Origin of the sequence: Streptacidiphilus sp. ASG 303 (genome assembly GCF_020991365.1) — a bacterium.
In the GTDB taxonomy this organism is placed as follows: Bacteria; Actinomycetota; Actinomycetes; order Streptomycetales; family Streptomycetaceae; genus Peterkaempfera.
Genome location: NZ_JAJLRA010000024.1, coordinates 55417 through 97881, shown reverse-complemented (window position 1 = coordinate 97881; position 42465 = coordinate 55417). Strand labels below are relative to the sequence as shown.

At 75.2% G+C, this 42465-nt stretch carries 39 protein-coding genes and 1 pseudogene; 8 read left to right on the top strand and 32 right to left on the bottom strand.

Going from position 1 to position 42465, the window contains the following annotated elements; translation table 11 throughout:
* The 3 genes from LO771_RS23855 to LO771_RS23845 all read right to left on the bottom strand — a co-directional run.
* The coding region (locus LO771_RS23855; RefSeq protein WP_230746324.1) for a 2-oxoacid:acceptor oxidoreductase family protein at positions 1 to 484 on the bottom strand (484 nt) is incomplete at its 3' end.
* 212 nt (positions 485 to 696) lie between these two features.
* Positions 697 to 1359: a response regulator transcription factor gene (locus LO771_RS23850; protein WP_230746309.1), complete on the bottom strand. Its 663-nt coding sequence runs from the start codon at positions 1357 to 1359 to the stop codon at positions 697 to 699.
* A 265-nt stretch (positions 1360 to 1624) separates the two neighbouring features.
* Positions 1625 to 2635, bottom strand: coding sequence for a polyprenyl synthetase family protein (locus LO771_RS23845; protein ID WP_230746307.1), 1011 nt, complete (start codon positions 2633 to 2635; stop codon positions 1625 to 1627).
* A 204-nt stretch (positions 2636 to 2839) separates the two neighbouring features.
* On the opposite strand from LO771_RS23845, the gene LO771_RS23840 reads away from it, so the two are divergent.
* From LO771_RS23840 to LO771_RS23830, 3 genes are read left to right on the top strand one after another with little or no spacing between them, the layout of a single operon-like run.
* A complete protein-coding gene (locus tag LO771_RS23840) occupies positions 2840 to 4045 on the top strand; it encodes a phosphotransferase (protein WP_230746305.1) in 1206 nt (401 codons plus the stop codon).
* A gap of 44 nt (positions 4046 to 4089) precedes the next feature.
* Positions 4090 to 4230, top strand: a complete 141-nt coding sequence (locus tag LO771_RS23835) for a hypothetical protein (RefSeq protein ID WP_230746303.1) — start codon at positions 4090 to 4092, stop codon at positions 4228 to 4230.
* Positions 4227 to 4544 carry a type II toxin-antitoxin system PemK/MazF family toxin gene (locus LO771_RS23830; protein WP_308188988.1) on the top strand — a complete coding sequence of 106 codons (318 nt, stop codon included), beginning with the start codon at positions 4227 to 4229 and terminating at the stop codon, positions 4542 to 4544. The genes LO771_RS23835 and LO771_RS23830 overlap by 4 nt, the downstream gene beginning before the upstream one ends.
* 121 nt (positions 4545 to 4665) lie before the next feature.
* Here the strand turns inward: LO771_RS23830 and nuoN are convergent, their stop codons facing one another.
* The 17 genes from nuoN to LO771_RS23745 all read right to left on the bottom strand — a co-directional run bounded on the left by nuoN (position 4666) and on the right by LO771_RS23745 (position 24288).
* Positions 4666 to 6324, bottom strand: a complete 1659-nt coding sequence (nuoN, locus tag LO771_RS23825) for an NADH-quinone oxidoreductase subunit NuoN (protein WP_230746301.1) — start codon at positions 6322 to 6324, stop codon at positions 4666 to 4668.
* The gene (locus LO771_RS23820; protein ID WP_230746299.1) at positions 6321 to 7985 is read right to left on the bottom strand and encodes an NADH-quinone oxidoreductase subunit M; all 1665 of its coding nucleotides are present in this window, start codon (positions 7983 to 7985) and stop codon (positions 6321 to 6323) included. The genes nuoN and LO771_RS23820 overlap by 4 nt, the downstream gene beginning before the upstream one ends.
* Entirely contained in the window at positions 7985 to 9880 is a 1896-nt protein-coding gene (gene nuoL / locus LO771_RS23815; protein WP_230746297.1) for an NADH-quinone oxidoreductase subunit L, read from the bottom strand. The genes LO771_RS23820 and nuoL overlap by 1 nt, the downstream gene beginning before the upstream one ends.
* Positions 9881 to 9898: 18 nt before the next feature.
* Positions 9899 to 10198 carry an NADH-quinone oxidoreductase subunit NuoK gene (nuoK, locus tag LO771_RS23810; RefSeq protein ID WP_230746295.1) on the bottom strand — a complete coding sequence of 100 codons (300 nt, stop codon included), beginning with the start codon at positions 10196 to 10198 and terminating at the stop codon, positions 9899 to 9901.
* A complete protein-coding gene (locus LO771_RS23805) occupies positions 10195 to 11142 on the bottom strand; it encodes an NADH-quinone oxidoreductase subunit J (protein WP_230746287.1) in 948 nt (315 codons plus the stop codon). The genes nuoK and LO771_RS23805 overlap by 4 nt, the downstream gene beginning before the upstream one ends.
* Complete coding sequence (gene nuoI / locus LO771_RS23800; RefSeq protein ID WP_230746350.1) at positions 11139 to 11711, bottom strand: NADH-quinone oxidoreductase subunit NuoI; 573 nt, start codon at positions 11709 to 11711, stop codon at positions 11139 to 11141. The genes LO771_RS23805 and nuoI overlap by 4 nt, the downstream gene beginning before the upstream one ends.
* A gap of 1 nt (position 11712) precedes the next feature.
* Complete coding sequence (gene nuoH / locus LO771_RS23795; protein WP_230746285.1) at positions 11713 to 13089, bottom strand: NADH-quinone oxidoreductase subunit NuoH; 1377 nt, start codon at positions 13087 to 13089, stop codon at positions 11713 to 11715.
* Positions 13086 to 15632: an NADH-quinone oxidoreductase subunit G gene (locus tag LO771_RS23790; protein WP_230746283.1), complete on the bottom strand. Its 2547-nt coding sequence runs from the start codon at positions 15630 to 15632 to the stop codon at positions 13086 to 13088. Before LO771_RS23790 ends, nuoH begins: the two co-directional genes overlap by 4 nt.
* Positions 15633 to 17024, bottom strand: coding sequence for an NADH-quinone oxidoreductase subunit NuoF (gene nuoF, locus LO771_RS23785; RefSeq protein ID WP_230746281.1), 1392 nt, complete (start codon positions 17022 to 17024; stop codon positions 15633 to 15635). It abuts the gene before it with no gap.
* Positions 17021 to 17869 (bottom strand): NADH-quinone oxidoreductase subunit NuoE, encoded by an 849-nt coding sequence (gene nuoE, locus LO771_RS23780; RefSeq protein ID WP_230746348.1) that lies wholly within the window; start codon positions 17867 to 17869, stop codon positions 17021 to 17023. Before nuoE ends, nuoF begins: the two co-directional genes overlap by 4 nt.
* A 59-nt stretch (positions 17870 to 17928) precedes the next feature.
* On the bottom strand, positions 17929 to 19275 hold the full coding sequence (locus tag LO771_RS23775) for an NADH-quinone oxidoreductase subunit D (RefSeq protein WP_230746279.1): 1347 nt from the start codon (positions 19273 to 19275) through the stop codon (positions 17929 to 17931).
* Positions 19275 to 20084, bottom strand: coding sequence for an NADH-quinone oxidoreductase subunit C (locus tag LO771_RS23770; protein WP_230746277.1), 810 nt, complete (start codon positions 20082 to 20084; stop codon positions 19275 to 19277). The genes LO771_RS23775 and LO771_RS23770 overlap by 1 nt, the downstream gene beginning before the upstream one ends.
* Positions 20081 to 20635: an NADH-quinone oxidoreductase subunit B family protein gene (locus LO771_RS23765; protein WP_230746275.1), complete on the bottom strand. Its 555-nt coding sequence runs from the start codon at positions 20633 to 20635 to the stop codon at positions 20081 to 20083. The genes LO771_RS23770 and LO771_RS23765 overlap by 4 nt, the downstream gene beginning before the upstream one ends.
* A gap of 15 nt (positions 20636 to 20650) precedes the next feature.
* Complete coding sequence (locus LO771_RS23760) at positions 20651 to 21010, bottom strand: NADH-quinone oxidoreductase subunit A (RefSeq protein WP_230746273.1); 360 nt, start codon at positions 21008 to 21010, stop codon at positions 20651 to 20653.
* Positions 21011 to 21599: 589 nt separating this feature from the next.
* Positions 21600 to 21755 carry a hypothetical protein gene (locus LO771_RS23755; protein ID WP_230746271.1) on the bottom strand — a complete coding sequence of 52 codons (156 nt, stop codon included), beginning with the start codon at positions 21753 to 21755 and terminating at the stop codon, positions 21600 to 21602.
* Between the two features lie 197 nt (positions 21756 to 21952).
* Complete coding sequence (locus LO771_RS23750; protein ID WP_230746269.1) at positions 21953 to 22735, bottom strand: TNT domain-containing protein; 783 nt, start codon at positions 22733 to 22735, stop codon at positions 21953 to 21955.
* A gap of 305 nt (positions 22736 to 23040) precedes the next feature.
* Positions 23041 to 24288, bottom strand: a complete 1248-nt coding sequence (locus LO771_RS23745) for a geranylgeranyl reductase family protein (protein WP_230746346.1) — start codon at positions 24286 to 24288, stop codon at positions 23041 to 23043.
* 385 nt (positions 24289 to 24673) lie between these two features.
* Here LO771_RS23745 and LO771_RS23740 point away from each other — a divergent pair, with 385 nt between their 5' ends.
* Both LO771_RS23740 and LO771_RS23735 read left to right on the top strand, forming a co-directional pair.
* On the top strand, positions 24674 to 25729 hold the full coding sequence (locus tag LO771_RS23740) for an SNG1 family protein (protein ID WP_230746264.1): 1056 nt from the start codon (positions 24674 to 24676) through the stop codon (positions 25727 to 25729).
* A 379-nt stretch (positions 25730 to 26108) separates the two neighbouring features.
* Complete coding sequence (locus LO771_RS23735) at positions 26109 to 28544, top strand: endonuclease/exonuclease/phosphatase family protein (RefSeq protein ID WP_230746344.1); 2436 nt, start codon at positions 26109 to 26111, stop codon at positions 28542 to 28544.
* Positions 28545 to 28681: 137 nt separating this feature from the next.
* On the opposite strand, the gene LO771_RS23730 is transcribed toward LO771_RS23735, so the two are convergent.
* From LO771_RS23730 to LO771_RS23705, 6 genes are all read right to left on the bottom strand, one after another.
* The gene (locus tag LO771_RS23730; RefSeq protein WP_230746262.1) at positions 28682 to 29392 is read right to left on the bottom strand and encodes a demethylmenaquinone methyltransferase; all 711 of its coding nucleotides are present in this window, start codon (positions 29390 to 29392) and stop codon (positions 28682 to 28684) included.
* 46 nt (positions 29393 to 29438) lie between these two features.
* Positions 29439 to 29999: a DUF3592 domain-containing protein gene (locus tag LO771_RS23725; protein ID WP_230746260.1), complete on the bottom strand. Its 561-nt coding sequence runs from the start codon at positions 29997 to 29999 to the stop codon at positions 29439 to 29441.
* Between the two features lie 302 nt (positions 30000 to 30301).
* The gene (locus tag LO771_RS23720; RefSeq protein WP_230746258.1) at positions 30302 to 31018 is read right to left on the bottom strand and encodes a hypothetical protein; all 717 of its coding nucleotides are present in this window, start codon (positions 31016 to 31018) and stop codon (positions 30302 to 30304) included.
* Positions 31019 to 31040: 22 nt separating this feature from the next.
* Positions 31041 to 32264, bottom strand: coding sequence for a cyclic dehypoxanthinyl futalosine synthase (gene mqnC / locus LO771_RS23715; protein WP_230746257.1), 1224 nt, complete (start codon positions 32262 to 32264; stop codon positions 31041 to 31043).
* A 113-nt stretch (positions 32265 to 32377) separates the two neighbouring features.
* Complete coding sequence (locus LO771_RS23710) at positions 32378 to 34150, bottom strand: serine/threonine-protein kinase (RefSeq protein WP_230746254.1); 1773 nt, start codon at positions 34148 to 34150, stop codon at positions 32378 to 32380.
* Positions 34151 to 34298: 148 nt separating this feature from the next.
* Complete coding sequence (locus LO771_RS23705) at positions 34299 to 35174, bottom strand: menaquinone biosynthetic enzyme MqnA/MqnD family protein (protein WP_230746253.1); 876 nt, start codon at positions 35172 to 35174, stop codon at positions 34299 to 34301.
* Between the two features lie 424 nt (positions 35175 to 35598).
* On the opposite strand from LO771_RS23705, the gene LO771_RS23700 reads away from it, so the two are divergent.
* The 3 genes and pseudogenes from LO771_RS23700 to LO771_RS23690 form a co-directional block, all read left to right on the top strand.
* A complete protein-coding gene (locus tag LO771_RS23700; protein WP_230746251.1) occupies positions 35599 to 35802 on the top strand; it encodes a cold-shock protein in 204 nt (67 codons plus the stop codon).
* Positions 35803 to 35964: 162 nt separating this feature from the next.
* On the top strand, positions 35965 to 37203 hold the full coding sequence (locus tag LO771_RS23695) for an MFS transporter (RefSeq protein WP_230746249.1): 1239 nt from the start codon (positions 35965 to 35967) through the stop codon (positions 37201 to 37203).
* 58 nt (positions 37204 to 37261) lie between these two features.
* Positions 37262 to 37381 (top strand): annotated as a pseudogene (locus LO771_RS23690) (Uma2 family endonuclease); the annotation flags it as partial.
* Between the two features lie 31 nt (positions 37382 to 37412).
* On the opposite strand, the gene LO771_RS23685 reads toward LO771_RS23690, so the two are convergent.
* The 6 genes from LO771_RS23685 to LO771_RS23660 form a co-directional block, all read right to left on the bottom strand.
* Entirely contained in the window at positions 37413 to 38384 is a 972-nt protein-coding gene (locus tag LO771_RS23685) for a LacI family DNA-binding transcriptional regulator (RefSeq protein ID WP_230746247.1), read from the bottom strand.
* Between the two features lie 143 nt (positions 38385 to 38527).
* The gene (locus LO771_RS23680; protein WP_230746245.1) at positions 38528 to 38848 is read right to left on the bottom strand and encodes a DUF4229 domain-containing protein; all 321 of its coding nucleotides are present in this window, start codon (positions 38846 to 38848) and stop codon (positions 38528 to 38530) included.
* 115 nt (positions 38849 to 38963) lie between these two features.
* Positions 38964 to 39488 (bottom strand): GNAT family N-acetyltransferase, encoded by a 525-nt coding sequence (locus LO771_RS23675; protein WP_230746228.1) that lies wholly within the window; start codon positions 39486 to 39488, stop codon positions 38964 to 38966.
* A gap of 143 nt (positions 39489 to 39631) precedes the next feature.
* Positions 39632 to 40795: an aminofutalosine synthase MqnE gene (gene mqnE / locus LO771_RS23670; protein WP_230746226.1), complete on the bottom strand. Its 1164-nt coding sequence runs from the start codon at positions 40793 to 40795 to the stop codon at positions 39632 to 39634.
* An 84-nt stretch (positions 40796 to 40879) separates the two neighbouring features.
* Positions 40880 to 41884: a threonine/serine dehydratase gene (locus LO771_RS23665; protein ID WP_230746224.1), complete on the bottom strand. Its 1005-nt coding sequence runs from the start codon at positions 41882 to 41884 to the stop codon at positions 40880 to 40882.
* A 92-nt stretch (positions 41885 to 41976) separates the two neighbouring features.
* Entirely contained in the window at positions 41977 to 42441 is a 465-nt protein-coding gene (locus LO771_RS23660) for an Lrp/AsnC family transcriptional regulator (RefSeq protein WP_230746342.1), read from the bottom strand.
* Positions 42442 to 42465 lie beyond the last annotated feature (24 nt).

The window sequence follows — 42465 nt, the reverse complement described above, 5'->3', positions numbered from 1 at the left end:
CCAGCGAGCCGTCCTCCAGCGGGTCGGCCGCGTAGCCGACCTTGGCCAGGGCGCGCCTGGTGAACTCGTCGGTGTTGACGATGACCTCGGCGCCGCGCGGCACGTCCGCCAGGTTGGCCTTGAGCGCTGCCGGGTTCATCGCCACCAGCACGTGCGGGGCGTCGCCGGGGGTGAGGATGTCGTGGTCGGCGAAGTGCAGCTGGAAGGACGACACCCCGGGCAGCGTGCCGGCGGGGGCGCGGATCTCGGCGGGGAAGTTCGGCAGCGTGGACAGGTCGTTGCCGAAGGACGCGGTCTCCGACGTGAAGCGGTCGCCGGTGAGCTGCATGCCGTCGCCGGAGTCCCCCGCGAACCGGATGACCACGCGGTCCAGCCGTTTCACCTGCTTGACGGGCCCGCCCGCCGGGCTCCGGGACTCCCCGGGCGGGCTGCCGGGCGCCGCCGCCCCGTCCGCCGCCTCCGTCTGGTCGACCTGGCTGGTCACTGGCCTGGACCTCCCTCGAGGCCACCACGAGCGGGCGCGAGCCGTGTGCTCCCGTCCACGTGGTGCACCGTCCTCATCCTATGCGGGTAAGGGTTGCCTATGTCAGGAGCCCGGGATGCTCGCGGGGCGCCTTTCACCCCCTTCGTCCAACCAGGCGCACGCCGGGTCCGCTCCCCCCGCCGAGGACGGCGCGGGGCAGGCTCGGGCGGGCCTCAGGAGCGCAGGTACGCCAGCACCGCGAGCACCCGCCGGTGGTCCTCCGGGCTCTGGGCGAGCCCCAGCTTGAGGAAGATGTTGCCGACGTGCTTCTCGACCGCGCCGTCGGAGACGACGAGCTGCCGGGCGACGGCGGTGTTGGTGCGGCCCTCGGCCATCAGCGCCAGCACCTCCCGCTCGCGCGGGGTCAGCGACTCCAGCACGTCGGCCCGGCGGCTGCGGCCGATCAGCTGGGCCACGACCTCCGGGTCCAGGGCGGTCCCGCCCGCGGCCACCCGCTCCACGGCCTCGGCGAACTCCCGCACCTCGGCCACCCGGTCCTTCAGCAGGTAGCCGACGCCGCGGGTGGAGCCGGCCAGCAGCTCGGAGGCGTAGCGCTCCTCGACGTACTGGGAGAGGACCAGCACGCCCAGCCCCGGGTGGCGGCGGCGCAGCTCCACGCAGGCCCGCACGCCCTCGTCGGTGTGAGTGGGGGGCATCCGCACGTCGGCGACGACGACGTCCGGGAGGCGGCCGGCGCCGGCCAGCTCCTCGACGGCCGCCAGCAGGGCCGCGCCGTCGCCGACGCCGGCCGCGACCTCCATCCCGCGGTCGGTGAGCAGGCGGGTCAGGCCCTCCCGCAGCAGTACGGAGTCCTCGGCGATGACGACGCGGAGCATGGCGGCCTTCCGGTGGGCGGCTGGACGGCTGGGGGGCTGGGCGGCGGACGGGACCGGCGGACGCCGGTCCGGGCCCAGTCTGGCCCACCGGGCAGCCGCGGCGGGCGGAAGGGCCGGGGTTCCAGGGCGCGGTGCGGCCGGGCGCGTGCGGACCGGCACGGCGGCACAGCTCACGCGGCCCGGCCCACCCGGCCCCGCTCACGCAGTCCGGCTCACCCCGTCCGGCTCACGCGGCCGGGCCCTCCGGGCGCCGCGAGCCGCCCGCTCACATGGTGCGGACGGCCACCGCGTCGCAGAGCCCCTCCAGGGCCGCGCGGGCGGGGCAGTGCGGCAGCCGGCCCAGCAGGGCGCGGGCCTCGTCCGCGTACCGCAGGGTCTCGCGGCGGGCCCGCTCCAGCGCCGGGTGGCGGCGCAGCAGGCCCAGCGCCTCCGCGTGCCGGGCGTCGTCGGCGAGGTCGCCGTCGAGCAGCTCCCGCAGCCGGGTGTCGTCCGGGTCGGAGGGGTCGGCGGGCATGGCGCGCAGCAGCAGCACGGGCAGCGTGGGGACGCCCTCGCGCAGGTCCGTGCCGGGCGTCTTGCCGGACTCGTGGCCGTCGCTGGCGACGTCCAGGATGTCGTCGGCGAGCTGGAAGGCGGTGCCGATCCGCTCCCCGAACTCGGTGAGGACGTCCACCGTCCGCTCGTCGGCGCCGGAGAGCATGGCGCCGAACCGGCAGGAGACCGCCACCAGCGCACTGGTCTTGCCGCTGATGACGTCCAGGTAGTGCCGGACCGGGTCGTCGCCCGGCCGGGGGCCGGCGGTCTCCAGGATCTGGCCGGTGACCAGCCGCTCGAACGCCTCCGCCTGCAGCCGCACCGCCTGCGGGCCGAGGTCGGCCAGCACCTGCGAGGCGCGGGAGAAGAGGAAGTCGCCGGTGAGGATGGCGACGGAGTTGTCCCAGCGGGCGTTGGCACTGGGGGTGCCGCGCCGCACGGGCGCCTCGTCCATCACGTCGTCGTGGTAGAGGGTGGCGAGGTGGGTGAGCTCCACGACCAGGGCGGCCGGGACGACGCCGGGGGCGGCCGGGTCGCCGAAGTGGGAGGCGAGGAGCACCAGCAGCGGACGGAACCGTTTGCCCCCGGCCGCGAGCAGGTGCTGGGCGGCGGCGGTGATGAACGGCGTGTCGCTCTTGGTGGCATCCAGCAACGCCTCCTCGACAGCGGCCATGCCGTACCGGACGTCGGCCTCGAGGGCCTCGTCCTGCATGCTCAGCCCGAAGGGGCCCACGACGGTCACGGAGACCACTCCTGTCGCTGGTCGTTCCTGCGGCCCTGGCGGCGGCCGCCGATGCCATCAAGGGCAGGGTATCCGGTCGCTCTTCGATCACTGCGTGGGCACTGCTCCCCGGGCCCCGCCGACGCCGTCCGGCGGGGGTCCGCGGCCGATGGGCGAGGATGGGGGGACGTGGGCGGGCGCGGCGGGTGCGGAGGAGGTGCGGCGGTGGCGGACGGCGGGACGCGGGTGCTCGGCATGGGCCGGGCCGAGCTCGTGGCGCCGGACTGGCCGCCGCTGACCGGGGACGAGACCGCCCGGCTGCTGGACCGCGTGCCCGGGACCGGCGGCCTGGACGCGGTGCTGTGGCGCAGCCCACGGCCCCTGTCGGCGGGCGCGCTGGTCCGGACCCGCGACGGCCGGCGCCTCTTCGTCAAGCGCCACCACCGCTCGGTGCGCCGCGCCGCCGCGCTGGCGGAGGAGCACCGCTTCCTGGCGCACCTGGCGGCGCGCGGGGCGCCGGTGGCCCGGGTGCTGCCCGACCGGGACGGGGCGACCGCGGTCGCGTGCGGCCCGTGGACGTACGAGGTGCACACGGCGCTTCCGGGCGAGGACCGCTACCGGGACCGCTTCTCCTGGACGCCGTACCTGTCGGCGGCCCAGGCCCGCTCCGCGGGCGCGGCCCTGGCGCGTCTGCACCTGGCCGCCGAGGGGTACGGGGCGCCGCCGCGCGGGCCGCTGCCGCTGCTGGCCTCGCACGAGGTGTTCGGGACGGCCGGCGACCCGGTGGCGGCCCTGGCGGCCTTCGCCGCGGCCCGGCCGGGCCTGGGGGAGCTGCTGGAGCGGGTGGACTGGCGGGGCGACCTGGAGCGGGTCCACCTGCGGCTGGTCCCGGACCGCCCGCCGGAGCCGGCGCCGCTGTGGACGCACGGCGACTGGCACGGCAGCAACCTGCTCTGGGGCGGCGGCGAGAACGGGGGCGGCGGCGGGGACGGCGACGCGGTGGCCGCCGTCCTCGACTTCGGCCTGGCGAACCGGACCACCGCCGTCCACGACCTGGCGACCGCGCTGGAGCGGTGCGCGGTGGAGTGGCTGCGCCTGCCGGAGCTGGGCGCGGCCGCCGTGCACCCCGGTCAGGCGGAGGCGCTGCTGGACGGCTACCGGTCGGTGCGGCCGCTCTCCCCCGCCGAGGCGGCGGCCCTGCCGGAGGTGCTGCCGCTGGTCCACGCCGACTACGCCCTGTCGGAGGCCTGGTACTTCCACACGGTGCTGGGGCGCACTGAGCAGGCGCTGGAGACGTACCGGGACTACTTCACGGGCCACGCGGCCTGGTTCGCCTCGGACGCCGGTCGGGCGTTCACGGACGGCCTGCGCACCATGTGCTCGACGTTCGTGCACCAAGGTCCTGCTCCGAGTGCACGGCAACGACCATAGGGTTCCGGCCGACCGGGGAGGACGAGCGCGTCATCCGCGCCGCCATGCGCAACGGCGAGCGGACCAGTGACGTCATGCGGCGTGCCCTGCGCCTGCTGGAGCGGGAGGTCTGGCTGGCCCAGGCCCGGTCCGACGCCGAGCGGCCGGCCGGCGAGGACCTCTCCGCCGAGGAGGACGCCTGGTGATCCGGGGCGCCGTCTACCGGGTGGACCTGGGCGATGCCGAGCGGGGGCATGAGCAGCGCGGCCGCCGGTACGGCCTGGTGCTGAGCCCGAGCTCCATGCCCTGGACCGTGGCCACGGTCGTTCCCACCTCGACCGGCGCGCAGCCCGCCGTGTTCCGCCCGGAACTGGAGATCGGCGGCACCGTGACCCGGTTCCTGGTGGACCAGCTCCGTTCCGTCGACGTCGACTGCATCCACGGCGAGCCGGTCCACTACCTGGACAGGGACGAGTTGGCCGAGATCGAGCATGCGGTGTCGCACTACCTGGGGCTGTGAACCGCCCGGACGGCCCGGGGGACGGGCGGGCGGTCCCCTCCCGGACGTGCCCGCGCCCCCGGCGCCGCGGGGGCGGCCGGGGGCGCGGGCGCGCGCAGGGGTGCGCGGGTGGCCGGGCGGGTCAGCGGACGAAGACCGACGCCTTGTCCGCCAGGTCGAGGAAGTACTGCGGCAGCAGGCCGAGCACGACCGTGACCAGCACGCCGAGGCCGATGGCGGTGGCGGTGAGCGGGCTGGGGACCGCCACGGACGGGCCGTCCGCCTTCGGGTCGGAGAAGAACATCAGGACGATGACGCGGATGTAGAAGAAGGCCGCGACCGCCGACGACAGGACGCCCACGACCACCAGCGGCACCGCGCCGCCGGACGCCGCCGCCTGGAAGACGGCGAACTTCCCGGTGAAGCCGGACGTCAGCGGGATGCCCGCGAAGGCCAGCAGGAAGAGCGCGAAGACCGCCGCCACCAGCGGCGAGCGCCGCCCGAGGCCGGCCCACCGCGACAGGTGGGTGGCCTCGCCGCCCGCGTCGCGGACCAGGGTGACCACGGCGAAGGCGCCGAGGGTCACGAAGGAGTACGCCGCCAGGTAGAAGAGCACCGAGGAGACGCCCGCCCGGTCGGTGGCGATCACGCCGGTGAGGATGAACCCGGCGTGGGCGATGGAGGAGTACGCCAGGAGCCGCTTCACGTCGGTCTGGGTGACCGCCAGGACCGCGCCCGCCACCATGGTGAGGATGGCGACGCCCCACATCACCGGCCGCCAGTCCCACCGCATGCCGGGCAGGGCCACGTACAGCAGCCGCAGCAGGGCGCCGAAGGCGGCGACCTTGGTGGCGGCGGCCATGAAGCCGGTGACCGGGGTGGGGGCGCCCTGGTAGACGTCCGGGGTCCAGGCGTGGAAGGGGACGGCGCCGACCTTGAAGAGCAGGCCGACGGCGAGCATCGCCAGGCCGATCAGCAGCAGGGCGTCGTTCCCGGTGGTGCCCGACAGGGCCGGGGTGACGGGGGCCTTGCCGGAGACCACGTCGGCGATGCCGCCGAGCGACACGGTGCCCGCGTAGCCGTAGAGCAGCGCGGTGCCGAAGAGGAAGAAGGCGGAGGCGAAGGCGCCGAGGAGGAAGTACTTGACGGCCGCCTCCTGGGAGAGCAGGCGGCGCCGCCGGGCGAGGGCGCAGAGCAGGTAGAGCGGCAGGGAGAAGACCTCCAGCGCCACGAACATGGTCAGCAGGTCGGACGCGGCGGGGAAGAGCAGCATGCCGGCGACCGCGAACAGGGTGAGCGGGAAGACCTCGGTGGTGGCGAAGCCCGCCCTGGCCGCCGCCTTCTCCTGGTCGCTGCCGGGCACGGCGGAGCCCTGCGGGGCGAAGGCGTCCACGGGCGCGCCGTCGGCACCGCGCGGCTCCAGCCGCCGCTCGGCGAAGGAGAGCACGGCGACCACGGCGACCAGCAGGATGACGCCCTGGAGGAAGAGCGCGGGTCCGTCGACGGCGACCGCGCCCATGGCGGCGAGGCCGGCCCGGGTGGTGGCGTGGCCGCTCGCCGCGAGCGCGACCACGGCGGCGAAGGCGCCGGCGAGGCCCAGCAGGGCGATGGCGACCTGGCCGGTGTACCGGGCGCGCCGGGGCAGGAAGGCCTCGGCGAGGATGCCGGCCACGGCGGCGCCGAGGACGACGAGCATGGGCGACAGCTGCCCGTACTCGATGTGCGGCGCGGGGATGGCGGGGTTGTCGCCCGCCGCCGTCCACAGGGTGTGGACGGCGGCGGCCGTTGCGGGGGCGGTCACTTCGCCACACCTCCGGGGGAGTCGGTGCCGGCGGTCGTGTACGAGAACCACGGCTGCTCGGCGGCCGGGTGGGCCGGCTTCGGGTCGGTGCGGTGGACGTCGGCCATGGTGGCGCCGACGGCGGGGTTGACGATGTCGGCGACCGGCTTGGGGTAGACGCCGAGGACGACCAGCAGGACGATCAGCGGGGCGACGACCGCCACCTCGCGGACCCTCAGGTCGGCCATGGAGCCGACGCCCTCGCGGACCGGGCCGGTCATGGTGCGCTGGTACAGCACCAGGACGTAGAGCGCGGCCAGCACGATGCCGAGGGTGGCGACGACGCCGAGCGCCGGGTACCGGGTGAAGGTGCCGACCAGGACCAGGAACTCGCTGACGAACGGCGCCAGGCCCGGCAGCGACAGCGTCGCCAGGCCGCCGACCAGGAAGGTGCCGGCCAGCACCGGGGCCACCTTCTGCACGCCGCCGAAGTCGGCGATGAGGCGGCTGCCGCGCCGCGAGATGAGGAAGCCGGCGACCAGCATGAGGACGGCGGTGGAGATGCCGTGGTTGACCATGTAGAGGGTGGCGCCGCTCTGGCCCTGGGTGGTCATCGCGAAGATGCCCAGGATGATGAAGCCGAAGTGGGAGATCGACGCGTAGGCGACGAGTCGCTTGATGTCCTTCTGGCCGACGGCGAGCAGGGCGCCGTAGAGGATGCCGACCACCGACAGCACCAGGATCGCCGGGGCGAAGTACGTGGACGCGTCGGGGAAGAGGCCGAGGCAGTAGCGGAGCATCGCGAAGGTGCCGACCTTGTCGACGACCGCGGTGATGAGCACGGCGGTGCCGGCGGTGGACTCCCCCATCGCGTTGGGCAGCCAGGTGTGCAGCGGCCACAGCGGCGCCTTGACGGCGAAGGCGAAGAAGAAGCCGAGGAAGAGCGCCTTGCCCACCGTCGGGTCGATCGCGAGCTTCCCGTCGGAGACGGCCCGGGTGATCGTCGCCAGGTCGAAGGTGCCGCCCCCGCCGCTGCCGAGCCCGGCGCGGGCGGTGAGGGTGTACAGGCCGACGACGGCGGCCAGCATGACCAGGCCGCCGACCAGGTTGTACAGCAGGAACTTGACGGCGGCGTAGGAGCGCTGCCGCGCGGCGTCCGGCCCGCCCGCCCGGTCCCCGAAGCCGCCGATGAGGAAGTACATCGGGATGAGCATGGCTTCGAAGAAGACGTAGAAGAGGAAGACGTCGGTGGAGAGGAACGAGACCAGCACCATCGCCTCGACGGCCAGCACCAGGGCGAAGAAGCCCTGGGTGCGGCGCGGCCCCTCGAAGCTGTGCGGGTCCTCGGGGTCGGCGTCGTGCCAGGAGGCCAGCATCACCAGCGGCACCAGCACGGCGGTGAGCAGCGCCAGCACCACGCCGATGCCGTCGACGCCGAGCGAGAAGGAGATCCCGAAGCTGCGGATCCAGGTGTACGACTCGGTGAGCTGGTAGCGGTCGCCGCCCGGGTCGAAGCGGGCGGTGGCGACCGCCGCCAGGGCGAGGGTCGCGGCGGAGAAGGCCAGGGCGACGGCCTTGGGGGTGCGCCGCCTGGCCGCGGTGGTCGCGGCCGGCAGCGCCGCGGTGACGACCGCGCCCACCGCCGGCACGGCGGCGGTGACGGTCAGCAGCGGAAAGGGCATCAGACCGACCTCATCAGGAGAGTGGTGGCGACCAGGACCGCGGCGCCGCCGAACATGGAGAGGGCGTAGGAGCGGACGAAGCCGTTCTGCAGCCGCCGCATCCGGCCGGAGAGGCCGCCGACCGCGGCGGCGAGGCCGTTGACGAAGCCGTCCAGGCCCTTGCTGTCGGCGTAGACCAGGCCGCGCGTCAGGTACTCGCCGGGGCGGACCAGGACCGCGTGGTTGATGTCGTCCTGCAGCAGGTCGCGGCGGGCGGCGCGGGTGAGGGCGGAGCCGACCGGCGGGGTGACCGGCACGGGCTGGCGCCCGTACACGGCCCAGGCCCAGGCGACGCCGGCCGCGACGCAGGCCAGGGTGAGGCCGCTGACCGCGACCGGGCTCAGCGGCGAGTCGCCCTCGGCGTGGCCGGTGATCGGCTCCAGCCAGTGCAGGAAGGCGTTGTTGAGGGCGAAGAGGCCGCCCGCGAGGACCGAGCCCACCGCGAGGACGACCATGGGGACCGTCATCACCGCGGGCGACTCGTGCGGGTGCGGCTCGCGCCCCTCCGCGTCGGTCCGCCAGCGCTTCTCGCCGAAGAAGGTCATCAGCATCACGCGGGTCATGTAGAACGCGGTGACCGCCGCGCCGACCAGGGTGACCGCGCCGAGGATCCAGCCCTCGGTGCCGCCCTTGGCGAAGGCGGCCTCGATGATCCGGTCCTTGGACCAGAAGCCCGACAGGCCGGGGAAGCCGATGATCGCCAGGTAGCCGAGGCCGAAGGTGACGAAGGTGACGGGCATGTACTTCCTGAGGCCGCCGTAGTGGCGCATGTCCACCTCGTCGTCCATGCCGTGCATGACCGAGCCCGCGCCGAGGAAGAGCCCGGCCTTGAAGAAGCCGTGGGTCACCAGGTGCATGATCGCGAAGGCGTAGCCGACCGGGCCGAGGCCCGCCGCCAGCACCATGTAGCCGATCTGCGACATGGTCGAGCCGGCCAGCGCCTTCTTGATGTCGTCCTTGGCGCAACCGACGACCGCACCGAAGAGCAGGGTGACCGCGCCGACGCAGACGACGACCAGCTGGGCGTCGGGCGCCAGGTTGAAGATGGCCGCGGAGCGGGTGATGAGGTAGACGCCGGCGGTGACCATGGTGGCGGCGTGGATGAGGGCCGAGACCGGGGTCGGGCCCTCCATGGCGTCGCCGAGCCAGGACTGCAGCGGCACCTGGGCGGACTTGCCGCAGGCGGCCAGCAGCAGCATCAGGCCGATCGCGGTGAGCTTCCCCTCGCCCGCGTCCCCGGCCGTGGCGAAGACCGGGCCGAAGGCGAAGGAGCCGAACTGCGCGAACATCAGCATGATCGCGATCGACAGGCCGACGTCGCCGACGCGGTTGACGATGAAGGCCTTCTTGGCGGCGGTCGCCGCGCTGGGCTTGTGCTGCCAGAAGCCGATCAGCAGGTACGAGGCGAGGCCCACGCCCTCCCAGCCGACGTACAGCAGCAGGTAGTTGTCGGCGAGGACCAGCAGCAGCATCGCCGCGAGGAAGAGGTTGAGGTAGCCGAAGAAGCGGCGGCGGCGCTCGTCGTGGGCCATGTAGCCCACCGAGTACAGGTGGATGAGGCTGCCGACGCCGGTGATCAGCAGGACGAAGGTCATGGACAGCTGGTCCAGCTGGAAGCCGACGTCGGCCTGGAACCCGCCCACCGGCACCCAGGAGTACAGGTGCTGGTGGACCGGCCGCTGGTCGGCGGGCTGCGCCAGCATGTGGGCGAAGAGGGCCGCACCGGCCGCGAAGGAGGCGGTGGAGGCGAGGAGGCCCAGCCAGTGGCCGAGGCGGTCCAGGCGGCGGCCGCCGAGGAGCAGCAGGGCTGCCCCCGCGAGCGGGGCCGCGACGAGCACGGGGATGAGTGCGTTCACGGGTTCGTCTGCCTCCGCCTACAGCTTCATGAGGTTGGCGTCGTCGACGGACGCCGAGTGCCGGGTGCGGAAGATGCTGACGATGATCGCCAGGCCGACCACGACCTCGGCGGCGGCGACCACCATGGTGAAGAACGCGATGACCTGGCCGTCCAGGTTGCCGTGCAGCCGGGAGAAGGTGACCAGGGCCAGGTTGGACGCGTTCAGCATCAGCTCGACGCACATGAACAGGACGATCGCGTTGCGCCGGACCAGGACGCCGGTGGCGCCGATGGTGAAGAGCAGCGCCGCGAGGTACAGGTAGTTGACGGGGTTCACTGCTGCTCGGCCTCCTCGGTGCGGGCCCCGCTGCGGGTCTCCGGACGGGCTTCCTCGCGGGCGGCGTCGCCGGCCTCGTCCCCGGCGCCCGCGGCCAGCGGGACGCGGGCGGAGGCCGCCACCCGGCGCGGCGGGGGCGTGCGGCCGAGGTAGTCGGCGGTGGAGGTCTCCAGCTGCTCCATGCGGCGCAGCATGTCCCCGCTGACGTCCCGGATCTGGCCGCGGGCGCGCAGCGTCGGGTTGACGGTGAGGTCGGAGGTGGTGCCGTCGGGCAGCATGCCGGGGATGTCCACCGCGTTGTGCCGGGCGTAGACGCCGGGCGCGGGCAGCGGGGTGACCTGCACGCCCTCGCGGACGCGCCGGGCGGCCAGCTCGCGCTGGGTGGCCCGCTCCTCGGTGCGCTCCCGGTGGGTGAGCACCATGGCGCCGACGGCGGCGGTGATCAGCAGGGCGCCGGTGACCTCGAAGGCCCAGACGTACCGGGTGAAGACCAGCCGGGCCAGGCCCTGCACGTTGCCGTCGGCGTTGGCCTGCGCCAGGCCGGTGAAGGTGCGGAGGCGGGCGTTGGCGATGCCGGCCATGAGCAGCACGCCGAAGCCGGTGCCGCAGAGGGCGGCGGCCCACCGCTGGCCCCGCAGGGTCTCCTTGAGGGAGTCGGCCGAGGTGACGCCCACGAGCATGACGACGAAGAGGAAGAGCATCATGATCGCGCCGGTGTAGACGACGATCTGGACGACGCCGAGGAAGACCGCGCCCTGCGCCATGTAGCAGACCGCGAGGGCCAGCATGGTGGCGGCGAGGCAGAGCGCGCTGTGCACGGCCTTGCGCATGAGGACCATGCCGAGGGCGCCGCCGACGGCGACCACGGCCAGGATCCAGAACTGCACGGCCTCGCCGGTGGAGGTGGCGCCCGTGACGGCCGCGGCCAGGTGTGCGGTGGTCATGACCGGCCCGCCTCCTCGGCCTCGTGCCCGGCCGCGTCCCGGGACCGGGACTGGGTCTCGGTGCCGGGGGCGGCGCCGGTGACCTCGCCGCGGTAGTAGGCGCCCTCGTCGGTGCCGGGGTACATGGCGTGCGGCGGGGGGACCATGCCCTCGGTGAGGCCGGCCAGCAGCTGCTCCTTGGTGAAGATCAGGTCGGCGCGGCTGCGGTCGGCGAGCTCGTACTCGTTGGTCATGGTGAGCGCCCGGGTGGGGCAGGCCTCGATGCAGAGCCCGCAGAGGATGCAGCGGGCGTAGTTGATCTGGTACACCGCGCCGTACCGCTCGCCCGGGGAGTAGCGCTCCTCCTCGGTGTTGTCGGCGCCCTCCACGTAGATGGCGTCGGCGGGGCAGGCCCAGGCGCACAGCTCGCAGCCGACGCACTTCTCCAGGCCGTCGGGGTGCCGGTTGAGCTGGTGGCGGCCGTGGAAGCGGGGCGCGGTCTCCTTCTTCTGCTCGGGGTACTGCTCGGTGAGGCGCTTCTTGAACATGGCCTTGAAGGTCACGCCGAATCCGGCGGCCGGGCCCAACATGTCAGGCACCGTCGGCTCCCTTCGGGTCGGAGGTGCCGCCGCCCACGGCGGCGGGTTCGCCGGGCTCCTCCAGTGCGGGGGACGGCTGCTGGACGCGGCTCCTGCGCCGCGGTACGGGCGGGAGCTCCTGGCCGGGCATGGGCGGGACGGGGAAGCCGCCCGCCATGGGGTCGAAGGGCTCCTGCGGCTGCTCCGGTCCGGCCTTCTCCCGGCGCCGCAGGACGTCCCAGACCGACATGAGCAGGATGACCACGAGGATCGGCGCGCCGACGTAGAGGACGACCTGGGGGAAGCCGTAGCCCTCGTTGCGCAGCGCGCGGACGGTGGCGACCAGCACCAGCCAGACCAGCGAGACCGGGATGAGGACCTTCCACCCCAGCTTCATGAACTGGTCGTAGCGGAGCCGGGGCAGGGTGCCGCGCAGCCAGATGAAGAAGAAGAGCAGCAGCTGGATCTTGACCGTGATCCAGAGGATGGGCCACCACCCGTGGTTGGCGCCCGCCCAGACGGCGCTGACCGGCCACGGGGCCCGCCAGCCGCCCAGGAAGAGGGTGGAGGCGACGGCCGAGACGGTGACCATGTTGACGTACTCGGCGAGCATGAACATCGCGAACTTCAGCGAGGAGTACTCGGTGTTGAAGCCGCCGACCAGCTCGCCCTCGGCCTCGGGGAGGTCGAAGGGGGCGCGGTTGGTCTCGCCGACCATGGCCACGATGTAGACCAGGAAGGAGACCGGCAGCATCACCGCGAACCACCGGGGCTGCTGCGCCTCGACGATCTGCGAGGTGGACATCGACTTGGAGTAGATGAACACCGCGGCGAAGGAGAGGCCCATCGCGATCTCGTAGGAGATCATCTGCGCCGCCGAGCGCAGGCCGCCGAGCAGCGGGTACGTGGAGCCGGACGACCAGCCGGCCAGCACGATGCCGTAGATGCCGACCGAGGCGGTGGCCAGGATGTACAGCATGCCGATCGGCAGGTCGGTGAGCTGCATCGTGGTGCGGGTGCCGAAGATCGAGACCTCGTGCCCGGCCGGGCCGAAGGGGATCACCGCGAAGGCCATGAAGGCCGGGATGACGCAGACGATCGGGGCCAGGACGTAGACGGCCTTGTCGGCGCCGGTGACGACCAGGTCCTCCTTGAGGGCCAGCTTCACGCCGTCGGCGAGCGACTGGAGCATGCCCCAGGGGCCGTGCCGGTTGGGGCCGATCCGCAGCTGCATCCAGGCGACGACCTTGCGCTCCCAGACGATCGCGATCAGCACCGTGACGACCAGGAAGGCGAAGGTGAAGACGGCCTTGAGGAGCACCAGCCACCAGGGGTCGGTGCCGAAGAGGCCGGCCTGCTGCGCGGTGTCGGCGAGGGCCGCGGGGGTCATCGGTCCTCCTCCCCGTTCTCGGAGGGGTTCTCGGAGGGGTTCTCGGAGAGGCTCCCGGAGGGGCCCGCCGGGACGGCGGGCGCCGGCGCGACGGAGACGACGCTCCCGGTGCCGGTGCCCAGCGCCCGCAGGGCGCCGCCGTCGGTGGAGTTGAGCGGGAGCCACACCGTGCGGTCGGGCATCCCGGCGGTGACGGCGAGCGGCAGGACCACCGACCCGGCGGGGCCGGTGACGGCGACCGGGGCGCCGTCGGCGGCGCCGGCCTCGGCGGCGGTCGCGGGCGAGAGCCGGACGACGGCGGGGTGGCGGGTGCCGGCCAGGTGGACGTCGCCGTCCTGGAGCACGCCGCGGTCCAGCAGCTGGCGCCAGCCGCCCAGGACGGCCTGGCCGGCGGCGGGCCGCGGCACCGGGCCGCGGTGCTCGGCCGGGGCCGGGGCCCGGGTGCCGGTCCACGGGCCGAGGGCGTCCAGCTCGCGGCGGGCCGCGGTGAGGTCCGGGAGGCCCAGGTGGACGTCCATGGCGTCGGCCAGCATGGCGAGGACCTGCAGGTCGGAGCGGAGGTGCCGCTGCGTCTGCTGGTCCGGCTTGAGGGCGGCCTCGAAGAGCCGCACCCGCCCCTCCCAGGTGAGGAAGGTGCCGGCCTTCTCCGCGACGGCCGCCACCGGCAGCACGACGTCGGCGCGGGCGGTGACCGCGGAGGGCCGCAGCTCCAGGCTGACGAGGAACGGCACCGCGTCAAGCGCGGCCTCGGCGGCGGCCGGGTCCGGCAGGTCGGCGGTCTCCACGCCGCCGACCAGCAGCGCCCCCAGCTCGCCGGAGGCGGCGGCCGACAGGATCCGCCCGGTGTCGCGCCCGGCGTCGACCGGGATCGCGGCGATGCCCCAGGCGGCGGCGGTCTGCGCCCGCGCGTCGGGGTCGGCGGCGGGCCGTCCGCCGGGCAGCAGGCCCGGCAGCGCGCCGGCCTCCAGCGCGCCCCGCTCCCCGGCCCGGCGCGGCACCCAGGCCAGGCGGGCGCCGGTGGCGCGGGCGAGCCGCAGGGCGGCGGTGAGCGCGCCCGGCACGGTGGCGAGCCGCTCGCCGACCAGGACGACCGCGCCCTCGGCGCGGAGCAGGTCGGCGGCGCGGCCCGCGTCCTCGACCAGGGGCTCGTCGCCGGCGAGGGCGTCCAGCCACTCGGCCTCGGTGCCGGGCGCCGCGGGCAGCAGGGCGCCGCCGAGCTTGGCCAGGCCCCGGGAGGCGTGGGTGGCGAGCGAGAAGACCCGCAGGCCCCTGCGGGAGGCCTTGCGCAGCCGCAGGAAGACGATCGGCGACTCCTCCTCGGGCTCGAGGCCCGCGAGGAGGACTGCCGGGGCGGCCTCCAGCGTCCGGTACGAGACGCCCGCCCCGTCGAGGTCGATCCCGTGCCCGGCGACGGCGGCGGCCAGGAAGGCGGCCTCCTCGGCGCTGTGCGGGCGGGCGCGGAAGTCGACGTCGTTGGTGGCGAGGGCGACCCGGGCGAACTTGGCGTACGCGTAGGCGTCCTCGACCGTGGACCGGCCGCCCACCAGGACGCCCGCGCGCCCGCGGGCGGCGGCGAGCCCGGCGGCGGCCCGCTCCAGGGCCTCCGGCCAGGAGGCGGGGACGAACTCCCCGTCCTCGCCGCGGACCAGCGGGGTGGTGAGCCGGTCGCGCTGCTGGGCGTAGCGGAAGGCGAACCGGCCCTTGTCGCAGTTCCACTCCTCGTTGACCTCCGGGTCGTCCCCGGCGAGGCGGCGCAGCACCTTGCCGCGCCGGTGGTCGGTGCGGACCGCGCAGCCGGAGGAGCAGTGCTCGCAGACGCCGGGCGAGGAGACCAGGTCGAACGGCCGCGACCGGAACCGGTACGCGGCGGAGGTGAGCGCGCCCACCGGGCAGATCTGGATGGTGTTGCCGGAGAAGTACGACCGGAAGTCGTCGCCCTCGCCGGTGCCCACCTGCTGCAGGGCGCCGCGCTCCACCAGGTCGATGAAGGGGTCGCCCGCGATCTGCTGCGAGAAGCGGGTGCAGCGGGCGCACAGCACGCACCGCTCGCGGTCCAGCAGGACCTGGGTGGAGATCGGAACGGGCTTGGCGTAGGTCCGCTTGGCGCCCTCGAAGCGGGTGTCGGGGGCCCCGGTGGACATGGCCTGGTTCTGCAGCGGGCACTCGCCGCCCTTGTCGCAGACCGGGCAGTCCAGCGGGTGGTTGATGAGCAGCAGCTCCATCACCCCGCGCTGCGCCTTCTCGGCGACCGGGGAGGTGGCCTGGGTGCGGACGACCATCCCGTCGGTGACGGTCGTGGTGCAGGAGGCCAGCGGCTTGCGCTGCCCCTCAACCTCGACGATGCACTGGCGGCAGGCCCCGGCGGGGTCCAGCAGCGGGTGGTCGCAGAACCGGGGGATCTGGACGCCGATCAGCTCCGCGGCGCGGATCACCAGGGTGCCCTTGGGCACCTGGAGGTCGACGCCGTCGATGGTGACGGTGACAAGGTCTTCCGGTGGCGGCGCCGCGGCCGTCCCTTCCGGTGTGCCGGTGGTGACGGTCATTTAGGCGAGCACCCCCTTCTCCTGGGCGGGCCGGCGGGCGGCGTTTCCGTTGACGGCGGGCTGCCGCCCGGCCCAGACGGTGGACGCCGCCGGGTCGAAGGGGCAGCCGCGCTGGGCGATGTGCTGCTCGTACTCCTCGCGGAAGTACTGGAGCGAGGAGGTGATGGGGCTGGCGGCGCCGTCGCCGAGGGCGCAGAAGGACTTGCCGAAGATGTTGTCGGCGATGTCCAGCAGCTTGTCCAGGTCGGCCTGGACGCCCTCGCCGGCCTCGATGCGGCGCATGAGCTGCACCAGCCAGTAGGTGCCCTCGCGGCAGGGGGTGCACTTGCCGCAGGACTCGTGGGCGTAGAACTCGGTCCACCGGGTGACGGCGCGGACCACGCAGGTCGTCTCGTCGAAGACCTGGAGGGCCTTGGTGCCGAGCATCGACCCGGCGGCGCCGACGCCCTCGTAGTCGAGGGGCACGTCCAGGTGCTGGTCGGTGAACATCGGGGTGGAGGAGCCGCCCGGCGTCCAGAACTTCAGCCGGTGGCCCTCGCGCACGCCGCCGCTCATCTCCAGCAGCTGCCGCAGGGTCACCCCGAGCGGCGCCTCGTACTGGCCGGGGTTGGTGACGTGCCCGGAGAGGGAGTAGAGGGTGAAGCCGGGGGACTTCTCGCTGCCGAGCGAGCGGAACCACTCCTTGCCGCGGTGCAGGATGGCCGGCACCGAGGCGATGGACTCCACGTTGTTGACCACGGTCGGGCAGGCGTACAGGCCGGCGATCGCGGGGAACGGCGGCCGGAGCCTGGGCTGGCCGCGGCGGCCCTCCAGGGAGTCCAGCAGCGCGGTCTCCTCGCCGCAGATGTACGCGCCGGCGCCCGCGTGCACGGTGATGTCCAGGTCGAAGCCGGAGCCCTGGATGTCCCGGCCGAGCAGGCCCGCCTCGTACGCCTCGGCGACGGCCGCCTGGAGGCGGCGCAGCACCGGGACGACCTCGCCGCGCAGGTACACGAAGGCGTGGCTGCAGCGGATCGCGTAGCTGGCGATCACCATGCCCTCGATGAGGCTGTGCGGGTTGGCGAAGAGCAGCGGCATGTCCTTGCAGGTGCCGGGCTCGGACTCGTCGGCGTTGACGACGAGGTAGTGCGGCTTGCCGTCGCCCTGCGGGATGAACTGCCACTTCATGCCGGTGGGGAAGCCGGCGCCGCCGCGGCCGCGCAGGCCCGCGTCCTTGACCAGGGCGATGACCTCGTCGGGCTGCATGCGCAGCGCGGCGGCGAGGCCCTGGTAGCCGTCGTGGCGGCGGTAGGTGTCCAGCGTCCAGGGCCGGTGGTCGTCCCAGGTGGCGGAGAGGACCGGGGTGAGGAGCTTCTCCGGTCCCGCCTCCCCGACCAGGCTGTCGGCGGTCATCGGTCCTCGCCTCCTTCCGGCTCGGCGGGTCCGGCGGCGTCGCCGGTGCGGTGGGGGTCGGACGCGGCCGTCTCGGCGGGCGCGTCGTGCGCGGAGGGGGCGCCCTGCGACGGGCCCCCCGGCGCCGCGTCGGCGCCGTCCTGGTGGCGGGGGGAGACGACCCTGGCCGCGCCGCCGCCCGGCAGGGTCTCGCCGCGGGCGAGGCGCAGCCCGGCGAGGGAGGGGGCGCCGCCGGCGCCGGACGCGTCGAGCGCGCCGGGCCGCTCGTCGGGGAACCCGGCGAGGATGCGGGACGTCTCCCTGAACGTGCAGAGCGCCGCGCCCCGGGTGGGGAGGACCGTGTGGCCGGCCCGCAGGTCGTCCACGAGCCGCTTGGCGCTCTCCGGCGTCTGATTGTCGAAGAACTCCCAGTTCACCGTCATCACCGGCGCGTAGTCGCAGGCGGCGTTGCACTCGATGTGCTCGATCGAGACAGCGCCGTCCTCGGTGGTCTCGTTGTTCTCGATCCCGAGGTGCTCCTTGAGCTCGGCGAAGATCTGGTCGCCGCCGAGGACCGCGCACAGGGTGTTGGTGCACACCCCGACGTGGTACTTCCCGGCGGGCCGGCGCCGGTACATGGTGTAGAAGGTCGCCACCGCGGTGACCTCGGCCGTGGTGAGGCCGAGCTGCTCGGCGCAGAACCGGATGCCGGTGGGGCTGACCCAGCCCTCCTCGGACTGCACCAGGTGCAGCAGCGGCAGGAGTGCGGAGCGGGCCACCGGGTAGCGGCCGATCAGCTCCTTCGCGTCGGCGTCCAGCCGGGCCCGCACGTCCGCGGGGTAGTCCGGCGCCGGCAGCGCCGGCATGCCGAGCCCCACGGGCTGCGCCGCGGGCCCCTCGTGGGTCGTCGCCGTCTCGTGGGTCGTCACCGGTCCACGCCTCCCATCACCGGGTCGATGCCGGCCACCGCGACGATGACGTCGGCGACCTGGCCGCCCTCGCACATCGCCGCCATGGACTGCAGGTTGGTGAACGACGGGTCGCGGAAGTGGACCCGGAACGGCCGCGTGCCGCCGTCGCTCACCGCGTGCACGCCGAGTTCGCCCTTGGGGGACTCCACGGCCGCGTACGCCTGCCCGGCCGGGACGCGGAAGCCCTCGGTCACGAGCTTGAAGTGGTGGATCAGGGCCTCCATGGAGGTGCCCATGATCTTCCGGATGTGGTCGAGGGAGTTGCCCATGCCGTCGGGCCCGATGGCGAGCTGGGCCGGCCAGGCGATCTTCTTGTCCTCGATCATCACCGGTCCCGGCCGCAGCCGGTCCAGGCACTGCTCCACGATCCGCAGCGACTGCTTCATCTCCTCCAGGCGGATGAGGAACCGGCCGTAGGAGTCGCAGGTGTCGGCGGTGGCGACCTCGAAGTCGTAGGTCTCGTAGCCGCAGTAGGGGTCGGACTTGCGCAGGTCGTGCGGCAGGCCGGTGGAGCGCAGGATCGGGCCCGTCACGCCGAGCGCCATGCAGCCGGCCAGGTCCAGGTGGCCGACGTCGACCAGGCGGGCCTTGAAGACCGGGTTGTCGGTGGCCAGCTTGTCGTACTCGTGCATCCGGGAGCGCAGCAGCTTGACGCCCTCGCGGACCTGGTCGACGGCGCCGGAGGGGAGGTCCTGCGCGAGGCCGCCGGGGCGGACGTACGCGTGGTTCATCCGCAGGCCGGTGACCAGCTCGAAGATGTCGAGGATGATCTCGCGGTCCCGGAAGCCGTAGATCATCAGCGTGGTGGAGCCGATCTCCATGCCGCCGGTGGCGAGGCAGACCAGGTGGGAGGAGATCCGGTTGAGCTCCATCATGAGGACCCGGATCACGGTCGCCCGGTCGGGCACCTGCTCGGTGACGCCGAGGAGCCGCTCCACCGCGAGGCAGTACGCCGTCTCGTTGAAGAGCGGCGTCAGGTAGTCCATGCGCGTGACGAAGGTGGTGCCCTGCGTCCAGCTCCGGAACTCCATGTTCTTCTCGATGCCGGTGTGCAGGTAGCCGATGCCGCAGCGGGCCTCGGTCACCGTCTCGCCGTCGATCTCGAGGATGAGCCGGAGCACGCCGTGGGTGGACGGGTGCTGGGGGCCCATGTTGACGATGATCCGCTCGTCGTCCGCCCTGCCGGCGGCCGCGGCCACGACCTCGTCCCAGTCACCGCCGGTGACCGTGAAGACGCGCCCCTCGGTGGTCTCCCGGGTCCCCGCCGCGGCGGCCCCTGCTGTCTGCTGGCTGTCCGTCATCAGGAGTACGACCTCCGCTGGTCGGGCGCCGGGATCTGGGCGCCCTTGTACTCGACGGGGATGCCGCCGAGCGGGTAGTCCTTGCGCTGCGGGTGGCCCAGCCAGTCGTCCGGCATCATGATCCGGGTGAGCGCGGGGTGGCCGTCGAAGACGATGCCGAAGAAGTCGTACGCCTCGCGCTCGTGCCAGTCGTTGGTGGGGTAGACCGCGACGGTGGACGGGATGTGCGGGTCCGCGTCGGGCGCGGACACCTCCACCCGGACCAGCCGGCCGTGGGTGAGCGACCGCAGGTGGTACACCGCGTGCAGCTCGCGCCCGTGGTCGCCCGGGTAGTGGACGCCGCTCACGCCGAGGCAGAGCTCGAAGCGGAGCGCCGGGTCGTCGCGCAGGGTGCGGGCGACCTGGAGCAGGTGCTCGCGGCGGACGTGGAAGGTCAGCTCGCCGCGGTCGACGACGGTCTTCTCGACCGCCTCGGCGGGGCCGGCGCCGCGGCCCGCCTCCGCCTGCTCCTCCAGCGCGCCCTCCAGCTCGTCGGCGACCTCGTCGAACCAGCCGCCGTACGGGCGCGTACTCCCGCCCGGGAGCGTGACCGGGGCGACCAGGCCCCCGAAGCCGGAGGTGTCGCCGGTGCCCCGGGTGCCGAACATGCCGCGGCGGACGCCGATGACCTCCTCGCGGCCGCCCTCGCCGCGGGGGGCGGGGAGGGAGCCGTCGGCCTTCCCGTTCGCGCCGTTGTGGCCGTTCGCGCCGTTGTGGCCGTTCGCGCCGCCCGACCCGTTGGCGCCGCCGGCGCCGTTGACGCCGCTCACCGCAGCAGCCCCTTCATCTCGATCGTCGGGACCGCCCGCAGCGCCTCTTCCTCGGCCTGCTCCTCCGCCCTGCGGCGGTTCACGCCCAGCTTCTCGTGCTGGATCTTGTCGTGGAGCTTGAGGATCGCGTCCATCAGCATCTCGGGCCGCGGCGGGCAGCCGGGCAGGTAGATGTCGACGGGCACGATGTGGTCGACGCCCTGGACGATCGCGTAGTTGTTGAACATGCCGCCCGACGAGGCGCACACGCCCATGGAGATGACCCACTTCGGGTTCGCCATCTGGTCGTAGACCTGGCGGAGCACCGGGGCCATCTTCTGGCTCACCCGCCCGGCGACGATCATCAGGTCGGCCTGGCGCGGCGAGCCGCGGAAGACCTCCATGCCGAACCGCGCCAGGTCGTACCGGCCCGCGCCCGTCGTCATCATCTCGATGGCGCAGCAGGCCAGTCCGAAGGTGGCCGGGAAGAGCGACGCCTTCCGCACCCACCCGGCGGCGGTCTCCACGGTGGTGAGCAGGAAGCCGCTCGGCAGTTTCTCCTCGATACCCATGTGTTCGCCTCTCAGCTAGTCCCACTCGAGACCGCCGCGCCGCCACACGTAGGCGTAGGCGACGAAGACGGTGGCGATGAAGAGCAGCATCTCGACCAGCCCGAAGATCCCCAGGGCGTCGAAGCTGACGGCCCACGGGTAGAGGAAGACGATCTCGATGTCGAAGACGATGAAGAGCATCGCCGTGAGGTAGTACTTGATCGGGAAGCGCCCGCCCCCGACCGGCTGCGGGGTGGGCTCGATGCCGCATTCGTAGGCCTCGAGCTTGGCCCGGTTGTAGCGCTTCGGGCCGGTGAGTGAGGCCATCACGATGGATCCCACCGCGAAAGCCGCCGCGATGGCACCGAGTACGAGGATCGGCGCGTAAGCGTTCATACGCCCCCGCTCCCTCCGCAGGTCGTCCTTGACTGCATTCGGACCGTTCGGTTCCGGGCTCGTGATCACCTCATGTGAGGCAGTTCACAAACCCCGATTCGGCTGCATCCTATGCCCGTGCGCATGTGATCTGCGACACGCGGTTGCGGGTGGTCTTTGTGATCTACGCCACCTGACGATCGATCATGGTCGGTGAAGCGGGCACACTCTGCTCACAAGCGGTCCCGCTGCGTCATCACCGCCGGTGAAACGCCTGCTCGGAGGGGCGCTCCACTATCAGCCCACGCCGTCCCAGTGCAAATTTGTGACCCTCCGGATGGCGTGTTAACCGCCCTCACCCTCCCGGGTGGCCCCGGCCGCGCCCCCGCTTGACCGGTGCGCGCGGCGCCGCGGGACGGCCGCGCTCCCCCGCTCCCCTCCTGCCTCCCCGGCCCCCGGGACCCCGCCGTCCGGCGCGCGGCCGGGCCGGATTGCCCCCCGGTTCACAAGCGGCCGGGACCGCCGTGGCCCGGAACGGCCCCGCCCCGGGACGGCCGCGCCCGGAACGGCCGCGCCCGCCCCCTCGCGGCGGCGAGGGGGCGGGCGCGGGTCACGCGGTCCCGTCGCCGAGGAGCCGCTCGGACTCCTCCGGCGTCAGGGGGACGGGCGGCGGCCCCGGGTCGGTCAGCATCGCGAGGAGCCGGCGGCAGGCCGACGCCTCGTCCGGGAACCGCTCCAGCACCCGGCGCCGGCCGCGCTCGTGCACACCGACGGCCCAGCCGCCGGACGCCTCCTCCAGGTAGAGGCGGTCCGCCGGCCAGGGCCCGCCGCCCAGGCCCTGGATCTCGTACGCCGCGTCGGGGACCCCCGCGGCCCGGAGCGCCCCCCGAAGCCCCCGCCGGTCCCGGACGTCCGGGGCCCCGGGGGTCCCCGGGCCGCGCCCGGCGGGGCCGTCCGCCCCGGTCAGTTCGCCCGCTCCAGGTTGCCGCTGCGCAGCAGGCTGTTCACGGAGACCCCGGCCGGCAGCGTCGGGCAGAAGGAGCTGGAGGTCACGAACTGCACCCCCTGGCCGGGCTGCTCGAAGGCCGGGGCGGCCGGGCCGGCGCACACGGTGGTGTCCTTCTTCACCCGGTACAGGTGGTAGTTGTACGGGTACCGGGCGTCCTCGGTGTCGAGGTTGGACGGCGGGATCGACCGCTCCCCGTACTTCGCCCCCGCAGGCGCGAGGAAGCTGCCGAACTCGTTGCCGAACCGGTCCAGCAGCCGTCCCGGGTGGAGCGTCAGGGGGGCCGCGATGACGTGGCCGCCCGCGTCGTGCTCGAAGCCGTCGTCCGGCGGGTACCGCCAGTCGCCCCGGCCCAGGTCGCGGGAGGGGTCCCACCACCGGTTGAGGAACTCCACCGGTGTCAGGCCGCCCAGCCGCCGGTACCCGGCGAGGATGCTCCCGAGGACGCCGGTGCGCGGCAGTTCGGCGGGGCCGAGCCGCCAGTCGCCGCACACGAAGGGCGTCCGGACGGCGAAGGCGTACGGCGGCGGCACCAGCCCCAGGCACGGGGACCGGTCCGGCTCCGCCCCGTGGGGCCGCACCCGGCCCGCGGGGACGGCGGCGGGGACGGCGGGGACGCGCACGGCGGCCGCCGCGGGCGTCCGCGCGCTCGCGGGGGCGGTGGCGGAGGGGGCGAGGAACAGGGAGCCGGCGAGTCCGGCCGCGGCGGCCAGGCCCGCGGACCGTCGGAGCGAGCGCAACGGGACCTCCAGGGTGACGAGTGTCCGGAGGGCGTCGACCCGGGGCGGGGGGAGAGGGACCCGTCGGGACTGCACGACGCACCGGACTCATCACACGGGGACGGGTGGCGGGCGGCAATCGGGGCAGGGCCGGACGGCCGAACACGGCGTCAGGCGCCCGGGGCAGGACGGCGCGGCCGCCGGTCCGCCTCCCCCGTCCGCCCGCACACGCGTGCGGACGGGGGGCCCGCGGACGGGGGCGCGCGGACGCGGCGGGGCCCGGCCCGCGCGGCGGCGGACCGGGCCCCGGGACGGTCGGGAAGGCGTCAGGCGTTCGGCGCCACCTTCGCGAGGCCGTTGATGATGCGGTCCATCGCGTCGCCGCCCTGCGGGTCGGTCAGGTTGGCGAGGAGCTTGAGGACGAAGCGCATCAGCATCGGGTGGGTCAGGCCGCGCTCGGTGGCCAGGCGCATCACCCGCGGGTTGCCGATGAGCTTCACGAAGGCCCGGCCGAGCGTGTAGTACCCGCCGTAGACGTCCTTGAGGACCCGCGGGTACGCCTCCAGCGCGCGCTCGCGGCCGGCGGGGGTGGTCCGGGCGTGGGCCTGCACGACCACGTCGGCGGCGATCCTCCCCGACTCCATGGCGTAGGCGATGCCCTCGCCGTTGAACGGGTTGACCATGCCGCCCGCGTCGCCGACCAGCAGCATGCCGCGGGTGTAGTGCGGCTGCCGGTTGAAGGCCATCGGGAGGGCCGCGCCGCGGATCGGCTCGGTCATGTTCTCCGGGGTGTAGCCCCACTCGGCCGGCATGTTGGCGCACCACGACCTCAGCAGCTCGCGGTAGTCGATCTCACCGAAGGAGGAGGTGGTGTTGAGCAGGCCGAGGCCGACGTTGCTGGTGCCGTCGCCCATGCCGAAGACCCAGCCGTAGCCCGGCATGAGGGTGTTCTGCCCCTTGCGGCGGTCCCAGAGCTCCAGCCACGACTCCAGGTAGTCGTCGTCGTGGCGGGGGCTGGTGAAGTACGTCCGGTACGCGACGCCCATCGGGCGGTCCTCGCGGCGGTGCAGGCCCATCGCGAGGGACAGCCGGGTGGAGTTGCCGTCGGCGGCGACCACCAGCGGGGCGGTGAAGACCGCCGGCCGCTTCTCCTCGCCCAGCTTCACGGTGACGCCGGTGATCCGGCCGGTGCGGTCGTCCAGCACCGGTGCGCCGACGTTGGCCCGCTCGTACAGCCGCGCGCCGGCCTTCTCCGCCTGGCGGACCAGCAGCTCGTCGAAGTCGGCGCGCTTGCGGACCAGGCCGTAGTCGGGGAAGGAGGCCAGGTCGGGCCAGTCCAGCTCCAGGCGCACGCCGCCGCCGATGATCCGCAGGCCCTTGTTGTGGAGCCAGCCGGCCTCCTCGGAGACGTCGATGCCCATGTCCACGAGCTGCTTGACGGCGCGGGGGGTGAGGCCGTCGCCGCAGACCTTCTCCCGGGGGAAGGCCGACTTCTCCAGCAGCAGGACGTCCAGGCCCGCCCGGGCGAGGTGGTACGCGGTCGTCGCGCCGGCGGGCCCGGCGCCGACCACGATGACGTCGGCGGTGCCCTCGACGGGCCCGTGCGGCTCCGCGGCGGCGGCGTCGGCAGCGGTGGTCCGGTCAGCGGCGGTATCGGTCACGGTCGGCACTCCTGGCTGCTCTCGGCTCGTCCGGTCCGGTCCGGGTCCGGACCGGGTCAGTCTATGGGCCGTCCCCGGCCGCGGACCGGGCCGGGCGCCGGTGCGTCCCGGCGGCGCCCGGCGGAGGGGCGGGGCGGGCCGCCGGACGGGGCGGGCGGCACGGCGGCCGCGCGGGGCGGCGCGGGCCGGGGCGCGGCCGGTCGGGCGGTGGACGGGCCCCGACCGGCGAGCCCCGCCGCCGCCGCGGGCCCCGTGGGTTCTGCTGGTCGGACAGCCGACGCGAGGAGGGACCCGACCGATGAGCACCGCCCTGTCGTCCACCACCCCCGGCGGGCCGGGGCGCAGGGGCTTCCTCGCCGAGCTGCGCGACGCGGTGAGCCTGCGCGCCTTCCTGCTGATGACGGGCGTGCTGCTGCTCCAGGTCGGCTTCGTCGTCTCCTACATCGGGGCCTTCCACTCCCCCTCGCCGCACCGGGTGCCCGTCGCGGTGGTGGCCCCGCCGCAGGTGTCGCGGCAGGTGGTCGCCCTGCTGAACCGGCTGCCCGGCGAGCCCGCGCGGGCCACCGCCGCGCCCTCCGCGGCAGCCGCCCGGCGGCAGGTCCTGGACAGGACCGTCGACGCCGCCCTGCTGGTGGACGCGGCCGGGACGCGGGACACCCTGCTGGTCGCCTCGGCCGGCGGCCCGGCGGTCTCCGACACCGCCGCCCAGCTGGGACGGCGGATCGAGGTCGGCCGGAAGCGGGCCATCACCGTCACCGACATCCGCCCGCCCGCCCCGGCGGACGGGCGCGGGCTCTCCTCCTTCTACCTGGTGGTGGGCTGGATGGTCGGCGGCTACCTCGCCTCCTCGATGCTCGCGGTCAGCGCGGGTGCGCGCCCGGCCAACGCCCACCGGGCGCTGGTCCGCCTCGCCGTGCTGGCGCTGTACGCGGTGCTCTCCGGGCTGGCCGGGGCGGTGGTCGTGGACACCGTCTTCCACGCGCTGCCGGGGCACTTCGCCGCCCTGTGGGGGATCGGCGCGCTGGTGGTGTTCGCGGCGGCGGCGAGCTCCATGGCGCTGCAGACGCTCTTCGGGACGGTCGGGATCGGGCTGGCGGTGCTGCTCTTCGTGGTGCTGGGCAACCCGAGCGCGGGCGGGCCGTACCCGTCCGTCCTGCTGCCGCCGTTCTGGCGGGTGATCGGGCCCGCGCTGCCGCCGGGCGCGGGCACCACGGCGGTCCGCAACACCGTCTACTTCTCCGGGAACGCGACCACCGGCCCGCTCTGGATCCTGGGGGCCTGGGCCGCGGGCGGCCTGCTGGTCGGCCTGCTCGCCTCCGCCCGCCGGCGCGACGGCGGCGGCGTCCCCGGCTGACGGCCGCGGCAGCCGGCCCCGGGACCGGCGGCCCCCGGACGGCCAGGACCGGGCCGGGGAGCCGGACGGCGGACGGCGGACGGCGGACGGCGGACGGCGGACGGGACGTCGGGGGCCGGACGGCGGGGGTCGGACGGCGGGGGCGCGCCGCGGACCGCGGGCGTTCCCGAGATTTAACCTGCGGGGCCCTTCTGCCCGGTCGATCTACGCGCGTATCTTGGGCCGGGCGCTCCTCGGCCCCGGGCCGGGACAGCGGCCGGGGACACGACGGGCGCCGCCAGGCAAGCACTCTGACGAGCCGTCCGTTCCGAAGGAGACCCCTCCGGTGTCGCACACCCCCGACGCACCCTCCCGCCCCGCGAGACCCCGCCCCGCCCGGATGCGCAGGCGGCTGGTCCCGCTCGCGCTCACCGGCTCGCTGGCGCTCGCGGCCATGGGAGTCCACTCGGCGTCCGCCGCTCCCTCGGCCGACGCCGTCATAGCCGAGGTGTACGGGGGCGGCGGCAACTCCGGCGCCACGTACACCAACGACTTCGTCGAGCTGGCCAACGCCGGCTCCGCCGCGCTGGACCTCTCCGGGTACAGCGTGCAGTACCTGTCCGGCAGCCCCACCTCCACCTCGAAGTGGCAGGTCACCGCGCTCACCGGCTCGCTCGGCGCGGGCGGGCGCTACCTCGTCTCCGAGGCCGCGGGCGCCGGCGGGACCACCCCGCTGCCGACGCCGGACGCCTCCGGCTCCACCGCCATGTCCGGCACCAGCGGCACCGTGGCGCTGGTCTCCGGCGCGGACCCGCTGACCTGCCTGACGGCCGCCGACTGCGCCGCCGACGGCCGGGTCAAGGACCTGGTCGGCTACGGCACCGCCCTGGTCCGGGAGGGCTCCGGCCCCGCCGCGGGCGCCTCCAACACCGCCTCGGTGGCCCGGAGGACCCTCACGGACACCGACGACAACGCGGCGGACTTCGCGGCGGGGGCGCCGAGCCCCGCGAACTCCGGCGGCACCGGCACCACGCCGACCCCGACGCCCACGCCCACGCCGACCCCCACGCCCACGCCCACCCCGACGCCCACGCCGACCGAGACCCCCGTGACGGCCCGGATCCACGACGTCCAGGGCACCACCCGGGTCTCGCCGCTGGCCGGGAAGGCCGTCACCGGCGTGACCGGCGTCGTCACCGGCCTGCGCACCTCCGGGTCCAAGGGCTTCTGGATGCAGGACCCCCAGGCCGACGACGACCCGGCGACCAGCGAGGGCGTCTTCGTCTTCACCGGCTCGGCCCCGGCCGTGGCGGTCGGCGACGCCGTCACCGTCTCCGGCACCGTCTCCGAGTACTACCCGGGCGGCGTCGCCTCCGGGAACCAGTCGGTCACCGAGATCTCCAAGCCGGCCGTGACGGTCCTCTCCTCGGGCAACCCGCTGCCCGCGCCCGTGGTGCTGTCCCGGAAGAACGTGCCGGACGCCTTCGCGCCCGACGCGGGCGGCGGCTCGATCGAGGCCCTGCCGCTGCAGCCCGCCGCGTACGCACTGGACCTGTACGAGTCGCTGGAGGGCATGGACGTCCGGGTCGACGACACCCGCGTCGTCGGCGCCACCGACGCCTACGGCGAGCTGTGGGTGACGGTGAAGGGCAACCAGAACCGGACGAAGCGCGGCGGCGCCTACTACCCCTCGTACGAGGACCCCAACTCGGGCCGCCTGATGGTGCAGTCGCTCGCGCCGGCGGCGCAGCAGGCGTTCCCGAAGGCCGACGTGGGCGACACCCTCTCCGGCACCACCGAGGGCCCGCTGGACTACAACCAGTTCGCCGGCACCTACACCGTCGCGGCCCGCACCCTGGGCACCCTGGTCCCCGGCGGCCTGCAGCGCGAGGTCACCGACCCCGCCCTGGACCGCGAGGTCACCGTCGCCACCTACAACGTGGAGAACCTCGACCCGGGCGACCCGCAGGCGAAGTTCGACGCGCTGGCCGCCGGCCTGGTCACCAACCTCCGCTCCCCCGACATCGTCGGCCTGGAGGAGATCCAGGACGACAACGGCCCGGCCGACGACGGCACCGTGACGGCCGGCCGGACCCTGCAGAAGCTGGTGGACGCCATCGCGGCCGCGGGCGGCCCCCACTACGCGTGGCGCTCGATCGACCCGCAGAACGACAGGGACGGCGGCGAGCCGGGCGGCAACATCCGCACCGCGTTCCTCTTCAACCCCGAGCGGGTCGGCTTCACCGACCGCGCCGGGGGCGACGCCGTCACCGCGGTCGGTGTCACCGGCACCGGCGCGGACACCGCCCTCACCGTGTCGCCCGGCCGCATCGCGCCGGCCGACGACGCCTGGAAGAGCAGCCGCAAGCCGCTGGTGGGCGAGTTCACCTTCCGCGGGCAGACGCTCTTCGTCATCGCCAACCACTTCAACAGCAAGGGCGGCGACCAGGGCCTGACCAGCCGCTTCCAGCAGCCCGCCCGCAGCTCCGAGGTGCAGCGGACCAGGCAGGCGACGCTGGAGCACGCCTTCGTGGAGCAGCTGCTCGCCGCCGACCCGCAGGCCCGGATCGTGGCCCTCGGCGACCTGAACGACTACCAGTTCTCGCCCGCGGTGAAGACCCTGACCGGTGACGGGACCGTGCTCACCGACCTGGTGAACACGCTGCCCGAGCGGGAGCGGTACTCCTACGTCTACCAGGGCAACTCGCAGGTGCTGGACCACATCCTGGTCAGCCCGGCGGTGACCCACGCCCGGTACGACGTGGTGCACATCAACTCCGAGTTCGCCGACCAGGCGAGCGACCACGACCCGCAGGTGGTGCGCATCAAGCCGTAGTCCCGGCCGGCTGGTGCAGGCCCGCCCGCCCCCGGCGCCGAGCGCTGCGGGGTCGGGCGGGCTTCGCCTGCACCGGGAGAACGCACGGACCGCCCCGGGAGTTCGCGGGGCGGCCCGTCCTCTTCTCCGACGTGCCGTCAGCCCTCCTGCGGGGAGGCGGGCTTGGTGCCGCGGTGCAGCGCCACGACGCCGCCGGTGAGGTTGCGCCAGGCGACCCGGCCCCATCCCGCGGCCTGGAGCCGCGCGGCCAGCGCCGGCTGGTCGGGCCAGGCGCGGATCGACTCCGCCAGGTACACGTAGGCGTCGGGGTTGCTGCTGACGGCGGTGGCCACCGGCGGCAGGGCCCGCATCAGGTACTCGGTGTACAGGGTGCGGAAGGGCCCCCAGACGGGGCTGGAGAACTCGCAGATCACCACGCGGCCGCCGGGCCGGGTGACCCGCAGCATCTCGCGCAGCGCGGCGCCGGTGTCCTGCACGTTGCGCAGCGCGAAGGAGATCGTCACCGCGTCGAAGGAGTCGTCGGCGAAGGGCAGCCGGGTCGCGTCGCCCGCGGTGAGCGGCAGCTGCGGGTGCCGGCGCTTGCCCTCCGCCAGCATGCCCAGCGAGAAGTCGCACGGCACCACCTGCGCGCCGGCCGCCGCGAACGGCAGCGAGGAGGTGCCCGTCCCGGCCCCGAGGTCGAGGACCCGGTCGCCGGGGCGGGCGTCGACGGCGCGGGCCACGGCCCGCCGCCACACGCGCGTCTGCCCGAGGGAGAGCACGTCGTTGGTCAGGTCGTACTTGGCCGCCACGTCGTCGAACATCGCGGCGACTTCGTGCGGCTGCTTGTCCAGGGAAGCTCGGGTCACGGGGCCCATTCTTCACCCGGCGGCGGGGCCGGGCCGCAGGCGGGGCTCAGCGGCGCGCGCGGCGCCCGCCGCGGCGGCGCCGCCGGGAGGCCCGGGGGGCGGCCGGGGCCACGCCCTCCGCGGCGAAGACGGCGGTGGCGCGGACGGCGGACCGGGCCGGCCCGCGGCGCAGGGCCAGGGCGCGCCGGTGGCGGCGGATCCGCAGCAGGCAGACCACCAGCAGGCCGACTCCCACCGGCACGCTGGTCTGGGCCAGGCCTATGCCGGCCGCCTGGGGGTAGCGCTGCCCGCAGACCCGCACGGCGGCGGGGTCGGCCTTGGCGTACTCCAGGCAGACGGGGTCGCCGACCGCGGCCCCGGCGGGCAGCCGGAGGTCGGCGGCGGCGAGGGTGCGGCCGCCGGCGCGGTAGGACACCTGGCTGTAGGTGCCGGTGCCGGACGCGAGGCGGGTGACGGTGCCCCGGACCTTCACGGGGTCGGCGGCGATGCGGTCGGCCTGGTCGAGCTGGCGCAGGCCCAGCACTCCCATGCCGAGCGCCAGGACGGCGCTGAGCACGGCGGTGGCGTACCAGCCTCGGCCGATCCGGGGGAGGGACTCGGATCGCATCGTTCCTGCTTGCTGCCCCGCGGGGCATGGGGGGACGGACTCGGGCGGCGGACCCGCCGCGGGGGAGCGGCGGACTGATCGGGATCGTAGCGGCAGGACCGCCCCCAGGTCACGGCCGAGGATCGCGGACCGGACGGGCACGGGTGCGGGGCGGGCGGCTCCGGAGGCGCGTGTGCGCAGCTCAGAGGCGGTGCCGGGGGAGGACGCCGGGGACTCGGGACGGGGGCGCCGGGCGGGGGCGCGGGACCCCGGACCGGGGACGGCCCCGCCGGTCCCGGGGGGCGCGCCGGTACGGGAGGCGGTCAGCGCCGCCGGTGGACCAGCCGCCCGGCGAGCACGGTGGCGGTGCAGCGGGCGGCGCCGCCGCTCCGCAGGGCGGCCTCCGCGTCGCCGTCCGCGGGCACCTCGAAGACCGCCAGGTCGGCGCGGACCCCGGGGGCGAGCGGGCCGTGCGCGGCGGCGCGCAGGCCCCCGCCCAGCACGTCGAAGCCCGGCACGGCCGTGTCCGGCACGGCGGCGTCCGGCACGGCGGGGCCGGCCGCGCCGGGGCCGGCGGCGTCCGGCGGTCCCGGGGCCGTCCCGGCGGGCGGCGGGAGCACGGCGAGGCCGGAGCGGGCGACGGCGGTGCGCACGGAGGGCCGTCCGAACGGCCCGGACAGGGCGGTGGTGCCGTGGGCCAGCATCCGCTGCAGGCCGCGCCGGGCGCTCGCGCCCCAGCGGGCCTCGTCCGGCGCCAGAGCCGCGAGGGCGGCGCCGGTGAGCGGCGCGGTGCCGAGCAGGTCCGCCTCGCGCGGGTCGGGGTGGTAGGCGTGCTCCAGCAGCAGCCGCCCGTGCGGGTGGGCCAGCCCCGGGGTGAGCACGCCGCGCCAGGCGCGGACCCGGGCGCCCGGGTGGGCGGCGGCGAGCTCCCCGTACGGGCCGACGGCGGCCACCGTGCCGTCCCGCACCGCCACCGCCCCGTCCGGGAGGGGCGGGGCGGCGAGGGGCAGCACCAGGTCGGCGCGGTGCAGGACGATCACGGGCGGGCCGGGCCGGTGCGGGTCAGTTCGCCGAGAGGATGGTCAGCTCGGGGTGCGCGGTACCGCCCTCGATCGCCGTGGAGGCGATGTGGGAGGCGACGCGGGCGTCCACCGGGTCGTCCGCCGGGTCGTCGTGGACGACCAGGTGCTCGTAGGTGGTGGCGCGCTGGGCGGGGGTGCGGCCGGCGGCGCGGATGAGGTGGATGAGCTCCAGCAGGTTGGAGCGGTGCTTCGCCCCGGCGGAGGAGACGACGTTCTCCTCCAGCATCACCGAGCCGAGGTCGTCGGCGCCGTAGTGCAGGGTGAGCTGGCCGGCCTCCTTGCCGGTGGTCAGCCAGGAGCCCTGGATGTGGGCGACGTTGTCGAGGAAGAGCCGGGCGACCGCGATGATCCGCAGGTACTCGAAGACGGTGGCCTGGGTGCGGCCCCGCAGGTGGTTGTTCTGCGGCTGGTAGGTGTAGGGGATGAAGGCGCGGAAGCCGCCGGTGCGGTCCTGCACGTCGCGGATCATCCGCAGGTGCTCGATCCGCTCGGCGTTGGTCTCGCCGGTGCCCATGAGCATGGTGGTGGTGGACTCCACGCCCAGGCCGTGGGCGGTCTCCATGATCTCCAGCCAGCGCTCGCCGGACTCCTTGAGCGGCGCGATGGCCCTGCGCGGCCGCTCCGGGAGCAGCTCGGCGCCGGCGCCGGCGAAGGAGTCCAGGCCCGCCTCGTGGATGCGGCGGATCGCCTCCTCCACGGAGACCCCGGAGATGCGGGCCATGTGGTCGACCTCGGAGGCGCCGAGGGAGTGGATGACCAGCTGCGGGAACTCGCGCTTGATCGCGGAGAAGGCCCGCTCGTAGTACTCCACGCCGTAGTCGGGGTGGTGGCCGCCCTGGAACATCACCTGCGTGCCGCCCAGCTCGACGGTCTCGGCGCAGCGGCGCAGGATCTCGTCGAGGTCGCGCGACCAGCCCCTGTCGCTCTTCGGCGGAGCGTAGAAGGCGCAGAACCGGCAGGCGGTCACGCACACGTTGGTGTAGTTGATGTTGCGCTCGATGATGTACGTGGCGATGTGCTCGGTGCCCGCGTACCGGCGGCGGCGTGCGGCGTCCGCGGCGGAGCCCAGCGCGTGCAGGGGGGCGTGCCGGTAGAGGTCGAGCGCCTCCTCCGGGGTGATGCGGCCGCCGGCGGCCGCGCGGTCGAGGACGGCCTGGAGGTCGCTCGCGGAGGGTGCGGCGAGGGGCGCTGCGGGCTCGGACACCTGGCGTCCTTTCCTGGGAACAGGTCGTGGTCGTACGGCCGGCGGACCGCCGGACCAGCCTACGCCCCGCACCTGCGGCTCCCCCGCGGCCCCCGGGGCGGGGGCCGGGCCCGTCAGCCCTGCCGGCGCAGGTCCCCGGAGGGGCGGGTGCCCGCCTGGTCCGCGACCTCGACGTGGAGCGTGCCGCCGGGTCCGAGGGTGTAGGTCTGGATCTCGGGCGTGGCGGTGCAGTCGGTGTTGCCGCCGGAGGGCTCCTCCCGGACCGTGATCCGCCGGGGGCCGGCGGAGAGCAGCGTGCCCCGGCCGAGGCAGTAGGCGCCGCGGGTCAGGTGGGAGTCGTTGCGCGACTCGGTGACCACGTCCCCCGGGCCGCCCGCGCGGACGGTCACCCGGAAGGTGCTGGAGAGCGGGACGAGGGCGGTGGTGATGTCGCCCCGCCAGCTGCCGACGAGCGCGGCCGGCACCGCGCCGCCGCCGGGGGCGGCGGAGGCGCCGGGGTCGGCGGAGGCGCCGTACCCGGCGGTGGGGCGGCCCGTCCCGGCGGCGGCTCCGCCGGCCGTGGCGCCGCCCGTCGCGTCGTCACCGCTCCGCGCGGTGCCCCTGCCCGCCGTCGCTCCCCCGGTCGCGGTACCGGCGGCGGCCCCGCCGCCCCCGCCGCCGCCCCCGTGCCGGAGGACCAGCAGGACCCCGCCGCCGGCGAGCAGCAGCGCACCCGCCACCGCGGCGGCCCTGACGCCCGGTCCGGGGCGCCCGCGCCGCGGCGGCGGGACCGCGTCGGAGGCGGCGCCGGCCCCGGCCGCCCGGACGGTGGCCGGGGCCGGGCCGGGACCGGCGGAGGCGCCCTCCGCCGCGGGCCCCCAGTCCTGCGGGGGCGGCCCGAAGCTCCCGCCCGCCCGCGGCGCGCCGGCCCCTCCCCCTGCCCCGGCGCCGGTCCCGTCCGCCCCGGGGCCCGGCGGGACGGCCGCCGCGTCCGCGTCCTGCGGCCCGTCCTCCAGGTCCAGCAGGGCCACCGCCCGCCGCCCCACGGCCGCCGAGAGCGCCGCGGGCAGCCAGCCGTCACGCAGCAGGGGCCCGGCCGCGCCGCCCCCGGTCAGGGCGTCCCGCAGCTCCTCCGGGCCGGGCCGGGCGGCCGGGTCCTTGGCCAGGCAGGCCGCCACCGCCTCCCGCAGCGGCCCGGCGAGGCCGCCCAGGTCCGGCTCCTCGTGCAGCACCCGGTAGAGGAGGACGGCCGCGCTCACCCCGTCGCCGAACGGCGGGGTGCCGGTCGCCGCGTACGCGAGCACCGCGCCGAGGGAGAAGACGTCGCCCGCCGGGCCCGCCCCGCCGCCGGCGGCCTGCTCGGGCGACATGTAGCCGGGCGAGCCGACGACGTAGCCGGTGCGGGTGAGGGAGGTCGCGGCGTCGAGCGCGCGGGCGATCCCGAAGTCGATCAGCCGGGGCCCGTCCAGGGCCAGCAGCACGTTGGACGGCTTGACGTCGCGGTGCACGAGCCCGGCGGCGTGGACCGCGGCCAGCGCCTCGGCGAGGCCCGCGCCCAGCGCGCGCACCGAGCGCTCCGGCAGCGGCCCGGTGTCGCGGACCGCCGCGTCCAGGGCGGGCCCGGCGACGTAGCCGGTGGCCACCCACGGCCGGGGCCCCTCGGTGTCGGCGTCCAGCACCGGGGCGGTCCACGCGGCGTCGAACCGGCGGGCCGCCGCCACCTCGCGGCGGAACCGGGCCCGGAACTCGGCGTCGTCCGCCAGGTCGGAGCGGACCAGCTTGACCGCGACGGTCCGGCCGCCCGCGGTCCGTCCGAGGTAGACCCGGCCCATGCCGCCCGCACCCAGCCTCCGCAGCAGGCGGTACGCGCCGACCCGCCGCGGGTCGTCCGGCCCCAGCGGTTCCACGGCCCCGCCCCCTCGCTGTGCTCGCGTGCCCCTGTCGGACCGGACGGTACCCGCCGTCCGCCCCCGTGACCCGTCGGCGCGGCCCCTGTGCCGCAGATGTGACACGGCGGGGCCCGCCGCGGCGGCGGGGGCGGGCGGCGCGGCCCGCCTACGCCTCCAGCAGCCGCACCAGGACGTCCGGCGGGAAGCCGGTGTCGTGGGCGACCCGGCGGGCGAACTCGGCGATGCCGGCGAGCTGGCCCTCGCCGAGGGAGAAGTCGAGCGCGCCGGTGAAGTACCGCTCCAGCACGTCGGCGTCGAACGCCTCCCAGCGGGCGGCCTGCTCGGCCACCTTGGGGGCCTCGGCCATGGAGAGATCGCGGGAGGCGAGGAAGGCGCGGTGCACCTCGCGGACCGCCTCGGGCTCGCGCTCGGCGAAGTCGCGCCGGACGGCCCAGAGGGCGAAGACGAACGGCAGGCCCGTCCACTCCTTCCACATGGCGCCCAGGTCGTGGACCTCCAGGCCGAGGCGCGGCGCCTCGTCGAGGTGGGCCCGCAGGGCGGCGTCGCCGATGAGCACGGCCGCGTCGGCCTCGCGCATCATCTCCCCGAGGTCCGGGGGGCAGCGGAAGTAGTCGGGGCGCACGCCCTCGCGCTCCTCCAGCAGCAGCTGCGCCAGCCGGACCGAGGTGCGGCTGGTGGAGCCGAGGGCGACCCGGCGGCCGTCCAGCTCGGCGAGCGGGACCTGGCTGACGATCACGCACGACATGACCGGGCCGTCACTGCCGACCGCGATGTCGGGCAGCACCAGCAGCTCGTCCGCGTGCCGCAGGTACTCCACGCAGGTGATGGGGCCGATGTCGAGCGCGCCGCGCACCAGCAGGTCGCTGAGCTTCTCGGGGGTGTCCTTGGTGAGGTCCAGGTCGAGGAGGCTTCCGGTCCTGGCGAGCCCCCAGTAGATGGGGAGGCAGTTCAGGAACTGGATGTGACCCACCCGGGGCCGCGTGGGTACGGGGTGGCCGCCGACGGCAGTTGTAGTGTCCACCCTCCGCAGGTTATGCCCGCCCCCGGCGGGGGCCGCCGGGAGGGTCGCGGCGGGGGGCCGCCGGGGGCCCGCGAACGGGTCCGCGACCGGGTCCGCTACCGGGGCCCGACCGGGGCCGCCGGGGGTCCGCGACGGGGTCGCCGGGGGCGGGCGGCCGGGTCCCGCGGGGTGGCGAGCGACACACCCGGCCATGGTCAAGTCGTCCCTGGCGGGGTGGTGGACAGCATGCTACGGTTACCGCCAGTTGCAGTTTGATTTCCCTTGCAGTACTTGAAGCCTGCGGAGCATGTGACCGCGGGCTTTTCGTAGTTTTTCAGCAATGTGCAGAAACTCCGGGTGAACATTCGGAGGCAGGGCGATCAGCGCAGCGGACCGGGTACCACGAGGTGTGGTTCCCTTCACGTCCCTCGCAAGGAGAAACGGTATGGCGACCGGAACCGTCAAGTGGTTCAACGCCGAGAAGGGCTTCGGCTTCATCGCCCAGGAGGGCGGCGGCCCCGACGTCTTCGTCCACTACTCCGCCATCAACGCGAACGGTTTCCGCTCGCTGGAGGAGAACCAGAACGTTTCGTTCGACGTGACCCAGGGCCCGAAGGGCCCGCAGGCGGAGAACGTCACCGTCATCTGACCGTCCTCCGGTCTGATCGCCCAGGTGGCTCGAGCGGCACCGCTTGAGCAGCACCACTTGAGCAGCACCACCCAAGGGGGCCCGCGCGTGTCCGCACGCGACGGGCCCCCTGCCCTGTCCGGGCCGTTTGCCTCCGCCTCGTTATACGTATAACTTCACCGGGTGCGCTACCTCTCCCTGCTCCGCGGCCCGTACGTCGCCCGGCTGCTGCTCGGAACCCTCCTCGGCCGCCTCCCGGCCGGGATGACCGCCCTGGTCGTCGCCCTCGCCCTGCGCGGGGCCCACGCCCCCTACAGCCGGATCGGCGCCGTCACCGCCGCCTACGCCGTCGCCGCCGCCCTCGGCGGCCCGGTGCTCGGCCGCCTGGTGGACCGGGCCGGCCAGCCCCGGGTCCTGCTCGCCTCCGCCTGCGCCGCCGGCCTCGGCTACGCCCTGCTCGCGGTGGCGCCCGGCGACGCGGCGGCGGCCTTCGCCGGCGCGGCGCTCGCCGGGGCGGCGATGCCGCCGCTGGAGCCGTGCCTGCGGGCCCTGTGGCCGCACATCGTCGAGGAGCGGGAGCTCGACACCGCGTACGCCTTCGACTCCGCCTCCCAGCAGCTGCTCTACGTCGTCGGCCCGCTCGCCGTCGCCGTCGTCGCCGCCGCGGCCTCCCCCGCCGCCGCGCTCTGGATCGCCGCCGGACTCGGCCTGGCCGGCGCCCTGGTCGTCGCCACCGCCGCCCCCGCCCGCGCCTGGACCGCCCCGCCCCGCGGGGCCGGCGCCGGGCTCCTCGGCCCGCTGCGCTCCCCCGGCCTGGTGCTGCTGCTCGTCGGCCTCGCCGGGGCCGGCTGGGCGCTCGGCGCCCAGGCGGTGCTGTACGTCGCCTACGCCGAGGAGCACCGCGGCGGCCTGCCCGGCGGCGCGGGCACCCTGCTCGCCGTCGCGGCCTCCGGCGGCCTGGTCGGCGCCCTCGTGTACGGGGCGGCCCCCTGGCGGGCGGCCCCCGCAACCCGCACCTGGGTGCTGGCGTGGGTGATGACGGCGGGCTTCGCCTCCCTGGTGCCGCTGCCCTCCCCCGCGGTGATGACCGTGCTCTCCTTCCTCACCGGCCTCGGCCTGGCGCCGCTGCTGGCGGCGTCCTTCGGCCTGATCGGCGAACTGGCGCCGCCCGGCACCGCCACCGAGGCCTTCGCCTGGCTGGTCACCGTGGTCTCCACCGGCAACGCCGCCGGGGCCGCCGTCTCCGGCGTGCTGGTCGACGGCTCGCTGCGGGCGGCCGCCGTGTGCGGCGCGGCCGGCATCGGCGCGGGCGCGCTGGTCCTGTCCGCCGCCCGCCGCCGGCTCGTGCCCCCGGCCGTCCCGGCCCGGCCCCCGGCGCCGCACGGCGCGCCCGGGGAGGCCGCGGGCGCCCCCGCGCACTGACCCGGCCGCACCGCCGGACGTCGTGGCGGCCGGGCCCGCGGGTCGCCAGCGTGGGCGCATGACCGCTCTGCCCGACTGGATGCGCCCGCCCCGCGCCGAGGGCTGGCTCGCGGAGGACCTGGACCACCTTCCGGAGGCCCCGCGCCACACGGAGCTGATCGACGGAGCCCTCGTCTTCTTCCCCGTGACGGTCGACCTGGGCGCGCTCGTCACCTGGCGGTAGCCGTCGAGCCCCGCACCACCAGCGCCGTCGGCAGCGGCTCGGGCTCCACCGCCGGCCCTCCGGCCAGCAGGGCGGCCAGCGCGGCGACGCCCCGGCGGCCGAGCAGCTCGCCGGGCAGGTCGACGGTGGTGAGCGGCGGGGTGAGGAGCGCGGCGGCGGCGATGTCGTCCATGCCGACGACGGAGACGTCCTCGGGGATGCGCAGCCCCAGCTCGGCCGCGGCCCGGTACAGCCCGGCGGCCACCACGTCGTCGTCGCACACCACGGCGTGCGGGCGGTCGGGCCGGTCCAGCAGGCTGCGGGCGGCGGCGCGGGCCGCCGGCAGACCGTCGTTGAGGGCGACGCCGGCCTCCACGACCTCCAGGCCGCGCGCCGCCTCCTCGAAGCCCGCCTGGCGGGCGCGGAAGGTGTGGGCGGAGAGGGTCGACCGCAGGTGGCCGATGCGGCGGTGGCCGAGGGAGGCCAGGTGCTCCACGGCGGCGCGCATGCCGCCCGCGACGTCCAGCCCGACGGTGAGTCGCCGGGCGGCGCCGCGGGCGTGGGCGGGGTCGGAGTCGAGGAAGACCACGGGGGTGGACTCGGGCAGCTCGCCGAGCTGGCTGTCGTCCGGCGAGCAGACCAGCAGGCCGTCGAACTGGCTGGTGGTGGTGGCGCGGGCCAGGGTGGCACTGCTCCAGCCGGAGCTGACGACGACGGCCAGCCCGTGCGCCCCGGCCTCCTCGTGGGCGCCGGCGAGCACCCGGGCGAAGAACGGGCCGAGGATGTTGGGCACGGCCAGCAGGACCAGGCTGGTGCGGCCGAGCCGCAGCTGGCGGCCCGCGGCGTGCGGGCGGTACCCGAGGGTGCGGGCGGCGTCCCGGACCCGCTCGCGGGTGGCCTCGGAGACGCGGTGGGCGCCGCCCCCGTCGGAGAAGACGAGGGAGACGGTGGCCTGGGAGACGCCCGCGAGGCGCGCCACGTCGCGCCCCGTGGGGCGGCGGTCCCGGGCCGCCGGGGGCGTCGGGGTCGCGGGGGTCACCGGGGTGGCGGGGGTCACCGGAGTGGCGGGGGTCACCGGGGTGGCGGGGGTCACCGGGGCTGCCGGGCCGGGCGCGGCGCGGGTCAGGCGGAGGCGGCGCGGTTGGCGTCGTCGACCGCGTCCTCCTCGGCGTTCTGCCGGGCGATCCGCTCGGCGGTGCGCGAGCGCATGCCCGAGACGCGGCCGACGATCTGCTCCGACATGGCGTCGCGCTGCCGGCTGAGCACCACGTAGCTGATCGGCGCCGACACCAGGGCGGCCAGCAGCAGCAGGAAGACGATGCCGGCCTGCCCGGCCACCGGGATGACCCCGAAGTGGGCCAGCAGCACGCAGGCCAGGAAGCAGAGGACGAAGATGCCCGCCCGCAGGGACGTGTAGCGGAGCGTGGCGTGGGACTTGCTCACCGGTGGCCTTCCTCTCGGTACCGCACGGGGCCGGCCGTGCCGGTCCCTCCTCCAGTCAAGCACGCCCGGGGCGGTGCTCCGGTACGGGCCCGGCCCCCGCGCCGCGCCGCGCGGGTCACCGCAGGTCGAGCCACATGGTGACGTCGTCCCGGTCGTCGCCGTCGGCGACCCGGATGGCGCCGGGGACCCGGCCGACCTCCCGGTAGCCGCTGCGGCCGTAGAACCCCTCCAGGCCGAGGCCGCCGCGCAGGGTGAGCTTCAGCCCGGCCAGCCCCCACTCCCGGGCGACCCGCTCGGCCTCGGCGAGGAGCATCGCGCCGTACCCGCGGCCCTGGAGGCCGGGGTGGACCATGACCCGCTTGAGCAGCCGCCAGTGCTCCATGAGGTCGAACCGCTGGGACTCGAGGAAGAGCAGGGCCGCGAGCCGCCCGGTGGCGTCGTCGCGGGCGGTGAGGAGGCGGTCGGGGCCGTCGGCGACGCCGTCGAGCTGGCGCTCCGCCACGGGCCGCACCCGCTCGGCGGTGACGGGGGCGACGAAGCCGACGGCGCCGCCCGCGTTGCTGACGTCGGTCCACAGCGCGACGACCTCGTCGCGCAGGGCCGGGGTCATCTCGGGGTCGAGGGCGAAGGTGAGGTCCATGGCCACCGAGCCTAGGCCAGGCGGCGCCGGCGACGGCGCGGTGCCCGGGGCGGGGTCCGCGCCCGCCCCCCGGACGCGCCGGGGCCCCGGCCGCCCTGCGGGCGGGGCCGGGGCCCGGGTCGCTCCTGCCGCCTGACGGAGCGTCAGAGGCGCATGGCCTGCGGCTGCTCGCGGCGCTGCGGGTCCGGACCCTCGTACTCGCGGATCACCTCGTAGCGGGTGTTGCGCTCCACCGGGCGGAAGCCCGCGTCCCGGATCAGCTCCAGCAGGTCGTCGCGGCCCAGCTTGTTGGGCGTGCCGAAGTTGTCCGCGTCATGGGTGATCTTGTACTCGACGACCGAGCCGTCCATGTCGTCGGCGCCGTGGCTCAGCGCCAGCTGGGCGGTGGTCAGGCCGTGCATCACCCAGAACACCTTGACGTGCGGCACGTTGTCGAAGAGCAGCCGGGAGACCGCGAAGGTCTTCAGCGCCTCGGCGCCGGTCGCCATCTCGGTGCGGGCCTGCAGCCGGTTGCGGATCTTCCCGTCCTTGGAGTCGTGGAAGTCGTGCTGGTACCGCAGCGGGATGAAGACCTGGAAGCCGCCGGTCTCGTCCTGCAGCTCGCGGAGCCGCAGCACGTGGTCCACGCGGTGGCGGGGCTCCTCGATGTGGCCGTAGAGCATGGTCGAGGGGGTCTTCAGGCCCTTGGAGTGCGCCAGGCGGTGGATGCGCGACCAGTCCTCCCAGTGGGTGTCGTGGTCGACGATGTGCTGCCGCACCTCCCAGTCGAAGATCTCGGCGCCGCCGCCGGTCAGCGACTCCAGGCCGGCGTCGATCAGCTCGTCCAGGATCTCGTCGGCGGGCATGCCGCTGATCCGCTCGAACCAGTGGATCTCGGTGGCGGTGAACGCCTTCAGCGCCACGTTCGGCAGCGCCTTCTTCAGCTCCCGCAGGCTGCGCGGGTAGTAGCGCCAGGGCAGCGTGGGGTGCAGGCCGTTGACGATGTGCAGCTCGGTGAGCTGGTCGTTCTCCATGGCCTTGGCCAGGCGCACGGCCTCCTCGATGCGCATGGTGTACGCGTCCTTCTCCCCCGGCTTGCGCTGGAAGGAGCAGTACGCGCAGGAGGCGCTGCAGACGTTGGTCATGTTGAGGTGGCGGTTGACGTTGAAGTGGACGACGTCGCCGTTCTTCTCGGTCCGCACGTGGTGCGCCAGCCCGCCCAGCCAGGCCAGGTCGTCACTCTCGTAGAGCGCGACGCCGTCCTCCCGGGACAGCCGCTCGCCCGCGAGGACCTTCGCCTCCAGCTCGCGCTTGAGTCCTGCGTCCATGCGCGTCTCCGCCTCCTCGTTCCGTGCCCGGTGGCCGTGCTCCCGTGTCCGGTGCAACCACCTGAGCCTACGCCTGCCCGGTGCTCACGCCGCGAGCAGCTCCGCCAGCAGGCGGGGGTCGACGTTCCCGCCGCTGACCACGGCGACCCGGGTGCCGCCGGGCGGCAGGTCGGCGCCGCGGAAGAGGTGGGCGGCGGCGGCGACCGCGCCGGAGGGCTCGGCGACGGTGCGGGCCCGCCGGGCGAGCACGGCGACGGCCTGCCGGATCTCGTCCTCGGTCACCGTCACGATGTCGTCGACGTACGCCCTGACGTGCTCGAAGGGCAGCCGGCCGAGGGAGGTGGTGCGCAGGCCGTCGGCGAGGGTGCGGTAGGTGCGGTCCACGGGCCAGGCCACCAGGGCGCCGGTGCGCAGCGACTCGCGGGCGTCGGCGGCGAGCTCCGGCTCGACGCCGACGACCTTCACGCCGGGCATGGTGTGCTTCACGGCGGCCGCGACGCCGGAGATGAGGCCTCCCCCGCTGACGGGCACCAGGACGGTGTCCACGGCGGCGCCCAGCGCGGCGGCGTCCTCGGCGATCTCCAGGCCGACGGTGCCCTGCCCGGCGATGACGTACGGGTCGTCGTACGGCGGCACGTGGACGTAGCCGTGCTCCGCGACGAGCCTCGGCGGGAGGGTGTCGCGCTCCTCCGGCGGGACGACCAGCACCTCGGCGCCGTACGCGCGGGTGGCGTCGACCTTGACCGCCGGGGAGGTGTCGGGCATGACGACGACGGCCCTGACGCCGAGCCGCCGGGCCGCGTAGGCGACGGCCTGCGCGTGGTTGCCGCTGGACTGGGCGACCACGCCGCGGGCGGCCTCCTCGGGGGTGAGGGCGGCCAGCCGGTTGAAGGCGCCGCGCAGTTTGAAGGCGCCCGTGGGCTGCAGGTTCTCCGGCTTGAGCAGCAGGGTGTGCTGTCCGTCGTCGGCCCAGGGGCAGGGCAGCAGCGGGGTGCGCACCACCGTGCCCGCGATCCGCTGCCGGGCCTGCTCCAGCTCGGCCGGCCCCACCAGTGCCGTGCGCTCCGGTGCCGTGCGCTCCGGTGCCATGCGCCCGCTCCCGTCCGCGCCCCTCCCCGGGGCGCCTCGTCGTGGTGGGCCGCCGCGGCCCCGTTTGCCGCGCCGGCGGCCCCGTCCGCCGCCTACCGCTGCTCGGGCTCCTCCGGCGCGGTGGTCACCCGGTTCTCCCACTTGGTGGAGAGCACCACGGTGGTCCGGGTGCGCGCCACCCCGCGGGTGCCGGACAGCCGCTTGACGACCGACTCCAGGCCGTCGACGTCGGAGACGCGGACCTTGAGCATGTAGGAGTCGTCACCGGCGATGAACCAGCAGTCCTCGACCTCGCCGAGGTCCTTGAGCCTGCGCGCCACGTCCTCGTGGTCGGCGGCGTCGCTGAGCTGGAGGCCGATCAGGGCCGTCACGCCGAAGCCGAGCGCGGCGGGGTTCACCGTCGCCCGGTAGCCGGTGATCACACCCGCCTGCTCCAGGCGGTTGATGCGGTCGGTGACGCTGGGGCCGGAGAGGCCCACCAGGCGGCCCAGCTCCGCGTAGGAGGCCCGGCCGTTCTCCCGCAGCGCCTGGATGAGCTGTCGGTCCACCGCGTCCATGCTGTGCTCTCTCACCTACGCGGA

Bases quoted from the DNA above. Each gene is read 5' to 3' on its own strand.
- LO771_RS23850 (WP_230746309.1), bottom strand. From the start codon at position 1,359: ATGCTCCGCGTCGTCATCGCCGAGGACTCCGTACTGCTGCGGGAGGGC.
- LO771_RS23835 (WP_230746303.1), top strand. From the start codon at position 4,090: ATGCGCAACGGCGAGCGGACCAGTGACGTCATGCGGCGTGCCCTGCGC.
- LO771_RS23820 (WP_230746299.1), bottom strand. From the start codon at position 7,985: ATGCCCTTTCCGCTGCTGACCGTCACCGCCGCCGTGCCGGCGGTGGGC.
- LO771_RS23805 (WP_230746287.1), bottom strand. From the start codon at position 11,142: ATGACCACCGCACACCTGGCCGCGGCCGTCACGGGCGCCACCTCCACC.
- nuoI (WP_230746350.1), bottom strand. From the start codon at position 11,711: ATGTTGGGCCCGGCCGCCGGATTCGGCGTGACCTTCAAGGCCATGTTC.
- nuoH (WP_230746285.1), bottom strand. From the start codon at position 13,089: ATGACCCCCGCGGCCCTCGCCGACACCGCGCAGCAGGCCGGCCTCTTC.
- LO771_RS23790 (WP_230746283.1), bottom strand. From the start codon at position 15,632: ATGACCGTCACCACCGGCACACCGGAAGGGACGGCCGCGGCGCCGCCA.
- nuoF (WP_230746281.1), bottom strand. From the start codon at position 17,024: ATGACCGCCGACAGCCTGGTCGGGGAGGCGGGACCGGAGAAGCTCCTC.
- nuoE (WP_230746348.1), bottom strand. From the start codon at position 17,869: ATGCCGGCGCTGCCGGCGCCGGACTACCCCGCGGACGTGCGGGCCCGG.
- LO771_RS23775 (WP_230746279.1), bottom strand. From the start codon at position 19,275: ATGACGGACAGCCAGCAGACAGCAGGGGCCGCCGCGGCGGGGACCCGG.
- LO771_RS23765 (WP_230746275.1), bottom strand. From the start codon at position 20,635: ATGGGTATCGAGGAGAAACTGCCGAGCGGCTTCCTGCTCACCACCGTG.
- LO771_RS23760 (WP_230746273.1), bottom strand. From the start codon at position 21,010: ATGAACGCTTACGCGCCGATCCTCGTACTCGGTGCCATCGCGGCGGCT.
- LO771_RS23740 (WP_230746264.1), top strand. From the start codon at position 24,674: ATGAGCACCGCCCTGTCGTCCACCACCCCCGGCGGGCCGGGGCGCAGG.
- LO771_RS23735 (WP_230746344.1), top strand. From the start codon at position 26,109: ATGCGCAGGCGGCTGGTCCCGCTCGCGCTCACCGGCTCGCTGGCGCTC.
- LO771_RS23725 (WP_230746260.1), bottom strand. From the start codon at position 29,999: ATGCGATCCGAGTCCCTCCCCCGGATCGGCCGAGGCTGGTACGCCACC.
- LO771_RS23700 (WP_230746251.1), top strand. From the start codon at position 35,599: ATGGCGACCGGAACCGTCAAGTGGTTCAACGCCGAGAAGGGCTTCGGC.
- LO771_RS23675 (WP_230746228.1), bottom strand. From the start codon at position 39,488: ATGGACCTCACCTTCGCCCTCGACCCCGAGATGACCCCGGCCCTGCGC.
- mqnE (WP_230746226.1), bottom strand. From the start codon at position 40,795: ATGGACGCAGGACTCAAGCGCGAGCTGGAGGCGAAGGTCCTCGCGGGC.
- LO771_RS23665 (WP_230746224.1), bottom strand. From the start codon at position 41,884: ATGGCACCGGAGCGCACGGCACCGGAGCGCACGGCACTGGTGGGGCCG.
- LO771_RS23660 (WP_230746342.1), bottom strand. From the start codon at position 42,441: ATGGACGCGGTGGACCGACAGCTCATCCAGGCGCTGCGGGAGAACGGC.